General features: G+C 48.6%; 48 protein-coding genes, 1 tRNA gene, 2 rRNA genes and 1 riboswitch (1 of these 52 running past the window's edge). Of the genes, 18 read left to right on the top strand and 33 right to left on the bottom strand.

The genetic code is table 11. The features are described 5' to 3' along the window. The 12 genes from AC2204_RS16060 to mgtE form a co-directional block, all read left to right on the top strand. A protein-coding gene (locus tag AC2204_RS16060) for a calcium/sodium antiporter (protein WP_318926691.1) crosses the window boundary here: on the top strand, window positions 1-613 show its 3' portion. It extends 353 nt beyond the left edge of the window; the window shows 613 of its 966 coding nt (coding positions 354-966); its start codon lies off the left edge, out of view; the stop codon is at window positions 611-613. Between the two features lie 14 nt (window positions 614-627). After that, window positions 628-1,599: a KpsF/GutQ family sugar-phosphate isomerase gene (locus AC2204_RS16055; protein WP_318926690.1), complete on the top strand. Its 972-nt coding sequence runs from the start codon at window positions 628-630 to the stop codon at window positions 1,597-1,599. Then, the gene (gene kdsC / locus AC2204_RS16050; protein WP_318926689.1) at window positions 1,599-2,156 is read left to right on the top strand and encodes a 3-deoxy-manno-octulosonate-8-phosphatase KdsC; all 558 of its coding nucleotides are present in this window, start codon (window positions 1,599-1,601) and stop codon (window positions 2,154-2,156) included. Before AC2204_RS16055 ends, kdsC begins: the two co-directional genes overlap by 1 nt. Beyond that, on the top strand, window positions 2,153-2,710 hold the full coding sequence (gene lptC, locus AC2204_RS16045; protein ID WP_318926688.1) for an LPS export ABC transporter periplasmic protein LptC: 558 nt from the start codon (window positions 2,153-2,155) through the stop codon (window positions 2,708-2,710). The genes kdsC and lptC overlap by 4 nt, the downstream gene beginning before the upstream one ends. Next, a complete protein-coding gene (lptA, locus tag AC2204_RS16040; protein WP_318926687.1) occupies window positions 2,697-3,200 on the top strand; it encodes a lipopolysaccharide transport periplasmic protein LptA in 504 nt (167 codons plus the stop codon). Before lptC ends, lptA begins: the two co-directional genes overlap by 14 nt. 9 nt (window positions 3,201-3,209) lie before the next feature. After that, on the top strand, window positions 3,210-3,935 hold the full coding sequence (gene lptB, locus AC2204_RS16035) for an LPS export ABC transporter ATP-binding protein (protein WP_318926686.1): 726 nt from the start codon (window positions 3,210-3,212) through the stop codon (window positions 3,933-3,935). Window positions 3,936-4,040: 105 nt separating this feature from the next. After that, window positions 4,041-5,555: an RNA polymerase factor sigma-54 gene (locus AC2204_RS16030; RefSeq protein ID WP_318926685.1), complete on the top strand. Its 1,515-nt coding sequence runs from the start codon at window positions 4,041-4,043 to the stop codon at window positions 5,553-5,555. A 27-nt stretch (window positions 5,556-5,582) separates the two neighbouring features. Next, complete coding sequence (gene hpf, locus AC2204_RS16025) at window positions 5,583-5,870, top strand: ribosome hibernation promoting factor (RefSeq protein ID WP_107283649.1); 288 nt, start codon at window positions 5,583-5,585, stop codon at window positions 5,868-5,870. Window positions 5,871-5,872: 2 nt separating this feature from the next. Continuing rightward, a complete protein-coding gene (ptsN, locus tag AC2204_RS16020; protein WP_318926684.1) occupies window positions 5,873-6,322 on the top strand; it encodes a PTS IIA-like nitrogen regulatory protein PtsN in 450 nt (149 codons plus the stop codon). Window positions 6,323-6,361: 39 nt separating this feature from the next. Next, window positions 6,362-7,213 (top strand): RNase adapter RapZ, encoded by an 852-nt coding sequence (gene rapZ / locus AC2204_RS16015; RefSeq protein ID WP_318926683.1) that lies wholly within the window; start codon window positions 6,362-6,364, stop codon window positions 7,211-7,213. Continuing rightward, a complete protein-coding gene (locus tag AC2204_RS16010; protein WP_318926682.1) occupies window positions 7,210-7,485 on the top strand; it encodes an HPr family phosphocarrier protein in 276 nt (91 codons plus the stop codon). The genes rapZ and AC2204_RS16010 overlap by 4 nt, the downstream gene beginning before the upstream one ends. Window positions 7,486-7,807: 322 nt before the next feature. Further along, window positions 7,808-9,166, top strand: coding sequence for a magnesium transporter (gene mgtE / locus AC2204_RS16005; protein ID WP_318926681.1), 1,359 nt, complete (start codon window positions 7,808-7,810; stop codon window positions 9,164-9,166). A gap of 101 nt (window positions 9,167-9,267) precedes the next feature. Here mgtE and pmbA read toward each other — a convergent pair whose 3' ends face one another. Further along, window positions 9,268-10,611, bottom strand: a complete 1,344-nt coding sequence (gene pmbA / locus AC2204_RS16000; protein WP_318926680.1) for a metalloprotease PmbA — start codon at window positions 10,609-10,611, stop codon at window positions 9,268-9,270. Window positions 10,612-10,728: 117 nt separating this feature from the next. Here pmbA and yjgA point away from each other — a divergent pair, with 117 nt between their 5' ends. After that, on the top strand, window positions 10,729-11,253 hold the full coding sequence (yjgA, locus tag AC2204_RS15995; RefSeq protein WP_318926679.1) for a ribosome biogenesis factor YjgA: 525 nt from the start codon (window positions 10,729-10,731) through the stop codon (window positions 11,251-11,253). A gap of 135 nt (window positions 11,254-11,388) precedes the next feature. On the opposite strand, the gene tldD is transcribed toward yjgA, so the two are convergent. From tldD to csrD, 25 genes are all read right to left on the bottom strand, one after another. After that, entirely contained in the window at window positions 11,389-12,834 is a 1,446-nt protein-coding gene (gene tldD, locus AC2204_RS15990) for a metalloprotease TldD (RefSeq protein ID WP_318926678.1), read from the bottom strand. An 18-nt stretch (window positions 12,835-12,852) separates the two neighbouring features. Beyond that, a complete protein-coding gene (locus tag AC2204_RS15985; protein WP_318926677.1) occupies window positions 12,853-13,671 on the bottom strand; it encodes a carbon-nitrogen hydrolase family protein in 819 nt (272 codons plus the stop codon). A gap of 86 nt (window positions 13,672-13,757) precedes the next feature. Then, window positions 13,758-17,654, bottom strand: coding sequence for a YhdP family protein (locus AC2204_RS15980; protein WP_318926676.1), 3,897 nt, complete (start codon window positions 17,652-17,654; stop codon window positions 13,758-13,760). A 13-nt stretch (window positions 17,655-17,667) separates the two neighbouring features. Beyond that, window positions 17,668-19,137: a ribonuclease G gene (gene rng / locus AC2204_RS15975; RefSeq protein ID WP_318926675.1), complete on the bottom strand. Its 1,470-nt coding sequence runs from the start codon at window positions 19,135-19,137 to the stop codon at window positions 17,668-17,670. Between the two features lie 12 nt (window positions 19,138-19,149). After that, entirely contained in the window at window positions 19,150-19,722 is a 573-nt protein-coding gene (locus tag AC2204_RS15970) for a Maf family protein (RefSeq protein WP_318926674.1), read from the bottom strand. Window positions 19,723-19,744: 22 nt separating this feature from the next. Continuing rightward, window positions 19,745-20,233 (bottom strand): rod shape-determining protein MreD, encoded by a 489-nt coding sequence (mreD, locus tag AC2204_RS15965; RefSeq protein WP_318926673.1) that lies wholly within the window; start codon window positions 20,231-20,233, stop codon window positions 19,745-19,747. Further along, on the bottom strand, window positions 20,223-21,083 hold the full coding sequence (gene mreC, locus AC2204_RS15960; RefSeq protein WP_318926672.1) for a rod shape-determining protein MreC: 861 nt from the start codon (window positions 21,081-21,083) through the stop codon (window positions 20,223-20,225). Before mreC ends, mreD begins: the two co-directional genes overlap by 11 nt. 40 nt (window positions 21,084-21,123) lie before the next feature. Further along, window positions 21,124-22,167 (bottom strand): rod shape-determining protein MreB, encoded by a 1,044-nt coding sequence (gene mreB, locus AC2204_RS15955; protein WP_318926671.1) that lies wholly within the window; start codon window positions 22,165-22,167, stop codon window positions 21,124-21,126. Between the two features lie 114 nt (window positions 22,168-22,281). Then, window positions 22,282-25,782, bottom strand: a complete 3,501-nt coding sequence (locus AC2204_RS15950; protein ID WP_318926765.1) for a DUF6701 domain-containing protein — start codon at window positions 25,780-25,782, stop codon at window positions 22,282-22,284. After that, a complete protein-coding gene (locus AC2204_RS15945) occupies window positions 25,782-26,225 on the bottom strand; it encodes an MshP protein (protein ID WP_318926670.1) in 444 nt (147 codons plus the stop codon). The genes AC2204_RS15950 and AC2204_RS15945 overlap by 1 nt, the downstream gene beginning before the upstream one ends. Next, complete coding sequence (locus tag AC2204_RS15940) at window positions 26,215-27,021, bottom strand: PilW family protein (protein WP_318926669.1); 807 nt, start codon at window positions 27,019-27,021, stop codon at window positions 26,215-26,217. Before AC2204_RS15940 ends, AC2204_RS15945 begins: the two co-directional genes overlap by 11 nt. After that, window positions 27,021-27,626 carry a type IV pilus modification PilV family protein gene (locus AC2204_RS15935; RefSeq protein ID WP_318926668.1) on the bottom strand — a complete coding sequence of 202 codons (606 nt, stop codon included), beginning with the start codon at window positions 27,624-27,626 and terminating at the stop codon, window positions 27,021-27,023. Before AC2204_RS15935 ends, AC2204_RS15940 begins: the two co-directional genes overlap by 1 nt. Continuing rightward, window positions 27,623-28,126: a prepilin-type N-terminal cleavage/methylation domain-containing protein gene (locus AC2204_RS15930; RefSeq protein ID WP_318926667.1), complete on the bottom strand. Its 504-nt coding sequence runs from the start codon at window positions 28,124-28,126 to the stop codon at window positions 27,623-27,625. The genes AC2204_RS15935 and AC2204_RS15930 overlap by 4 nt, the downstream gene beginning before the upstream one ends. Before the next feature lie 95 nt (window positions 28,127-28,221). Further along, on the bottom strand, window positions 28,222-28,701 hold the full coding sequence (locus AC2204_RS15925; protein WP_318926666.1) for a prepilin-type N-terminal cleavage/methylation domain-containing protein: 480 nt from the start codon (window positions 28,699-28,701) through the stop codon (window positions 28,222-28,224). Between the two features lie 13 nt (window positions 28,702-28,714). Beyond that, on the bottom strand, window positions 28,715-29,305 hold the full coding sequence (locus AC2204_RS15920) for a prepilin-type N-terminal cleavage/methylation domain-containing protein (RefSeq protein ID WP_318926665.1): 591 nt from the start codon (window positions 29,303-29,305) through the stop codon (window positions 28,715-28,717). Between the two features lie 19 nt (window positions 29,306-29,324). Next, on the bottom strand, window positions 29,325-29,816 hold the full coding sequence (locus tag AC2204_RS15915; protein ID WP_318926664.1) for a hypothetical protein: 492 nt from the start codon (window positions 29,814-29,816) through the stop codon (window positions 29,325-29,327). Then, window positions 29,797-31,017, bottom strand: coding sequence for a type II secretion system F family protein (locus AC2204_RS15910; protein ID WP_318926764.1), 1,221 nt, complete (start codon window positions 31,015-31,017; stop codon window positions 29,797-29,799). Before AC2204_RS15910 ends, AC2204_RS15915 begins: the two co-directional genes overlap by 20 nt. A 10-nt stretch (window positions 31,018-31,027) precedes the next feature. Further along, window positions 31,028-32,743 (bottom strand): GspE/PulE family protein, encoded by a 1,716-nt coding sequence (locus AC2204_RS15905; protein WP_318926663.1) that lies wholly within the window; start codon window positions 32,741-32,743, stop codon window positions 31,028-31,030. 4 nt (window positions 32,744-32,747) lie between these two features. Continuing rightward, on the bottom strand, window positions 32,748-33,974 hold the full coding sequence (locus tag AC2204_RS15900; RefSeq protein ID WP_318926662.1) for a tetratricopeptide repeat protein: 1,227 nt from the start codon (window positions 33,972-33,974) through the stop codon (window positions 32,748-32,750). 2 nt (window positions 33,975-33,976) lie between these two features. Beyond that, complete coding sequence (locus AC2204_RS15895; protein WP_318926661.1) at window positions 33,977-34,834, bottom strand: ExeA family protein; 858 nt, start codon at window positions 34,832-34,834, stop codon at window positions 33,977-33,979. Between the two features lie 3 nt (window positions 34,835-34,837). Then, the gene (gene mshL / locus AC2204_RS15890; protein WP_318926660.1) at window positions 34,838-36,493 is read right to left on the bottom strand and encodes a pilus (MSHA type) biogenesis protein MshL; all 1,656 of its coding nucleotides are present in this window, start codon (window positions 36,491-36,493) and stop codon (window positions 34,838-34,840) included. Between the two features lie 15 nt (window positions 36,494-36,508). Further along, on the bottom strand, window positions 36,509-36,835 hold the full coding sequence (locus AC2204_RS15885) for an MSHA biogenesis protein MshK (RefSeq protein ID WP_318926659.1): 327 nt from the start codon (window positions 36,833-36,835) through the stop codon (window positions 36,509-36,511). Then, window positions 36,828-37,463 (bottom strand): MSHA biogenesis protein MshJ, encoded by a 636-nt coding sequence (locus tag AC2204_RS15880; RefSeq protein ID WP_318926658.1) that lies wholly within the window; start codon window positions 37,461-37,463, stop codon window positions 36,828-36,830. Before AC2204_RS15880 ends, AC2204_RS15885 begins: the two co-directional genes overlap by 8 nt. Beyond that, window positions 37,463-38,932 carry a PilN domain-containing protein gene (locus AC2204_RS15875; RefSeq protein WP_318926657.1) on the bottom strand — a complete coding sequence of 490 codons (1,470 nt, stop codon included), beginning with the start codon at window positions 38,930-38,932 and terminating at the stop codon, window positions 37,463-37,465. The genes AC2204_RS15880 and AC2204_RS15875 overlap by 1 nt, the downstream gene beginning before the upstream one ends. 166 nt (window positions 38,933-39,098) lie before the next feature. Then, the gene (gene csrD, locus AC2204_RS15870; protein WP_318926656.1) at window positions 39,099-41,030 is read right to left on the bottom strand and encodes an RNase E specificity factor CsrD; all 1,932 of its coding nucleotides are present in this window, start codon (window positions 41,028-41,030) and stop codon (window positions 39,099-39,101) included. Between the two features lie 222 nt (window positions 41,031-41,252). Between csrD and AC2204_RS15865 the strand changes: the two genes are divergently transcribed. Further along, the gene (locus tag AC2204_RS15865) at window positions 41,253-42,134 is read left to right on the top strand and encodes a LysR family transcriptional regulator (RefSeq protein WP_318926655.1); all 882 of its coding nucleotides are present in this window, start codon (window positions 41,253-41,255) and stop codon (window positions 42,132-42,134) included. Between the two features lie 70 nt (window positions 42,135-42,204). On the opposite strand, the gene AC2204_RS15860 is transcribed toward AC2204_RS15865, so the two are convergent. Then, the gene (locus AC2204_RS15860) at window positions 42,205-42,762 is read right to left on the bottom strand and encodes a single-stranded DNA-binding protein (RefSeq protein WP_318926654.1); all 558 of its coding nucleotides are present in this window, start codon (window positions 42,760-42,762) and stop codon (window positions 42,205-42,207) included. Window positions 42,763-43,122: 360 nt separating this feature from the next. On the opposite strand from AC2204_RS15860, the gene uvrA reads away from it, so the two are divergent. Together uvrA and AC2204_RS15850 are read left to right on the top strand one after the other, a co-directional pair. Beyond that, window positions 43,123-45,957, top strand: coding sequence for an excinuclease ABC subunit UvrA (gene uvrA / locus AC2204_RS15855; RefSeq protein WP_318926653.1), 2,835 nt, complete (start codon window positions 43,123-43,125; stop codon window positions 45,955-45,957). A gap of 65 nt (window positions 45,958-46,022) precedes the next feature. Beyond that, window positions 46,023-47,774: a PglL family O-oligosaccharyltransferase gene (locus tag AC2204_RS15850; protein WP_318926652.1), complete on the top strand. Its 1,752-nt coding sequence runs from the start codon at window positions 46,023-46,025 to the stop codon at window positions 47,772-47,774. A gap of 79 nt (window positions 47,775-47,853) precedes the next feature. On the opposite strand, the gene AC2204_RS15845 is transcribed toward AC2204_RS15850, so the two are convergent. Then, a complete protein-coding gene (locus AC2204_RS15845; RefSeq protein WP_318926651.1) occupies window positions 47,854-48,972 on the bottom strand; it encodes a pyridoxal-phosphate-dependent aminotransferase family protein in 1,119 nt (372 codons plus the stop codon). A gap of 248 nt (window positions 48,973-49,220) precedes the next feature. Continuing rightward, window positions 49,221-49,407, top strand: a riboswitch (Lysine riboswitch). Between the two features lie 115 nt (window positions 49,408-49,522). Here AC2204_RS15845 and lysC point away from each other — a divergent pair. Beyond that, window positions 49,523-50,902 (top strand): lysine-sensitive aspartokinase 3, encoded by a 1,380-nt coding sequence (lysC, locus tag AC2204_RS15840; RefSeq protein WP_318926650.1) that lies wholly within the window; start codon window positions 49,523-49,525, stop codon window positions 50,900-50,902. A gap of 54 nt (window positions 50,903-50,956) precedes the next feature. Here lysC and metH read toward each other — a convergent pair whose 3' ends face one another. Next, a complete protein-coding gene (metH, locus tag AC2204_RS15835) occupies window positions 50,957-54,628 on the bottom strand; it encodes a methionine synthase (RefSeq protein WP_318926649.1) in 3,672 nt (1,223 codons plus the stop codon). Between the two features lie 195 nt (window positions 54,629-54,823). Here metH and AC2204_RS15830 point away from each other — a divergent pair, with 195 nt between their 5' ends. Beyond that, the gene (locus AC2204_RS15830) at window positions 54,824-56,104 is read left to right on the top strand and encodes a cation:proton antiporter (protein WP_318926648.1); all 1,281 of its coding nucleotides are present in this window, start codon (window positions 54,824-54,826) and stop codon (window positions 56,102-56,104) included. 67 nt (window positions 56,105-56,171) lie between these two features. On the opposite strand, the gene metA is transcribed toward AC2204_RS15830, so the two are convergent. The 4 genes from metA to rrf (AC2204_RS15810) form a co-directional block, all read right to left on the bottom strand. Then, a complete protein-coding gene (metA, locus tag AC2204_RS15825; RefSeq protein WP_318926647.1) occupies window positions 56,172-57,113 on the bottom strand; it encodes a homoserine O-acetyltransferase MetA in 942 nt (313 codons plus the stop codon). A 211-nt stretch (window positions 57,114-57,324) separates the two neighbouring features. Continuing rightward, window positions 57,325-57,440 (bottom strand): 5S ribosomal RNA (gene rrf / locus AC2204_RS15820). Between the two features lie 7 nt (window positions 57,441-57,447). Then, window positions 57,448-57,523: transfer RNA gene (locus tag AC2204_RS15815), tRNA-Thr, on the bottom strand. A 48-nt stretch (window positions 57,524-57,571) separates the two neighbouring features. Then, window positions 57,572-57,671 (bottom strand): 5S ribosomal RNA (gene rrf, locus AC2204_RS15810); the annotation flags it as partial.

Below are 57,671 nucleotides of genomic sequence, written 5' to 3'. Positions count from 1 at the left end.
GCTATGGGATAACTACCTGGGCTTCAAGGAAGGGATATTACTGGTCGTCTTATTCGTATTCTTCCTGATGGCGATGTTAAAAATCAGCCGCCAAGCCCAACTGGCCGGCGATCCGTTAACAAGCGAGCAAGAATCAGAAATCCCGGAAGGCGTCAGTAACAAAGCGGCTACGATCTGGATCATCGTCGGACTGGTACTGCTCCCTTATGCTGCGAGCATGCTGGTCGACTCGGCAGTAACCATTGCCAAGTTCTTTGGTATGAGTGATTTAATTATCGGCCTGACAATTATTGCGATCGGTACCAGCTTGCCGGAACTGGCCGCTTCGATTGCCAGCATCTTCAAAGGTGAGGATGACATGGCGGTCGGCAATATTATCGGCTCAAATGTATTCAATATTTTGGCTGTTATGGGGATCCCGGGCTTACTGAACCCGTCAGTGATCAGCCCGCTGGCCATGAGTCGAGACTTCTACGTTATGCTCGGGGTTTCAATCTTATTGATCTTTATGGCTCTTGGAAAACATCGTCGTATCAATCGCATAGAAGGTGGCACGTTGGTTTCTTGTTTTATCGCCTATCAGTTCTATCTGTTTTATAATCTAGCGGCCTAACGGAGACCTATATCATGTCAGAGAAGTTTGATTTTTGCGCTCATGGTCGCAAAGTCCTTGAAATTGAAATAGAAGCACTGCAGCAAATCACACAATACATGAACGGCAGCTTTACCCTGGCGTGTGAGCTTATCTTGAACTGCCGCGGTAAAGTAATTGTCATGGGGATGGGTAAATCCGGTCATATCGGCAATAAAATTGCGGCGACACTCGCCAGTACCGGGACCCCTTCCTTCTTTGTCCACCCTGGTGAAGCCAGCCATGGCGACTTAGGCATGATAGGAAAAGAGGATGTCGTCCTGGCGATTTCAAACTCCGGGGAAGCCTCAGAGATCCTCGCCCTGTTACCGGTTATTAAACGCCTGGGCATGCCTCTGATCAGCATGACCGGTAAACCAGAATCGAGCATGGCAAAGCTGTCGCAAATTCACCTCCAGATCACCGTAGCGACAGAGGCATGCCCGCTGAACTTGGCACCGACTTCCAGTACAACAGCAACGCTGGTAATGGGTGATGCGCTGGCAATCGCGCTAATGGAAGCCCGCGGTTTTACTGCCAATGATTTTGCCCTTTCTCACCCAGGCGGCGCATTGGGTCGTAAGCTGCTGCTACGTATCTCTGATGTCATGCACTCCGGTGACTTGCTACCTCTTATCGATGAACATGCCACTATTAAGGATGCGCTGCTGGAAGTCTCGCGCAAAGGGTTAGGCATGACAGCCGTTGTCGACAGCCAGCAGCAGCTGACGGGGATTTTCACCGATGGCGACTTACGCCGCTTGCTTGATAACCGTATTGATATACACAATACCCCGATCGGCGACGTCATGACCCGTAATCCGTCGACTATTGCCGCCAACCTGCTTGCAGCAGAAGGCTTAAAGCTAATGGAAGATAAAAAGATCAACGGCTTACTCGTGACAGAGAATGGTCGCCTGATCGGCGCATTAAATATGCATGACCTGCTTAAAGCTGGGGTAATGTAATGACAGCACAAGTAGAAACTATTTACGGTCCGGTCTGTCAAACCATTTATCAGCGAGCGAAGAATATCCGCTTACTGATTTGTGATGTTGACGGTGTTTTCTCTGACGGCCGTATTTACATGGGAAATGACGGCGAAGAACTCAAAACCTTCCATACCCGTGATGGCTACGGTATCAAATCGCTGATGGGGGCTGGCGTCGACATCGCTATCATTACCGGTCGCAAATCGGCCATTGTCGAAAGCCGGATGGCAGCACTGGGCATTAAACATGTGTACCAGGGACAAGATAATAAAGTCGCCGCTTACCAGGATATTGTTGCGAATCTGGCGATCCCGGCAGAACAGACCGCTTACATTGGCGATGATCTGATTGACTGGCCTGTGATGGAAAAAGTAGGATTAGCCGTTTGCGTGGCAGATGGCCACCCGCTACTGGCGCAACGGGCTGATTTTGTAACCCGGATCCAAGGTGGCTATGGTGCCGTACGTGAAGTGTGCGATTTAATCCTCGAAGCCAAAGGCGAACTAGATAAACATAAAGGGTTAAGTATATGACCTTAAAAAGGCTGCTCTATGCACTGCTGCTGATCATTTGTGCATGGACTGGCTACTACTTGCTAGAAAAAAACTGGCAGGCAGATATACAAGTAGAACCCAATGCTGAAAAGCCGCTGTTTACTGGTAGCGTGGTCTCCAACACGGCATTTACTGAGTCTGGTATACGCAGCTATCAAATTGATTCAGACTATTTAGAACACTTTAGTAAAAGTGGCGATACCGACTTTATTAAACCCGTACTCTGGGTATATCGCAATGGCGAAAATACCGAATGGCGCATCAGTTCAGCTACCGCCAGACTGGATAAAAACCAGGTGCTTCAAATGACGGGTAATGTGCGTATTTTTAACTTACTGCCAGAATCGGCCATCAAGGTTATGCAGACTGACAATTTACGACTTGACTTGATCAGCAAAGATTTTGATACACAAGATCATGTTGTAATTACCGGCTCCGCCTTCCAAAATGAAGGGACTGGGATGAAAGGTAATATGGACCGCAGTGTGGCGACCTTATTGAAGAATGTAAAAGGTAGATATGAAGCTTTATAAGATCAGTAGTCTGCTGTGCCTGTGTATCAGCACATCAAGCTGGGCGTTAAGTAATGACACAGAACAGCCTATTTATATAGACTCAAACAGCCAACAGCTTGATATTCAAAAAAATATTGTCGTATTCACTGGCAACGTCATTCTCCGCCAGGGCAGTATTGATATTCGTGCCGACCGCGTTGTCGTCACCCGCCCGGATGGCCAGGAAGGAAAAGAGACCATCGACGCCTACGGCAAGCCGGCTACCTTTCATCAAATCATGGATAACGGCAAGCCCATTGACGGTGCAGCCCTTAAAATGCGCTATGAGACCGCCACAGAATTCTTAAAAATGACCGATGAAGCGATCCTGATCCAGGACGGCAGTGAAATTCAGGGCAACATCATCAGTTATAAAATTGATGAACAAAAACTGGTTGCAGAAAGTGGCAAGAAGAAACGTGTCACGACCATTTTGCAACCAAAACAATTGAATAGTAACAAGAAATAAGCGACGCGCATGGCAAAGCTAAAAGCAGAACACCTGGCCAAAAGTTATAACGGCCGAAAAGTCGTCTCGGATGTAAGCCTTGAAGTAGAATCCGGCAAGATTGTCGGGTTGCTCGGGCCAAACGGTGCGGGTAAAACCACCTCTTTTTACATGATTGTAGGCTTAGTCGCACGCGATGAAGGTCAAATCACGATTGATGGTGTCGATATCAGCTTACAGCCAATGCACAACCGTTCTCGAATGGGCATTGGCTACTTACCACAAGAAGCCTCAATCTTCCGTCGCCTGAGCGTTCACGACAACCTGATGGCGGTCCTGCAAACCCGTAAGGAGCTGACCAAAGAACAGCGCCAGGATAAGCTGGAAGACTTATTGGATGAATTCAACATTCAGCACATTCGTAACAGCTTAGGTATGGCATTATCGGGTGGTGAGCGCCGGCGGGTAGAAATCGCACGGGCGTTAGCGGCTAACCCAAAATTCATTCTTCTTGATGAACCTTTCGCCGGGGTTGACCCAATATCTGTGATCGACATCAAAAAGATCATTGAACATTTACGCGATCGTGGGCTTGGCGTCCTAATTACCGATCATAATGTTCGAGAGACACTGGATGTGTGTGAACATGCCTACATTGTCAGTCAGGGGCAATTGATTGCTCATGGCACACCAGCTGATGTATTAAATGATGAACATGTAAAACGCGTCTATCTGGGTGACCAGTTCCGTCTATAGTTATAAATAAGGACGAACTAAAAGCTAGAAGCTTTGTACTTGGTACGAGAAGCTCGATACTCAGTTACACGCACAAAATAATAATGACAAGGTGCATAAACACGAATGAAAACCTCGCTCCAGCTTAAGCTAGGCCAACAATTGGCAATGACGCCACAATTGCAGCAAGCCATCCGTTTGCTGCAGTTATCTAGCTTGGATCTTCAGCAAGAGATCCAGGAAGCCTTAGACGGAAATCCATTGCTGGAACTCGAGGAAAGCCCCAATGACATCGAGTCATCAACCGATGACAAAGCCAATGAGTCGACCAATGTCGAGCTTACCGCGTCAGAACAGCTATCATCAGACAGTAATACCGCCTCAGACAATGAGCAAAGCGAACCTGAACCGTTCGACACCTCAGAAGCCATCGAACAACATGAAATGCCCGATGAGCTCCCGGTAGATACCACCTGGGACGACGTCTATAGCGCAGGCACTGGCAGTACCGGCATCGCGATGGATGATGATATGCCGATCTATCAGGGAGAAACGACCGAATCGCTGCAGGATTACCTGATGTGGCAAGTTGGGCTGACACCGTTTAGTGAAACGGATGTCGCCATTGCAACCGCCATTATCGATGCGGTTGATGACAAGGGCTACCTGACTTGTTCTGCGGAAGATATTCAAGAAAGTATGGGCGACGACGAGATTGAACTCGACGAAGTCGAAGCCGTACTAAAACGCATACAACAGTTTGACCCGCTCGGGGTGGCATCTCGCAATTTACAAGAATGCCTGTTGCTCCAGCTCGCGACTTACCCCGGTGATACGCCGTGGCTCGCTGAAGCCAAGATGCTGTTAAAAGATCATATTAACTTGCTCGCAAACCGGGATTATCGGCAATTAATGCGCGATACCAAATTAAAAGAGCCCGATCTCAAGTCAGTCATGCAGCTGATCCATGGCTTAGACCCGCGTCCGGGCAATCGGATCGTACCATCAGAAACCGAATACGTGATCCCCGATGTGTCGGTGTTTAAAGATCATGGAAAATGGATCGTTACCATCAACCCCGATAGCGTGCCACGCATTCGTGTTAACCAGCAATACGCCGCCCTGAGCAAGAGCACGCGGAACAGTGCTGACAGCCTGTTTATTCGTACCCATTTACAAGACGCTAAATGGCTGATCAAAAGCTTAGAAAGCCGTAACGAAACCCTGCTAAAAGTTGCCCGCTGTATTGTTGAACACCAGCAAGACTTCTTTGACTACGGCGAAGAATCGATGAAACCGATGGTGCTTAATGATATTGCGCTTGCCGTCGAGATGCATGAATCCACGATTTCGCGTGTCACAACCCAGAAATACATGCATACTCCGCGCGGTATATTTGAATTGAAATACTTCTTCTCAAGTCACGTTAGTACGGATAACGGTGGTGAATGCTCATCAACCGCAATCCGCGCACTAGTGAAGAAACTGGTTGCTACTGAAAATCAAGCTAAGCCACTAAGTGATAGCAAGATTGCTACGTTATTGGCGGAACAGGGGATCATGGTTGCAAGGCGAACAATTGCCAAGTATCGTGAGTCTCTAGCCATTCCGCCATCTAATCAGCGAAAACGTCTGATTTAGTCAGATGCCAACAGAAGGAAGATGTCTATGCAAATCAATCTCACTGGGCACCATGTTGAAATTACCCAATCACTTCGTGATTACGTCACCACTAAGTTCGACAAACTAGAACGCTTTTTCGATAAAATTAATAATGTTCATGTGATTTTGAACGTAGATAAATTACAACAAGGGGCAGAAGCGACCTTGCACATTAATAATGGTGAAATTCACGCCAGAGCGGATTCTGAAAATATGTATGCCGCTATCGACGCATTGACGGATAAACTCGTACGTCAATTAAACAAACACAAAAATAAACTCAATAGTCATTAACCATGCACCTGAGTACCGTATTAAGCCTGGACTGCACGAAAAGTGCAGTCCACTGCTCCAGCAAAAAACGCGCCCTTGAAATTATCAGCGAGATTGCGGCTGAACACTTGGATCAAAATCCGCACCCCCTATTTGAATGCATGCTGAATCGCGAGAAAATGGGCAGTACTGGAATTGGCAATGGTATTGCGATCCCCCATGGGCGGATCAATAACAGTGACCAGGCCGTCGCGATACTGATCCAGTGCCAGGATCCGATCCAGTTCGATGCGATCGATAACCAGCCTGTTGATCTGCTTTTTGCCCTCCTTGTCCCTGATTCACAATGCCAGGAGCACTTGAAAACCTTGTCCTGTATGGCTGAAAAGCTCAGCAATAAGCAGGTTTGTAAGCAATTACGAACGGCCAAAAGTGACGAAGAGCTTTATCAAATAATGACCCATGAGTCATAATATTGTAAGTCGCCCCCCAGTCTTTGAGGTATGTCTGCCATGATGTTAATGGTCGTAAGTGGTCGTTCCGGCTCCGGCAAATCAGTCGCTCTGCGCGTACTGGAAGATCTCGGCTACTACTGCGTAGATAATCTGCCGGTTAACCTGTTACCGCAATTTATTCGCACCGTCGAAAATTACCAGCAGGATATTGCGGTCAGCATTGACGTCCGTAACATGCCAACAGCGCCGGGGGAGATCCAGAAAACCCTGGATTCGCTCAGTGATCAGATCGACGTCAACGTAATTTTCCTCGATGCCGATGACAAAGAACTGGTCAAACGCTATAGCGAAACTCGTCGCCTGCACCCGCTTTCGAAGCAAAACATGAGCTTAGAACAAGCTATTCAATCAGAAAGCACGATTATGGCCGAGCTTAAAGAACATGCGGACCTGGTGATTGATACCACCAACAAATCCATTCATGATCTGAGTGAAACGGTACGATCAAGAGTACTTGGCCGTGATTCTCGGGAGCTGATCCTGGTATTTGAATCTTTCGGATTTAAGCATGGGTTACCCACAGATGCTGATTATGTGTTTGACGTCCGCTTCCTGCCTAATCCGCATTGGGTTCCCGAACTCAAACCACAGACGGGGCTGGATCAAAGCGTCAAAGACTATCTGGCCGGCCATACCGAAGTGACCCAGCTGATCTATCAAATCCGTAATTTTATTGAAACCTGGCTACCGCTGCTGGAAAAGAACAACCGCAGCTATGTCACGGTCGCTATCGGGTGTACCGGCGGCCAGCATCGCTCTGTCTATGTCGCCCAGCAACTGGCCGATCATTTCCAGCATAGCGGCCAGCAAGTACAAATCCGCCATCGTACGTTAGAAGAGAAGTCATGACATTCCTGAGCCGTGAGCTGTTTATCAAAAACCGGTTAGGACTACATGCCAGAGCGGCAATCAAACTGGTAGAACTCGCACAGAGTTTTGAATCCACCGTGACTATCAGTAACGACGAGAAAAATGCAACAGCTGATAGTGTCATGGGGCTATTAATGCTGGAGTCTGCGCAGGGACATCAGGTGAGAGTCAGTGCCAAAGGTAATGACGCCCAAAAGGCATTGGATGCCGTGACCGCATTGATTGAAGCGGGATTTGATGAAGAAAACTAATTGGTTCATAGAAAACCCATTACTTATATGACCAATTAAGCGCACGCTCATGGCGCTGGTATAATTGATTAATTTACAAAAACACCAATAACATGCGGTGATTATGGCAGAAATGCTGTCGATCTTCGGCCATAACCCGACGTCCTCCTCACCGTTCCCCTTCCGCTCTCTGTTATTCCAATTGAGACAATTATCCCGATTGGTATTAAATATGCCTTTCCTGTCAGATCTGGCGGGACAACCACCTTACTATTACGTTAAAATTCCTCAGTTAAAGTTTCTGCGTTAAATTTGCGCCATCAAACCACAAGGTCCCATGCCTATGGCGGATGTCTTAGAACAAGATCAGACCCATCAAACGCTACAAGAAGTCAACAAGGCCCTGGAAAATGGGATGTTTGTCCATGTACGCCGTATGCTTCAGGAAATGGAGCCGGAGGACATTGCACACCTGCTGGAAGCCTCTCCACCAAAAGAGCGCCAGGTATTATGGCAGCTCACCGATCCGGAAGAGCAAGGTGAGATCCTTGATGAGCTTTCTGAAGATGTAAAAGACGGCATCGTCTCGCGAATGGATCCAGAGAAACTGGCGGCCGTTACCGAGGGGATGGAAAGTGATGATGTCGCCTACGTTCTGCGTAGCCTGCCTGATGAACGGTATCAGGAAGTATTGGCGCAGATGGATGCCACCGATCGCCATCGGATTGAAAAAGCCCTCGCCTACCCGGAAGAAACAGCCGGTGGGATAATGAGTACCGACTTCATCACAATCCGTGCTGATGTCACCGCCGACGTGGTATTGCGTTACCTGCGTATGAGAGGTGAATTGCCTGAAGCCACCGATGCCCTTTACGTGGTCGATCAGAATGAACTGTTAATTGGCCACCTTTCACTGGCGGCTCTCATTACCGCCCAACCGGATATCAAAATCCATGACGTGATGGAGGATGCCGATGAGGCGATCCCGGTCGATATGGATGACGGTGAAATCGCCAGCCTGTTTGAACGACGCAATTGGCTATCAGCCCCGGTTGTGGATACCAATAACCACCTGGTTGGTCGTATCACCATTGATGACGTCGTCGATATTATTCGTGAAGATGCCGAGCACTCAATGATGAGTATGGCGGGCCTGGATGATGATGAAGATACCTTTGCCCCGGTCATGAAGTCAGCCCGGCGCCGGAGTATCTGGCTCGGGGTGAATGTTCTGGCCGCGCTGGCTGCCGCCTCTGTCTCAAACCTGTTTGAAGAGACGTTAGATCAAATGGCAGCCATTGCGATTTTAATGACCATTGTGCCATCAATGGGCGGAGTGGCCGGAAACCAAACCGTCGCTCTGGTTATTCGCGGCTTAGCCGTCGGTCACATCGGCGAGTCGAATACCCGCTGGCTGCTCAGTAAAGAAGCGCGGGTGGGTCTGATTAACGGCCTGTTATGGGCATTTATTATTGGTGGGGTTGTTGTCGTCTGGAAGGGAAACCTGATTCTCGGCGTTATCATTGCCGGCGCCATGCTGACCAACCTGTTAGTGGCAGGTATTGCCGGTGTTACGATCCCGGTTATGCTCAAGAAGTTTAATATCGATCCGGCACTGGCTGGCGGTATGGCCCTGACAACCATTACCGATATCGTCGGCTTATCGGTCTTCCTCGGATTAGCGACGATATTTTTGATCTAAAGGTGTGAGTTATTCGTTTCGAGTAGCGAGAAATAAAAAAGCGAGAGCCTTGGCTCTCGCTTTTTTATTGTAGAACCGGGACACGACGACCCGCGCAGCTTTTACTCGCCAGCGATTTTCATCGTGTCGAGCAGGATTGATCCGGTCAGGATCTGACTCCGTGTTTCGGTATCAGTACCAATCGAGACGATATTTTTCATCATATCTTTAAGGTTACCGGCAATCGTAATTTCACTGACCGGATATTGAATTTCGCCATTTTCAACCCAGAAACCAGCGGCACCACGGGAATAATCGCCATTAACGATATTGACCCCCTGCCCCATCAGCTCTGTCACCAGCAGCCCGCGATCCATTTGCTTCAGCATCTGGGCAAAACTTTCACCCGTCGATTTCACCAGCCAGTTATGGATACCACCGGCATGACCGGTTGGCTGACGGCCCATTTTACGTGCCGCATAGCTGGTCATCAGGTAGGTTTGCAACACGCCGTCTTTGATAATTTCCAGATCGCGTGTCGCCAACCCTTCGCTGTCAAATGGCGTACTGGCCATTCCACGCAAAATATGTGGTCGCTCACTGATATTCAGCCAGTCAGGGAAAATCTGCTCACCCAGCGTATCTACCAGGAAAGACGACTTGCGGTACAAGTTTGCACCGCTGATCCCCATGACCAGATGGCCAAACAGGCCTGTCGCAATATCTGCGGCAAACATGATGGGAGCTTCACGGGTTGACAGTTTCTGCGCATCCACACGGCCAACGGTACGCTCGGCAGCATGCCGGCCGACACGTTCCGGCGTCCAGAGATCAGAGGCAACGCGTGAGGTGGTGTAGCTGTAGTCACGCTCCATCTCACCGTTTTTGCCTTCCGCAATCACACAGCAGCTGGTACTGTGGCGACTGGATGCATAGCTGGCTAACATGCCATGGCTGTTACCATAAACACGCACGCCATAATGGCTATCATAGCTTGCACCATCGCTCTGTTTAATCCGAGGGTCAAAATCCAGCGCCGCTTGCTCTGCGGCAATGGCAATTGAAGCAGCATGATCCGGCTCGGGCTCATCGGGATGGAACAGATCTAAATCCGGAATATCTTTCGCCATCAGCTCTGCAGGTGCAGGGCCCGCAAAAGGATCTTCAGACGTATAGTGGGCAATATCCAATGCCGCTGCGACGGTTTGCGCAATGGCCTGCTCACTGAGATCAGATGTCGAGGCACTGCCTTTGCGCTGGCCGCGATAGACGGTAATACCCAGTGCGCCATCGCTATTAAATTCCACGTTTTCTACCTCACACATTAAGGTAGAAACACTGATCCCCGTGGTTTTATTAATAGCAACTTCAGCAGCATCCGCTTGTTTGCCTGCGAGTTCTAACGCTCTCGCGACCGCAGCTTCCAGCTCTACGCGCTGCTGTGCGACCTGTTCTCTTACGTCCATACAATCACTTTATCTGGGTTTGATAGTTATAGGATAACATCGCAAGTGAGGAATTTACGCCCAAAATCGTTATTAAACTGATAAAATAGATTGATTAGCATTTTTAGTGAGCCTGTTATGAGCCGTAAAAACAAAAAAGCCCCATGGGAAGCGGAAGAAGAGATCATCTGGGTAAGTAAATCTGAGATGAAACGTGACATGGATGCGTTACAAAAACTGGGGGAAGAGCTTGTTGCTTTGACACCAAATGGATTAGCAAAAATACCGCTTGATGAAGAATTGCTGGCTTCGATCAAAGACGCGCAACGCTTTAAAAATGAAGCTCGTCGTCGTCAACTTCAATACATCGGCAAAGTAATGCGTTCTATTGATATTGAACCGATTCAGGCGGCACTTGATAAGCTCAATAACAAGCATTCGCAGCAAACTGTAGCACTTAAGAAGCTTGAGCAAAAACGCGATCGGCTAATTGAAAATGGCGACAGCATGATCAATGCCATTATGGTTGATCATCCGGAAGCAGACCGTCAGCACTTACGCCAGCTCATTCGCCAGGCAAACAAAGAGAAAGCTCAGAGTAAGCCACCAAAGGCCTACCGTGAAATCTTCCAGTACCTGAAAGAGCTGTACCTGGAAAACTAAAGGCTGCAATGCACGCTGACGGTCATCGCTATAAAGCAACAACAAAAACGCCAGCAAACTGCCGGCGTTTTTGTCTCAGCTTCAATTGATAAACCTAATCTTATCAACAGTGCAGCTATCCGGCTGGAGCGTTATCTACTCCGTACCGCCAACCGTCATCGCATCAATCTTTAAGGTCGGCTGGCCCACACCCACCGGGATGCTCTGACCCGCTTTGCCACAAACCCCAACGCCCAAGTCAATATTGAGATCGTTACCCACCATCGACACCTGCTGCATCGCGTCAATGCCGTTCCCAATCAAGGTTGCCCCTTTAATTGGCCGGGTCACCTTACCGTTTTCAATCAGGTAAGCTTCAGAGGCAGAGAACACAAATTTACCAGAGGTGATATCAACTTGGCCACCACCAAAGTTAGGCGCGTAAATACCCCGCTTAACACTGGCAATGATTTCTTCCGGCGTGTGCTCTCCCGGCAGCATATAAGTATTCGTCATACGAGGCATCGGCAGGTGGGCATAAGACTCACGACGGCCGTTGCCTGTTGGTGCCACCCCCATCAGGCGGGCATTCAGCTTATCCTGCATATAGCCTTTGAGCTTACCGCCTTCAACCAGTACGTTGTATTGGCCCGGGGTCCCCTCATCATCAATATTGATCGAGCCACGGCGGTTCACTAACGTACCGTCATCAACAATTGTACACAGCGGTGATGTCACCTGCTGTCCCATCTGTCCAGAGAACATGGAAGAGCCCTTGCGGTTAAAGTCACCCTCCAGACCATGGCCAACGGCTTCGTGCAATAACACCCCCGGCCAGCCCGAACCCAATACTACGGGCATCGTACCGGCAGGGGCGGCGTCGGCATCCACATTTACCAGCGCCTGACGAATAGCTTCATCCGCATAACCCAATGCCACTTTCTGGCCATTTTCTTCACTCAGGAAGTGCTCATAACCATAACGGCCACCGCCGCCTGCGCTGCCTCGTTCGCGCCTATCGCCTTTTTCCACCAGCACACTGACAGACAACCGCACTAAGGGCCGGATATCGGCGGCATAGGTGCCGTCAAGAGCCGCCACCAGCACTTCCTCGTAAACACCGTTGATACTGACTGACACTTCCTTTATCAATGGCTCTTTGGCGCGAATATAGCGGTCGATCTCTTCAAGCAACCCGATTTTCTGGAACTTATCAAGGCTGCCAAGTGGATCAACCGGCGCATAAATGCCTGATGGAGTGATAGGGCTAAAAGCCTTAACACTGGCATTACCGCCCTGGCGCACAATGCCCCGCGCGGCTTTGGCACTTTGGGTTAGTGCTAGCTGGTTGATCTGATCTGAATAAGCGAAGCCGGTTTTTTCTCCGGCAACCGCCCGCACCCCAACACCCCGATCGATATTGAATGAGCCGTCCTTGATAATACTGTCTTCCAGTACTAACGATTCATGCCAGCAGGACTGAAAATAGATATCGGCATAGTCAACGTCTCGGGCCGCTATCATTGCTAAGATATTATGAAGCTCTTCGCGCCCTAACCCTGATTGGGCTAGCATGGTCTTTTCTACAGTATTCAGGGTCATTTATTCTGCTCTTTTAATTTATCGCTGGTGCACACTAAAACGTGCATGCTGATCCAACGGCATATTGGTTCGGATTGTCTGATTCAGACCTAAATCGATATCAGCAGTCAGCACCCCTGTACCTTGCTGCTGACAGGCCACAATTTGCCCCCAGGGATCGATTATCATCGAATGCCCCCAGGTTTCCCGGCCTTCATTGTGTTCGCCCCACTGTGCTGCCGCAATAACCCAGCACTGGGTTTCCACCGCCCGCGCGCGCAATAGCACGTCCCAGTGGGCTTTCCCGGTCACTTTCGTAAATGCCGCTGGTATCACAATGATATCGGCTCCTTGCTCTCTCAAAGCGGTATATAACTGAGGGAAACGCACATCATAACAGATCGACAAGCCAATATTGCCAAAGGGAGTGGAGACAACTTTTACTTCATCGCCGGCCTTGAAGGTATCGGATTCGCGATAGCTGTGGTGCTGATCTGCCACTTCTACATCAAACATATGGAGTTTGTTGTAATGCGCCTGACACTGTCCCTGATCATCAAACAGCAACGTGGTGGCCGTCATGGCGCCATCCGGTTGGCGGATCGGCATCGATCCGATTAGCAACCAGATCCCCAGCTGCTTCGCCATTGCTGCCAGTTCAGTTTGTAACGGCCCCTCACCCAGCCGTTCTGCATGGCGCTGATAATCCTGTTGCGAGCCAAACACCAGGGTATTTTCCGGCGTTAAGACTAACCGTGCTCCTTGCAATTGCAGCCCTTTAAGCTTTTTCTTAAGCTTATGAAGGTTAACCTCAGGATCAGAACCTGAATTCATCTGTACTACACCGACTTTTGCCATGACCTACTCCCTGAGCCAATCTCTTCGATTTTCGTTAGTTCTTATTTTTTGAAGGTATTAATGCCTTCTGTTATTCCGCACTGGGGTTACTTTGCCTCAACAGAATCAGACAGCGTGTACTCACCTTTAAATCGTGAACGCTCAGTAACCGTTGGCGATTCAATCGGTCCTTTCACGATATAGTTGATCTGGGTAAAGACGTCCACCACCGGTGACAGTGCCGTTGAAATGGCAAACACAAGAACCGCGGTTTGCGGGGCTACCGCAAAAGCCGTTAACACCGGAATACCCGATGTGAAATCAGGGGTGAATTTCACCCGTGCATCGACGGTCTCATTGACAAGATTAGCAGTTCCCTGGATAAACATATCCCCTGCCAAGGTCTCCATCTCGATGTTATCACTTTTAAAAATACCCTTGGTGATTTTGCCGGAACCTTTGATGTAGTTAAAAGCTAATCCGCCATCAAATATTCCGCTGAAATCTAACTGCATCTTACGCAAAATCGAATCAATACTGAATAAGCCCAGTAAGCGACCGGCACCTCCCACCTCGCTGATGATCCCTTTCCCGGTTTCGCTCTTCAACTCACCGGTTAAGGTTTCCCGATGTATTGCCCAGGGAGCACCCTGCCACTGGATAGAGGCATAACTGCTGAATGAGGCATCCTGGATCCCTCCGGATATACCGAACCGCCCCATCAGATCAGAGCTATTTTCACCTTCAATATCAAAGGCTATTTGGGTTTCATTCTGAACGCCGTCTAATGTCCAGTGGCCATCAAGATTGAGTGCCGTTGTTCCTGAATTCACTTCCAGGTTCTGTAACACTAAAGTATTCACGTCCCGATACAGCTTTCCTGACACTTTTCCTAGCCGGTACCCTTGCAACCAGGCGTCCTGGATTTTCAGCTCAATGTCCGGCATATGAGCCATCATGCTACGATCAAAATCCGTCGCAGGCGGCACATCCAGCTGCGGCACATATTTCTGCCGGGTCTGCTGGGGATCCACCGGCTGCAAAGCATCGATATTCAGGTGCATTTTCTCCAACGCGACATTGATCGGTCCACCTTGTGGCCAGAACGCCTCGCCAGTCAGTTCACGGCTGCCAAGAATAAAGTGCCATTGCTGCTGCTTGTTTCTTACCGCCAGCGAAACATCATTCCAATCTAAGGAGGCCAGTGAGAGTTTTTTGATCTGCGCATTAATTCGGGTCGGTATCGGCAGTTCCGGGAAGCTACTGACTTCGCCTTTTTTCGCCGCTTCTTGTTCGCTGCCTCTCACCTCATTCACAACATCGATCCACTTATCGCCATCAAACTGATCGCTGTCAATGCGGATTCCATGCCCTTTTACTGGCTGCTTACGGATCTTACCTTTACCGATATTCAGCAAACTGCTCTCAATAACCAACCGCTCTGGTTGTAAGTTAATCTGAGCCTGGTAATTGGCATCCGGTAAAATAATGCTTCCCGCCAGTAACTCAGCATTACCCGAGGCATTAACCGTCGCAAACGGCGTCGATGATGAAGATGACGGGTGTCGCAACGGATAAGGCAGCTGGCTATTAATCTGCCCGAGCGCCGCGTTCAGCGCAACGTCATAGTTAAAGCCGGTATCATGGAGGCTGACACCCACCGTTGCCTGCCACTCGCTGCGACCAGTTACATGTTTTAATAAGGGATCATTGAGTTGCTGCTGAAGTGGCGCGACCTGCCAGTCACCCGCCAAATCAATATCCACCTGATACCCTGTGTCAACGCTGTTACCGTTGAAGCCGAATGTCACCGGCTGAGCCAGCACCACCCCATTAATCGTCTTCGCATTAATAATATCGTTATCAAAACTCAACTGACCGCTAACCTGATCCAGCTGTATCGGCGGGGTATCTATCGCGATTTGGTTATCAGCGAGACTGGCCTGGCCCCAGGCGCGGACCTCACTGCCGTCGAAGGGGATATCCAACTGAAAACGTGAACTGACCGGTCCGCTCACCTGTACGGTAGTCAACGCCGCCCCAACGGAATCGACCAGCGGGGTCGACATCATATAGTCGCGGACATCTCCGCCTTCGGCTGCAACATCAACCTCTAACGTCAGGTGACCGCCAGCACTCAGCTCTGCCGCCCCCGTCACCCGCGATGCGGTTGCTCCCATGGTTTGAGCATGGCGAGAATCGAGATACATTAGGTCATTTTCAAATAACAGATCAAGTTGCAAATCAGTCAGTAACGGCCAGTGGGTATCAAAACTGAATTTTGCGTTTTCCAGCGGTACATTGGCTTGGAATATCCCCGCATGATTACCATAGGGAAAATCAGCCAGCTCGCCATACCACAACAATTGTGCGTCTTGTGCCTGACCGCCACGAATTGCCGCCGACAGGTAATCCGTCAGATCTCGGCCCAAGGCCAGGGTGGGTAAATAGCGCCAGGTTTCACCGGCATTACTAATAGAGGCCTCGCCATAAAACGATAACCAGGCCGGTTGCTGGGCCGGAAAATCAAGACGGAATTCGCCATTGGCTTTGAGATGCGGAGTCGCCACCTGTAATTTGTCGCTCCATAAGCGCCAGCCTTGCTCATTCACCTGCCAGTAGGCCGTGACTTCACCACTATCAATATTCAGGGGGGCCTGGAATACATTGCCATAGGGCAGGTGGTCATCGTGTAAACTCAGCACGGCTTTGCCAGAGTTCATGTCTCCGGCAATAGTGGCATCCAGCTTATGCACTTCTGGCAACAGTTTCCATTGCCGCATCCCAAACTGTTGCAACTGGGCAGAAAATTGCGGCGATCGCCCCTGCTTGCTTGCGATGCGAAGATCTGACAATGTCCCCGTCGGCTGCAGCGCCTTCAATATCGATGACGCGCTATTGTCTGCCGGAAGAAAACTTAAAAATGGCGTCAGACGTTCCAGCTCAACCGTACTAACGGCAACCTGCCACTCCTCGGGCTGCCACTGGGCGGCAATATCGAATTTAGGCCACAGTGTCTTATCGGTTTGTATTCTCAGCTGATCACTGTCGATGCGCCAGGCTGTTTGGCCTTGTGGCAGAAAGTGCGGAGTCAGTGCAAACAGGCCTTGCTGTACCCTGAACTCATGTGTTTTCTCGCCCGCTTGCCACCGTACATAGCTGTCTTTCAGACTGACCCGACTATTGGTGATCTGACCGTCTGACAGATCCAGCCACATCTCAAAATCAAGATCACTGGCGGTAATATCTGTCACACCAGACAACCTTTTATTCAGCCAGGGAGTCATGGATAGATTCTGGGCCTGGGCATAAATGCTGCCAGACAAGCTCGGCAAATCGCCCTTCTCTGATAAGTTAGCAATCACTTTCAGTTGATTGAAATGGGTACCTGCAATGCTGATAACGCCTTCGGCAAGATGCTTACCTCGAGTGTTTTTCCACTTCAGTTCACTGATATCAATTCGTTTTTTATCACCAGCAGGCGTCCACAGCGTCACTTGTGAATCGGTTAGTGAAAAATTGCCAAGGCGAATGAAAAAAATCTGCTCCAGCCGCCGGGCAATAGAGATATCGGCATCTGAAGGTTTCTTTGCGGCAAGAGAAGAAATGTTGGGGTCAAAACCCGGCAACTGAGTTAAATCGATATCCAGCTGGCGAATACCAATATCTTTGAAAATCGGACGCAGCTGTAATGCCGATCGCCATAAATCAAACTGGAAATCGACCTCGTTGATCGTCGCTAATGGTTCGGCATTGTCGGTCGGTGAAAGTCCGATCCCCTGCAGCAGTATCGACGGGCCAAAGCTGCGCCAATGACCTTCGACATTGTCAATTTTCAGGCTCATACCGGCTTGTTCGGAAGCCCATTGACGGATCGGCTCACGAAATTCATTTAACTGAGGTAGAAAAAGGCGCAGACCACTAATTGCAATAGCGGCCAGTACTAACAGAATCAGTACCAGCCACATTAATCCACGTACCAGACGAACTGGAACTGTTGTCACTCAATAGCCTCGCTTACATCATAACGACGTCAAACTGTTCTTGAATGTATAGCGGCTCACCTTTGATTTTAACCTGCTTGCCAATGAAGACTTCAAGTTCAGCAAGCGCGTGATACTCATCGCCAGCTAAGGCATCAGCCACGGCAGGTGCCACATACACCACAAAGCGATCAGCATCATACGCACGGTTTACACGCGTAATTTCACGCAATATCTCGTAACAGACACTCTCAACCGTTTTCACTGAGCCACGCCCTTCACAAGTAGGACAAGTACCGCACAGCACATGTTCAATACTTTCTCGGGTACGCTTACGGGTCATTTCCACTAAGCCGAGCTGAGTAAAGCCATTAATATTGGTTTTAACCCGGTCGAAAGAAAGTGCCTGCTCTAGGGTCGCAAGCACCCTGCGCTGATGATCTTCCGACGCCATATCGATAAAGTCGATAATGATAATGCCGCCCAGGTTACGTAAACGGAGCTGACGGGCAATCGCCTTGGTGGCTTCAATGTTAGTATTGAAGATCGTTTCTTCTAAATTACGACGACCAACGAACGCACCGGTATTGATATCGACAGTGGTCATCGCCTCAGTCTGATCGATGATCAGATATCCGCCTGATTTCAATTCGACTTTACGATCCAATGAACGCTGAATTTCGTTTTCAGTATCATAGAGATCAAAAATCGGCTGCTCACCTGAATAATAGTCAATTTTTTCACTGACTTCCGGAACAAACTCATCGGTAAACTCTTTGAGTTTTTCAAACCCAAGACGAGAATCAACCTGAATACCATCGAGCTCTGTGCCGACAAAATCACGTAAAATACGCTGTGCCAGCCCCAACTCACCATACAGCATGGATTTAGGTTTATGTTTTGCACGGCGCTCCAGTACCTTACGCCATAGATGCTTCAGGAATGCGACATCTTGTGCCAGTTCGTCTGCGGTCGCACCTTCAGCCGCGGTGCGGATAATAAATCCACCCAGATCGTCGCAATGTTTCTTCACAATGCCTTTCAGGCGATCGCGTTCCTGTTCACTCTCAATCCGCTGAGACACACCCACATGGCCGGCCCCCGGCATAAAGACCAAATAACGCGAAGGTAAGGTAATGTCGGTCGTCAGACGAGCCCCTTTGGTACCCAGAGGATCTTTGACCACCTGCACAACAATGTCCTGGCCCTGACGCACCAGCTCAGAAATATCCCGCACCGGGAACTGCTGCTTCTCATTTTCTGCCACACACTCGGTATGCGGAACAATATCAGAGGCATGTAAGAAAGCGGCCTTATCAAGTCCGATATCGACAAAAGCGGCTTGCATGCCGGGCAATACGCGGCTCACCCGCCCCTTATAGATATTTCCGACGATGCCGCGCTTCGCTTCGCGTTCAATATGCACTTCCTGAAGGTTGCCCCCTTCAATCATTGCCACGCGAGTTTCACTTGGCGTCACATTAATCAGCAGCTCTGTGCTCATGGTTGCCTCAACTTATAAATCTAAAAAATCTTGAACCATGATGTCGGTTTCCATTAGCGGTAACCCCACCACAGCATAATAACTGCCATTAATGCGTTCGATAAACTTGCCACCCAGCCCCTGAATACCGTAACTGCCGGCTTTGTCTTGCGGTTCACCACTTTGCCAATAGTTTTTAATTTCGTTATCTGACAATGTTTTAAACCAGACGTCAGTAATCACTAACTGAGTTTCTTCACGTTCTGCATTCGCAAGGGTAACAGACGTCATCACCTGGTGCTGACGACCGGAGAGCAACTTCAGCATCCGCCGTGCATCAGTGAAATCTTTCGGCTTCTCTAAAATAGTATCATCGACAACCACAATGGTATCGGCGCCCAGAACCGGGGTCTGGCCATCCGTTACTTTCACCCCCGCGGCCGCTTTCTCTCGGGACAGCCGCTGCACGTATCCTGCCGGTGTCTCACCGGGCTGGTGACATTCTTCAACATCCACAACGACACGTTCAAAGCGGTAGCCAAGCTGAGTCAGCAGCTCCTTGCGGCGAGGCGATCCCGAGGCAAGGTAGAGTTGTATAGCAGGCATGACGTTCCTATCTAATTATAATTTAACGAATGGAGAACTTACGGCGCATCCGCCGTAAAAATAAAAATAGCCAAGGCCACAACAGGAAGTTAAGGAATATCGCCCATAGCTGTTGCGGATCAAAAGTGATCACCGACACCAGATATTCGGCCCAGAACTCCACTAATTTACCGCCCAGGCTTAACAAAGCAATCAGCATTGCCTGCTGCCATAACGACAAATTACGCAGTACCTGGAAGTTCAGTGCAATGATGTAGCACAATACCGACATCATCAAACCGCGAATACCTAACGTCGAGCCCAGCATCAGGTCCCATAACAGGCCGACGATCAACGCCGTACCGACATTCACCCGATGCGGCAGGGCTAACACCCAGTAGCATGTCACCAATAACACCCACGACGGGCGAAAAGGTTCCAGCTCACCAGGCCAGGGGGCTGCCTGTAAAATCAGGGCAACAGTGAAAGAGAGCCAGATTAGTAAGCGGCCTCTTGGTCGACTACTCGCCACGCGTTAGCTCTCCTTCCAATTGGTACTCACTGGGTGTCGGCCACACCAGTAACAAATAACGTAAACGGTCAAACTGAACCGTTGGGCGGGCTTTGATTTGAGCAAAAGGACGCTTGTTATCAAACGAAAATTCGGTCACATTCGCCACCGGATATCCTTCCGGATAACGACCGCCCAAGCCGGAGCTAACCAACAAGTCACCCACTTCAATGTCGGTACTGCTCGGCACGTGCTCCAGTTGCACCAGATCACTTTCGCCACTGCCGGAAGCGATAACACGGATATCATTGCGGACCACCTGTACCGGAATGGCATGGGTGGGATCAATTAACAGCAATACACGGCTGTTATGCGCCCCGACATAGGAGATCTGACCGACAATGCCTTTTTCATTGATCACCGGCTGGCCTTCATAAACGCCGTCAGTCCGCCCTTTATCAATCATTACCTGATGACTATAAGGATCAGAGTCGACGGCCATCACCTGGGCGATCATCTTCCGCTCGTCACGCACAAAGGGCGATCCCAGCAGTTCTCTTAGACGCTGATTTTCCTGCTTCAACTGATCAAGCAATAACACATCGTTTTGCATGATCAATACATCACGCTTGAGTGCTTTATTCTCTGTCAATAAACGCTGATGTGAGCTCAACTGACCAGATACACCATCTAATATGTCACGAGGTAAGTTAGCAGCATATTGAAGAGGGGCGATCGCAGAGTTCAGCAAGTAGCGTACATTGGCAAAGGCATCAAGACGGCTGTCGGCCAGCATGAGGCTGGCCGACAGTAAAATGGCAAGAAACAGGCGTAATTGCAGAGAAGGCCCTCTGCCAAATATAGGTTTCATCTAACACTATAACCTGTTTTGTCAATTGCCATGGCGGGCATTATTCCTCGCTGAAGAGGTCGCCACCATGCATATCAATCATTTCCAGAGCTTTACCGCCACCACGCGCAACGCATGTTAGCGGGTCTTCAGCTACCACAACCGGAATACCGGTTTCTTCGGTTAACAGACGGTCAAGATCACGCAATAGCGCACCACCGCCGGTTAGTACCATACCCCGCTCAGAGATGTCTGAGGCAAGTTCCGGCGGACACTGTTCAAGGGCAACCATCACCGCCGATACGATACCGGTCAGCGGCTCTTGCAATGCCTCTAAAATTTCGTTTGAGTTCAGGGTAAAGCTGCGTGGAACACCTTCAGCCAGGTTACGACCGCGCACTTCAATTTCACGGACTTCGTCGCCAGGATAAGCCGAACCGATTTCGTGCTTAATGCGCTCAGCGGTTGCCTCACCAATTAAGCTACCGTAGTTACGGCGCACATAATTGATAATGGCTTCATCAAAACGGTCACCGCCGATCCGAACAGAAGATGAGTACACCACACCATTGAGTGAGATAACGGCAACTTCAGTGGTACCACCACCGATATCGATCACCATTGAACCCGTCGCTTCAGATACCGGCATACCGGCACCGATAGCGGCAGCCATTGGCTCATCAATCAAATACACTTCACGCGCACCGGCACCTTGTGCCGATTCACGGATTGCACGGCGCTCTACCTGAGTAGAACCACATGGAACCGCCACCAGTACCCGCGGGCTAGGGCGTAAAATGCTGTTGTCGTGCACTTGCTTAATAAAGTGCTGAAGCATTTTTTCTGTCACATAGAAATCGGCAATCACCCCGTCTTTCATCGGGCGGATAGCGGCGATATTGCCCGGGGTACGACCCAGCATTTGCTTAGCCTCGTGACCGACGGCGGCGACACTTTTTGTGGTACCTGCGCGATCCTGGCGAATAGCAACGACGGAAGGTTCATCGAGAACGATGCCCTGACCTTTGACATAAATAAGGGTATTGGCGGTACCCAAGTCAATAGACAGGTCATTAGAAAACATGCCACGAAGTTTTTTAAACATAATCTTCGGCTAATCCTGCAAACTCAAAATTCTTTAAATTGCGCTAAATGTACCAAGGGGCAGGGATCGAGACAAGATAAGCTTTGTCAAACCTGCCACAGAACCACATTTTATTTAATTAAGCAGCTTATTCATGCCTTTTTCACCCCGATAGATGATCCGATCGTTGCCGCGGTAGACGCCGAAGGTAACGATCGCGGAGGGATCTTCATCGCCTTTATCGCGCCAGTTAAACCTCAGCCAAGGTTGGTTGGAATGGTTACCCACACATTTGATATCATTATCATCACTCTTAATCTTTACTGGGTGGGTGGATGTTAATCGTTGCCAGAAACGGATCTGCTCGCGGAAGGTTGCTAGCGGTTTACCATTCTGATGGTGAGGTCTTGCTAAGAAGTCACCAGAATCAGTATCACCGGCAGCTACATTTCCGTTACCTCTGGTATCAGCATTACTTGTCACTTTGTCATCAGAAGAGCCTATCTGTTGCTTGCAATAATTTGTACCACGAAACGCAGATAACGAATCATCAGCATTAATTTTCCAACCAGAACCATCCCAAAATTCAACCCTGAGTGGGATTGCAAGCGATTGTCCCACCGCTCCCGCGGTATCTTCCATCCGCATCCGACCATAGCGGAGCACTGGTGTCTTGCTAAATGGCGCCATCTCCGTTACGAGATCATTACCCGAAAAGGTTATTGTTTGTTGATTTTCATTGACAATGCGAACCGGATCGCCCCCTTTGCCTTCAAGCGCATAGAGCCCCCAGCTGCTATTTAGCTCATCAAAAGGACCATCCTCTATGGTTGTGGTATTCGAAAAATTTTTCCGTTCAAGCCGCCAGATACTGCTCTCTTGTTTCAAATCTGCTTCATCCCAGTTATTCCACTTAGTTTGCGGATATACACGGCTCGCAAAACTTTGATATGTTCCGCCGATCAACTGCACCGCATCTAAAGCCAGTGACGCTTGATAATATGAAGTAAATTTACCATAGTTTTCAGTCTCTTCGCCATTATTTGCTTTCGCTTCCACCTCAAAGCTAGCTTCAAAATCTTGGCCTAAATACGCAAATTCATCTTGGCCGCTGGGGTAGCTAAAGTCATCGCTATCCATGTCCTCTAACTCAAAATAATCAGGATAGAAACGCCCTATACTCCCGACACCTTGATCGATCTTCATTCCCAAATAATGGCTACCCGCTTGCAGCCGCAAACTACCGACTTCACTCCAGCTTAAATTGCTAAGGGTCAAACCGTGCATGGCGTCTTGTTGAGTCTTAAAACTATGCGTGCCATTGCCCTGAAGCACTCCTTTATCTCCACCAACTGGCGTATCCAACAGATAGGTGAGATTCAGCGGCGCAGAGATTACCTTATCGACAGAATAGTAATTAGGTGTCGTCGGCACCTTACACCAGGTATTTCCAGTCATACTATCTGACACTAGGTTAGGTAAGTCTTGCGTCCAAATAATAGGTTTAAAGGTAACACTGAATGTTTCGCCCGCCGCCGCAAAGCCATTTCCTGACGAAGATGTACCGGAGAAGTCTGTTTTACCGCCAGCCGATTGAATATCGCACAGCGCAAAAGTATATGGACGCGAATAAATAACCGCCTTGCCTTTCAGCCCTTTCCAATCCCTTTCACGATCGTCACAGTCCGTGCTGTCAGTCTCGCAGTCTTTCGGCTGCCACTTATCATCAGCCAGCTCGAAAGAAATTTCTCCTGCATCTTTGTAAGTAACGGGAAGAAGCGTTTTTCCCTGCGTAAACCGAAGACTTTTTACTATTGAAGCACCATCGGCAAGCGTTGAACCCTCAATATCTAGGCTCTTACTACCGGTTGTCGGCTGAACATAGTCCAGAGAGGTGATCTTTAATTTCTTCTCTTCACCCTCAGCCTTACCGTAATCTTCAATCACTTCACATTTTGCACCCGTATCTGCCACCGCTTCTATCAACAGCGTTTCAGTTTTTCCGGCAACTGTTTTAGCGGGATCGCCACCATTAACCCGAAAACCATACGGCGCAAACCGATAGGGCCCGGCATTATCACTCAAATCACCGGTCGTACCTTCGACCGAAATTTCGCCAGCAGTCTTGCTCTGCAGCCATAACTTCCGCTGCCCACCGGGCAAGGAGGTCGTTATGTTTTCCTTGCTGCACTCTGCTGCATATTCTGTCAGCGCCCAGCAACTGTTCATCGGATTGGCCGATGTCACTGACGCGTTCAGTGTTCCGGAATAATCGGTATCGAGATCCCCGTTTTCTTTGCGTACGGAGAACGTCACCGGCATCCGCTCGCAGGTCAGGCCAAATGCACTTTTCGGGGTGATCTTCAGAGTGTTCTTCGGTTGTGGATTAAAACATTGACTATCGCCTGTAATTTTAGCGCTATTTGACATATTCAAATAACTCGCGGTCACGGCTCCGGTAACATGAACGGAATTAGATAAATTCACTTTACCTTCAGAGTAAATCAACCCTTTGAATTCATCTTTATTAGCGAAGTTAATTTGACAGCCCGAGTATCCAGGTAATGACAATGGACAATCCGGAAATGGACCATCACTACTGTCAAGCGCATACGGGTCGTAACCTAGAATCACTAAATCATCTGGGGTGCCATTATTATTAAAAGTCGAATTTTGAGATAGCTCTAGCTTTTTCACATGAATCACGACCGGTCCGTTAATATTAATCGTAGACTTGTTAACCTCTAGATAGTTAAAGTAATAGTGGCCTGGGTTAAAGGTAACAGTAGAGTTATCTAGGTACATATGATCATACTGGACAGGATCTAATGTCTTCGTTTCTTTCCATATTGTCTCTGTACCTGTCACCGTATACTCACTAAGATTCATGCGATTAACTTGCAAATCAGGATTATTAACGCAACTCTGCCCATCACAATTACTTGAATTATTAGACTCAAAATTTTCAAAACCAACCTGTCTTTTTCCATCTATCAAATAAGCATTATTAATTTGGCTGGAATTCGACATCGTTATTTTATTATTTGGATTTCCGACCCACCCTTGGGCTGGTGACGGGAACAATTCGCAATAATCGAGTTCAGGTTTAAGTTTAGGTTCAGGTAATGGCAAACTACCACAGTTACCCTCAGCCAAACAGGTTTCAGAAATATTATCGCCGATGACTCTCACTCTTATATAAGGGTTCTTTTTATTTGCACCGACTGTCTTTCTAATATCGATATATTCTGATTTAACATAAACACCATCAACACTATATTGCAACCATCCTCGAATATTATTTGATTTATAGGAATCATTGTTAACAAATTTAATTTTAAATTGATGTTCATGTCCATCATTAAGATATTTAGTCTCATATATACTTGGAATATAACCTGAAATTCGATAATCATCTGTCCATAATGGATGTAAATATCCATTATGTTCAATTCTTACTCGATTACCTCCATCTGACTTAACATTCAGCGTAATGCAAAATCCATTTTTCGCATTCACCCATGAGCCATTACTTAAGCATTGATTCGCTTGAACACTATTACTCAGAAATAAAGCCAGACAAAAAATAAAGGCTAAAGAATATTTTTTGATTTTATTTATCAAAATAAAGAACATCACAACAACTCCTTCGCCCACGATTCCTGCACTCGGGTTACTTCAACTTGGCTTTTAGCCGCACATGTTGCGCTGCTTTCCAAATAAAATTGTCTTATTGTTGACCCTGCGTGCGAGACAGAAATATCAGTACAGTTCACAATCGCGGTGCAGCCATAACTATTTGCAGGTTTAAACTTATACTCATCGACACAAGCTGTTGGTTTAGCTGAGCTTTGTCCGATAGGAAATAACCGACTAAGCATCACTTCATTACCCGAATGAGCGGTAAACCACGCTCGGGTGCCCAATACTTCTTTGGTGGTGATATCCTGGCTTGACCAGCCTATACGGGTCATTGCAGCCGCCATCACTGACATCACTACAATCACAAAAATAGAAACCATTAATGCACTGCCTTGTTGCTTTTTATATGGTGGATTATAAGACCGTTTATAATACATTAATCACCTGCACACTGTGGTTATAACTGGAAGCTTTACCGCTGATCGGATCTTCAAAGCGCAATGTCAAATGCACTACGCTATTACTATTTAATCCGACACCATTTACATCGAAATTAACGCTATCTATTTTATCCGAGAGCATGACTGGATTTTCATCATTAACCCGACGATATAGTTGTTTTATATCTGCCTTAACTTCAAAACAAAAAGAGACTTTATTTTTATACAGGTATAAACGTTTGGCAGGAGACTGCGTTTTAAGCTCCCCTTTATAGTTGACTCTATATATCCCTTTATCGCCAACTACTGTTGATTGTGTGGCATATCCCTTAACAGAAACTAAAGGGAGCGTCTTATACTTACCACTGTATTGTTTTTGTGATGCATAACCCATGGCTATTCCAAAACCATCAACTTTATTCTTATCTGATGTCCATAAGTCCAGTTCATCCTCATCTGGAAATGGCACAAAAGTGAATGAAGAATCCTTACCAAATGGCTTATCTAAATAAAACGCCGACAGGTAAACAGGGTAAAAAGAAAGGCATTGATGACCATCAATCACCTCTTCAAACACACTATTGGGTGCAGCATGGCGAATTTCACGGCTGATCCTTTCCATCACAAAACGCGCTTCAGATTGCAGTCTTTCCCGGTCGACAGTACTGACATAACCATCCACGCCAAATTGCAAGAAACTGCCGACGCCCACAGAGATGATCCCTAAAATGACCAACGCCATGATCATTTCAATCAGGGTAAAACCTCGACTGCTTCTACGGCTACTATGCATCAGTAGTTACTCCTGTAAGCAATAAACTCATAGTCGCCATAGCGAGTGGTGCGGACATGGACAGAAATACGCTTATGATCGGTCACCGTCTCAGCATCTGTTCCGGTAAACCCCTCATCATAGAAGGCATTAATTTCTGCCCAGATATTCGAATAATCATCGCCGGGAATAAAATCCGATAACTCACCAATTCGATCAAACTTACTATTATTACACTGCGCTACTGTTCCCCAGCAGCCTTTAAAATCATCAATGTCATTTGCCAAGGCAACATTAAGCAATGTCCCTGTCAACTCGCTCTCTTCAGGGCCTAATTTATTACTAGTTGTACAATCGTTCGCACCTGTCTCGCCACAACGAATCACGCTATCACCATTAGGATCTGATTCTTCATCAAACTTGCGGGATAGGATTTCATTGAGCATGGCATGGCCAATTGCAGCTGAGCGGGCCTGATAATGCGGAATGGCAGAGCGTTCAACCTGGGGAAATAAAAAGCTGGTCAGGGTAACCATCGCTATACCCATGATCACGATGGCAATAATGCCTTCAATCAGGGTGAAGCCTTTACTCTTTATTATCGGCTTAATAGTTACGGGCTTCATGCACAATCACCTTCGTGGATAAAGCCTTCGCTGTTGATACACAGGCTGGCGGTTTCCCCATTGCGGGAGCGAACCGTTACCTTGCACCCTGAACTGGTGGTGCAAATCCGCTTGCCGTCCGCATCAACCGGACGGCCGAGCAAGTTGAAATAGATATCAATCACCGGGGTGGCAAAGGTGACTTCCGCCTGCTTACCCCGCAGCACGTCGCTGAACAGGTCATCGTTACTGCTGCAGGCTGCCGGGCGGCCAAATCGGCTGTTTTCCTCATCAGAGACATTGGTAACCACCAGACGCTGGCAGGCATTGAGGGTGCCATCAGTTTGCATCGCGATGATCTGAATTTGGCGGGCAATGGATATCGCCTGATCGCGGGCGATATGGGCGGTAAAACTACTTTTACCCATCAGCCGGCTGGTAGCGGTGACACCAAGGATCCCGAGAAGAATAATAACAACAATAAGCTCAACCAATGTAAAGCCTTGCTGGCGGTTTTGCATTGCCTACTCCACTGGTAAAACTAGAACTATTTTCTGAATGCTCTCGCTCAGAGCATTCAGAAAATAGTGCCTAAAAAAGGCACTATTCAGTATTTTTAGCTTTTATCGCAACCTGTACCGAAGGTAACGGTTGTTTTAGCCGCAGATGTCGCAGCCGTTCCTGTTGCCTGCTCGTATTTCACAATACAAGTTGTTGCTCCAGTCGTTGTTCCTTTAAAGCTGTAAGTAATTGATGAGTTGGCCGCTGAAGCAACCACATCCCAATCAGTACTCAGACCAATAACAGCAGCCCCAATACCACTTTCTGTTGCAGTCGGATAACCAAAGCTAGTATCAACCCCATCAACATCTACAGCTGTACCACTACCGTCTTTTGATTCTTTACCTTCAATAGCTGCTTTACCGTAAACAATACCTGCACCACCATCAATCGCGCCTTTCAGACCTTGCAGCGACGCACTACGCGCATCATCCTGCAGGTTCAAAAACTTCGGTGCCGCGGTTACCGCCAGAATACCCAGAATCACAATCACAACCACTAACTCTATCAGCGTAAAACCGCCTTGACGTTTCATAACTCTCTCCAGATTATTTTAAATTCACTTCAACTCGACCAAGGGCCGGTGTATAGGTAAATGAATGGCCGGCTTCAACATCCGTTGACCCCGCGCCGTTGGTACCGGCCGAAGCCAGTTGGTAGTAACGGCAAAGCTTGCTGGTGTCACCACCTTCTGCTTTAACGTAAAAAAGGAAATTCCCCTTGGCAGCATCCGCCGGTGAGACAGTTGCCTGCGGCGGGTTTTGCAACAAGTTGTCAATCAATGCCAGGCAATCACTCGCCGTCACACTGCTAACATCACTGGTGCTGCTTGTTTCTAATGCAAACGGATAACCGTCACGCACCGTGTTGTCATCCGTCGCTCTGGTTAACGCAAAGTCGGTACCATCGTAATTAACTTTATAATCACCATTGGTATCGACCGGGCGACCGTACGCTTCCCACTGGGCACGGGCTGATAAAGCCGCCGTGGCATAACCACCGGCAACCCCTTCAATCGAGGCTTTTTTCGCTTCATCGGTGATCTGGAGAAAACGCGGTAATGCCGCCGCCGCTAAAAGGCCGACAACAATAATCACGATAACCAGCTCTACCAGGGAAAAACCGCTTTGCTTTTTCATTGACAAACTGCTCATTTAGTCAAAATGACGACACTTGGTTCGTCAAAAACCCGTTAATGCGTATTGTCTCATTTTCATATAATAATTCCAGCCACTTACCATCACTTATTTGATAAAAACAGGAATTATAAGACCCTGACTTCAAACTTTTTTTATCAACCAATTGAATATATGACGTAGCTTGATCATCGTTTGATAACAGTACCCACATTTGTTCACAATTAATGTGGCCGCCATGGTTCACTATCGGCCAGCCAAGAGCCGTAAAACCAAACATCACCCCATTATTCTCAGCCACTTGCGGTTTATCATTGAGTTCCCATAACTGGCGCAGACTAGAAGCCCTTTCATAAAAGCTTCTGACCGTCACCTTTAACATCGTTTGCTCCGCTTTATCACTCACCCGAGACCATTGCGTCAGCAGGGTGGTGATCAGTACCAGAATGACCGCAAACCAGATAAATCCGTTAAATCTTGCTCTTTGCAGCCGATCAAACGCCTCTTGCAACATCGAGCATGCCCCACATCGGCAAGAAAATACCCAGGGCCAAAATCAGTACCATCACCGCTACCACCAGCAGCAAGAGCGGTTCGATTCTCGCCGTCAGGGTTTTCAGATCGTAATCCACTTCCCGATCGTAAAAATCCGAGACTTCAAGCAGCAACTCGTCCACCTGGCCGGTTTCTTCACCGACCGCGATCATCTGTAAAACCAGCGGGGTAAAGACCCCTGACTGAGTGGCCGTACTGGCAATGCTGTTACCGCTTTCAATACCATTTTTCATTTCAATCAGGCGGTTTTCTAAAAAGCGATTACCCAGTGCTTCCGCGGCCATCTGAATCGCCTGGTTGAGCGGCACGCCGGCACGAAGCATCAACGAGAAGGTACGGGAAAAACGTGACATCTGGGCCCGGTTAACAATATTCCCGATAACAGGCACCTTCAGCCGCCAGCTGTCCCACTTTTCTTGCCCGGCAGGTGTACCACGCCAGATCTTCACGCCTAACCAGGATGCAATGCCAGCCCCTAGCATGAGCGGCCAGTAGCCGACGAATAAGTTCGATGTACCAATTAAGATCCGGGTCGGCAACGGTAAGTCCACCCCGAAACGGGCAAACATCGAGGCAAACTGCGGGATCACCTTGATGTTTAAGACCACCATTGCCAGCATAATGGCCGACAGAACAAAAACCGGATAACGCATCGCTGATTTGATCCGGCGCCGGGTTTCCATCTCCTGCTCAAAATAATTGGCGAGCTGTAACAGTGACTCATCGAGTCGACCGGTATTCTCACCGACATGGATCATCGACACGAACAGATCAGAGAATACCCTCGGATGCTGCTTCATCGCCGCAGATAGCGAGCGGCCATTGGTCAGCTCGGCGGTGACGGTTTCTATTGTTCTCTGCAACAGCGGGTGGCCGGCACTTTGCCCCAGGCCATTGATTGCCCGCAACAGCGGTACACCGGCTTTGGTCAGGCTGTAGAGCTGACGGCAAAAAATCACCAGTACTTCCAGCGGAATATGGCTTTGAAATAACGATTTAAAATCAAAGCCATTACCTTTCGCTGAGCCCTGGCGGATCTCAAGCGGGATCACCCCCTGACGCATCAGCAGATCGGCGGCGGCCTCTTGACTGGCTGCCTCTACCTGCCCTTTTTGCATCTGGCCCTGATTGCCGCGGCCGCGGTAATTAAAAACTGGCATCATTCACGTCCTAGCCCAGTATGCCGTCATTAAGGTCGCCCTCACTCAGCAGTACCACTTCATCTAAGCTGGTTCGGCCAGCCAGTGCCAGCTCCATGGCTGACATCACCAGCGGTTTGTAACCTTTGGCTTCGCGGGCGATCTGACTGAATAACACCGCATTATTGCCACGCAGGGCATCCATCATCGGCTGATCCATTTCCAGCAGCTCAAATACCCCGATCCGGCCTTTGTAACCGGTAAAATTACAGGTTTGACAGCCCCGGCCGCGACGGAATTTCCGATGCTGATGTTGTGGAAAACGCGCTTTCAGCCACTGCATGGTCTGCTCATCCAATTCATAGTTTTCACCGCAATCAGGGCAGACACGCCTGACCAGACGCTGTGCCAGCACGGCACGTACGGCACTGGCGACCAGGTAGCCCGGCGCTTCCATGTCCATCATCCGCAAGGCACTGTCAATGGCATTGTTGGTGTGCAGCGTTGACAGCACCAGATGACCGGTTAATGCCGAACGCAAACCGATTTCCACGGTTTCCTGATCGCGCATCTCCCCCACCAGAATAATGTCAGGATCCTGACGCAGGAAAGTGCGTAATATTGAAGAAAACGTCAGGCCGATTTTGCTGTTCACCTGAACCTGATTTACCCGGGGCAATCGGTATTCCACCGGATCTTCCGCCGTAATCAGTTTTTTCCCCGGCTTATTGAGCTCACTCAGTGCTCCGTACAAGGTGGTGGTTTTACCTGACCCCGTCGGGCCGGTAACCAGGATCATCCCATGCGGGCGTTTTAACTGGCGACGGAAACGCTGCACGATCTCTGACGGCATGCCGACCTCGTCAAGACTGAGGATCCCTGCAGACTGATCGAGCAAACGCATAACAACGGATTCACCGTGCTGCACCGGCATCGTCGAGACACGCACATCAACCGAATGACCGCGGACTTTGACGTTGAAGCGACCGTCTTGCGGCAAGCGTTTTTCAGAAATATCCAACCCGCTCATCAGCTTAAGACGCAATACCAACGCTGATGCAACACTTGATTCATTCAACAGGGTTTCATGCAATACGCCATCGATACGCTGGCGGATCCGCAATACATCTTCATCCGGCTCGATGTGGATATCTGACGCTCCCACCTGAATCGCATCTTCAAACAGTGAGTTGATCAGTTTTACAACGGTGACTTCGTCGTTATCGCTGTCATCCATACCAAAAGAAAACGCGGAATCGGTTCGGTGCTCCGCGTGCAGCTGCTCGGCAAAAGAGGCGATCTCTTTGGTACGGCGGTAATAACGGTCAAATGACGCAATTAACTGACGTTCAGGGGCTACTACCAGCTCAACCCGGTACCCGCCCAGTTGATTGAACAGTGCTTCCTGAGCCGCCAGATCGGCAGGATCACTCATCGCGACACGCACCGTATCACCATGCCGGCTGATCACTAAGGCCCGTAAGCGCCGCGCATGCACTTCAGACAGCAAAGCGACCGCGTCGGTATCGACCGAGGCGCGGGTCAGATCAACCAGCGGAATATCTAACTGGCGGGATAAGAATGACAGCATCTGCTGTTCGGTTAAGAACCCCATGCTGATCAGGGTATCACCAAGCTTGCGCCCGACAGTCCGCTGCTGGGCCAGCGCCTGATCTAATTGTTCCTGAGCAACAATCCCTTCTTCAACCAGCAGATCACCAAGACGCTTTCTTAATTTTATTTGCATGGTCTCAGCCCCCCTGAGCCGCCAGCACCGACAGGCGCTGCTGGATAAACTGTTGTGATTGTTGTGAAACTCGTCCCATTAACAATGCCTGCTGGTACGCATTTTTTGCTTTATCGGGACGGCTGCTGCGCTCTAATGCGATACCTAACCCCATCCACCAACGCCCGTCATAAGGCTCGGTTTTGACCAGTTTTTGGTAGCTGTCGAGAGCCAGAGCATGGTTGTTTAATTGCTGCGCTAAAGCACCGCGGATGGCCAGATAACCCTTGTGATCTTGCTCTGGCTCGCGAGTTAACACATTCAATGCCGCCTGCTGCTGAGATTCATTCACCAGCAATTTGGCTAAAGTCAGCCGAAGATCTGGCTGATCGCCCTCCCGTGACAGCCCCTGCTGCAATACCGCAATCGCCTCGCGGGTATCCCCCCTGCCATAATAAAGCGCCGATAACTTCTGCCGGACAGTAATCCAGTCCGGCTGGTATTTCAGTGCCGATTCGAGATAATTGATGGCTTTTTTACTGTCACCTTCTCTGAATACTTTCATGGCTTTACGGTATTCAATATCAGCCAGCTGTTTGCCATTCAGCTCTACGGTTTCAATACTCAGCCCATCATTGACTTTCTGCAATTCCGGCTCAGCTTCTGGTTGTGTCTGTGTCTGCACTGGCGCAACAACGTCAGCTTGTGAGGTGCTTGCAACTTTCACTCGCTTAGGTCGAGGCTCGACGCTAGTGGTTTCTTGCGGCTGAGATGCCTGAGGTTTGATCTCTTTTCTCGGTTCGGACTTAGGCTTTGTTTCTGGCTTCATGTCCACAATTACCGGGGCAGAAACCGGTTTAACCATATCTTTAGCTTCGGTTTTGACGACGCTGAGCGGTTTAACATCAAGTGCAACCGCTTCTTGTTCTGCCGATACAAAAGAGGTTGCTGCACTCTGCTCAGGGATTCGGTCTGTCGGGCTATCCGCTTTCACAATATCCGCTTTCACAACAGGCATGACTGCAGATTTGGTAGCTTGAACATCCGGCATCGGCTCTGAATGATTTTGCTGTCCCAGCCACCAGCCAATACCGCCGGCCAAAGCGGTAACGCACAGGCCTGCCAGCGCCCATAACGGCCAGGTTGTTTTCGGAACCGGATTTATTTTTGCCGCCACTAACGGCTCTTTGGCATGGGTTGCAGTTGCTTTGTGCTGGGCCAGCTCATTGAGCCTCTTATTAATTTCGCTCATGCCTAATGCCATCCCCATAATACGGGATAAGTGCATGTCGGCTGACGTGCCCCTAGTGTGTCTTTAATCGCCATCAGTAATTCTGTCCGACCAACCATTCGATTGTTGCTGCTATATGTTGCGATTAATGCCTTATGACAAAGCTGATTTATCACTCTTGGAATACCCTGACTGGATTTCCATAAGGCGCGATATTGCGTCAGAGTGAACAGTCGTGTGTCACAACCCACCCGACCCAATCTATGTTCGATGTATGAAATGGTTTCTGCGAGATCCAGAGAGCGCAAATCGGCCCTGAACGTAATACGCTGGCGAAACTGCCTTAAGTGATGCTGAGATAACCGGTTATCCAGCTCGGGCTGACCGAACAGGACAATATGCAATAACTTCTCCTGCTCGGTTTCGAGGTTGCCGAGCAAGCGGATCACCTCCAGCGCATCATCCGGCAGCGCCTGCGCCTCATCCAGTAATACCACAACCGATTGACCCTGTGCCTTTCGCCGGATCAATTCATGATGAATGCGTTCTGTCAGGGCGGTGCTATCCGTTAAATCCAGCTCTCCTTCCCGGCTTAAATTAAGCTCTTTGGCCAGCGCCGTACGCAGCTCATGACCATCCATTGCCGGGGTCGGCAAATAAGCCAGATCAAACCGTTCCGGCAATCGATTTATCAACATCCGGCAAACCAGTGTTTTGCCGGTGCCAACTTCACCGGAAATCTGAATAATCCCCTCTCCCATTTCCAGGGCCGCCAGCACCGTCTGAATCGCCTCTAAGTGCGGAGGCAATGCATGGAAAAGGGCCGTATTCGGGGTCAGGGTAAAAGGTGCCTGACAAAAGCCAAAGTGAGACTGATACATGGTTTAGCCTTCTTCAGGGAACCATTCCGTGACCAATGCCCGTGAACGTTCGATCTCTTTCTGCCAGGTCTGATCGCTCACCACCGTAGGCTTAATCAAGATCACCAGCTCAGTTTTAGAATGGATCTTGTTAACGTTACGGAACAGATGGCCCAACCCCGGAATATCGCCCAGCAGAGGGACTTTTGATACCTGATCATTGACTGCAGACTTCATCAAACCGCCAATCACCACCACATCACCGCTGCGGGCATGGATCACAGAATCAGACTCGCGGATCGCGCTTTTCGCTAAAGGTAACTTGTAGACACCAAATGCGGTACCCAGATCGATTTCCTTGGTTTCATTGACCACATCCACCACCGTAGGATGGACATGTAACAGCACTCCGCCCTCATCATCAATCTGCGGGGTAACATCCAGAGAGATCCCGGAGAAAAACGGGGTCAGTTCAACTTCCGGGGCTGCCGTGCCACCGTCACTGTTCACTTCACCTGAATCAATCGAGGTTACAAAATATTCATCGCCACCGACTTTAATCACCGCTTTCTGGTTATTTGCCGCCGTCACCCGCGGGCTGGACAAGACATTCAAATCGCCCTGGGTTTCCAGGAAGCTCAGGACGGCGGCAAAGTTGCCATCACTGATAGTGACATTTGTCTGGCCGCCAAGGAGACTGGAAATCGCACCGCCACCCGGTAATGATTGGATCGGGCTGGTCGTTGGGCGACCGAATATAATATCGGTACCGCCGATGCTCTTGGTGATATTGCTCCAGTTGATCCCTTGCTGGTAACTGTCACTCAAGGTGACTTCCATAATTTTGGCTTCCAGCACTACCTGACGCTTCAGACGCTTTTCCGATACTCCGATGAACGCCTTCACTTCCCGTAACTCATTGGGAAAAGCACGCACCGAGATCAGGCTGGCCTGTGGCGATACGACAATACTTCGCCCCTGACCAGAACCAATCATTGCCTGAACCGCTTTCTCAAGTTGCTGCCAGAAGTCACTGTTTGAAATGGTCTCAATCGAGGTTCCGCCAGTTGCCGTACTGCTCTTCTCTGAATTCGAGTTTGAATTTGAATTGCTGTCGGCACTGCTGCTGGTCGAATTCGATGAACCGGAGTCGTTGCTGGTGATCGAACCTGTCGTAATTGATGTTAATGACACACCACGTCGCTGAAGCTGCAGGTAATCAACCGGGATCACTTCTGTCCGTAACGTTGCCGGGAAGATCTGAATAATGTTGCCCTTACGGCTGGTGTTATAGCCATACATATCAGACACCACGTCCAGCACCTCATCGAGAGTGACATCGCGCAGAGTCAAAGATATACGCCCCTTCACGTCAGGGTGGATCACCATATTAAAGGGGGAGCCTTTAACCAGGCTGCCAAAGAAAGCCCGCGCATCAACATTGCGCGCACTGACCCGGAAACGTTTTTCAAGCGCCGTCGACGACATGAAGTCATTACCAGCCAGGCTCGGCATCAAATCAGCATTTACCGCCGGTGGTAAGTCAGCCAACGGGCGACTATTGGCTTCGTTGGCGGCAACGTTCAACGCCTCTTTCACCTCAACCGGATCCCGATGGCCCATGTTGGTTGAGCAGCCTGTTAACGAGGCCAAAATAATTCCTAACACTAATCCACGCATGCTAACCACTGACCTTTAATTCGTTTTTATATTTTCGGCAAACAACTCTATGCGCCACTGCTTGCCTCCGCGTGTCACGGTGACATGATCATTTTCGATATCACTAAGGATATAACCACTTACTCGCCCGCCCAGCCCGATAGCGACATCATTCATAATCACCGTGCAGTCAGTTTCTTCTGCACAAATAATGCTTTGCAGATCCGGTAAACGAGTACGATGTGATGCCTGCTTTTTAGCCGGAGCCTGCCAACCTAGTGGCGCCGTTGGATCCTGGCTGGCGTGAGCAGTACTCACCAACATCGCCATTAACGCCGCTGCAAAAATACCTGACTTACCCACCGATGAAATCCTTACTTTCGCCTAAGGTATAAACCTCTAATTGGATACTGGCAAAGGGGTACTTATCCACCTGATAATTAAAACTTTGCCAGTAATACTTCACCGGTAGTGCTTCCAGTTGCCGGAGGTAATTCACCACATCAAAATAACGTCCTCGCAGAGTTAAACGTACTGGGTGAATAAAATACCCTTCGTCATCCCCGCTGATCAGCTGTACCGGTGGTTGTGACGCCAAGGCCATCAGTTGTAAACGCTCTGAGCGGCGTAAGACTTCTTCCATCAACCCAGACATCTGCACCGGTGTGACCAGGCTGGCAACCCGATCCCGCAATTGCTCATCCAGTGTCTGATTTTGCTGCTTCAGAGCGGCAATTTTGCTCTCAACCTCATTATTGGGATCGCTTTTTAATTTTCGCTCGATCAACGTAATCTGATTGTTACTGGCGGTTAATTCGCTGGCAACTGAGACAATCTGCCGTTTTGCCGAGAGCACATCCTTCATTTGCGGTTCAACAAACAGCACAAAACCAACAAACAGCAAGGCGACCCAGCCCGAGAGCAGTATCAGCATTTTTTCACGGTGTGTCAGAAGATCAAAACGGTCGCTCAACGGTTGCCAACCATGCATTATTTCGTCTCCTTTTGTGCCGTCCGATCGGCAATTAATCGAAACGTGACAATGTTTTGCTTATTCCGGCCGAGTGACATCAGCTGAAAACGACGTTCAACCAAAGACGGATAATCTTTGAAAGCGCGAAGCCAGCTTGGTACCGCATCAGGGTTCCTTGCCAGCCCCTCCAAGTCAAGCGCCTTGCCTGCAGCGTGGATCCGGTTCACTGAAATATCACTACTTGCCGCATCAGAAAGCTGCTGCAACATACTGGCATAACCAACTTTCAGGCTGTCATCATGCCTATCGATGGCTTTCAATGTTGCCTGTTTGGCGGCCAGATCCTGCTCTAAGGTGCCCGCTAATTCAACTTTCAACGGACTTGGAACATGCTTGGCCAAAACCGCTTTAGCGCGATCCAACTCGGCACGCTTGTCTGATAGCCGCGCTTGCTCTGCCGATAGCTTTTCTTGCTCTACATAGTTCTGCCAGCTATACCATCCCGCCACTGTTGCCATCAGTACAATGGCAACTCCCCAACCCATGACCACATTTTGCAAGCTTAAGTACTGTCTTTGCGGCTTCAGGCTGTCAGAATAAAAATTAATCCCGCTATCACCAAACTCACCTAATGCAGCCCAGGCAATACGAGCCCCGTTACTCTCCAGTACCGGATGAGCGGGGGTAACAGCACTGACGGACACACTCAAACGCAGGCTCAGTTCCTGGGCCAGCACGGCATCTTGTTCACCATCACAAGAAACAACAAGCTGAGTGATCGGGTTATCACGAAGCTGGGCACTGAGGAAGTCTAAAGAACGTTGTAATTCAAGGGCCAGACTATCAAGCTGAAGTGGATTACCTTCCCCTTCAATTAACGGCACGCTAAAGCCACGTAGCTGACGCTGAAAACACATGGATTGCTGTTTAAAGGCTGTCAGCTGTAACCCGGCATGATGACGGCGGTGTAAAATCAACTGGCTCAATGAGGAGGAGGTAAATTGTCCCCACACGACTTCTTCGGCAGATACCGATACCAGTTCGCAACCCACATCGGCACAGCACCGAATCAATTGCTCCACTTGCTTGCGATTAGTCACAAACACCTGCAAGCGATCTTTTAATGGTGCAGGAAAACCATCGGCAACCAATTCCATTGGCGACTCGTTGACTAAATCTTTCACCAAAAAAGGCAGTGCCGTCGGTAATTCTTCCCGTGTGACTTCGGGCTTTTCGATTAGCAGACTTTGATATAAACCATGCCCCAGCACCAACTTTATTTGGCTACCGGATAAATGGTGCTGTTCAATCAGGGTCTTAATACTTTCGGCCCATTGAGCAACGCTAGAAATATCAACACTGTCCGTCATCCATTTCTGCTCTGATTCATACACAAGCGTGATGGAATCAGTAAAAACTGCAATACTGACGACTTTATTGTGACTTTTCTTTTTTAAATATTTATTTAACAGTGTGATAGGCTTCATGAATATCCAACGCAGCTGACTGAATATGTATTAACATTAGGGTGACAACGTCAAATAATTAACCGATGTCAATTATTTGACCATGTTACCTGAGTATTGGACCAATAAACATTATTCAATTAATTAAATTTTGTCTTGGAACGTAAAATTCACCGTGCTTATACCGCTATTTAAATGCATCCCCCACAGGTATCTCTGACGCAAAATAGCGCCCCTGACCACCTTTTACGCCAAGTTGTTTTAATACTTGCCATTCTTGTTCATTTTCCACCCCCACAGCAATCACTTGCGCTTGTGAATCGGCACAAGCCCCCAGCATACTGCGAACAAAAAGCTGGTTTTCCTGACGCTGATTGATTTCACGTACCAGGCTGCGATGCAGTTTGATGTAGTCAGCCCGGACATCTTTTATATAGTGGGTACTCACAATCGTTCTTCCGGCCTGATCGACAACGAGCTTACAGCCCAGCCCCACCAGCATACGGGCGACCGGACGCATCGCATCTAGGTGTTTGACCAGACTGCCTTCGACTAATTCAAAAGAGAGGCGATTAAGCACCGTTCGCGGGGTTTGCAGCAATTCATCACGCAACCAGCGCACAAACGTTTTGTCCAATAAGGACTGAACACTGACATTAATGGATAGCACATCGTTGCCGGGCATTGTTTTTAAAAGCTGTAATGCCTGAGAAATTACCAGTTTATCCATCCGGACACTGAACCCGACTTGCTCAACCGCCGGCAAGAAGCGCGAAGCTTTAATCAGCACCCCGTTTTCATCTTTAATTCGCGCGAGCAGTTCACGATGTAAAATCGTTTCATCTGATGCGCTGACTACTGGCTGCTGGAATAAAATCGGTCCGCCACTATTAAAAATGGCGTCGAGTAACGTACGCCAGCGCACACTACCGCGCGCTTCTTCCAACTGCTGATCTTTCTTAAAGGCGTACCAGCTGTTTGTGCCCTGTAATTGCGCGCTGCGCAAGGCCATATCAGCTTCATCCATAATACGCCCGCGGCGTTCACCGCTGGAGAAGAATGTCACGCCAATATGGCACCAGTTGTCTTGTTGCAAGGGAGCGGCGGGGATCAGTCTTTCCAGCGCATTGAGCAATTGATGGGTAAACAGCTTGACCTCTTTGGCCGACTGCTGAGGCAGCATAATGGCAAATTCCGCATCAAAATAGCGTGACAGCACAGTGTCGGGATAGCGCTGAATTAAATTAGATAAGATCATACCAACATCTTGGATCAGATCATCCGCAGCCTCTTTCCCCTTCTCCGCCAGCAGTTCATCCCAGTCGGATATGCGGATCAGAATGACCGCGCCTTGGGTCTCCTGCTCTTGAACTAACGACTGCAGACGACTATCAAACAACACCCGGTTGGCCGCGCCAGTTAACTGATCAAGGAAAGTATGGGTACGAATGAAGGTATCAAACCGGCTACGCTCCTGGCGCGCATCTTTTAACTCAGCTATCAGCTGATCAAGTGCCATGCTTGCCGTTGCCGGCCACTCATCTTCACCGCCGACGGCATATTCATCAACCCGCCCAGCAAGGATCATCCGACCGCGGACTTCGAGTAATTCAGAGCCATGAAGCTGCTGACGCAGCCAGTTCAGCCCCCAGACCAGGCCCATGATGATAATGATGATTGCCAGGGTGATCGATGACATCGCCCCTAGCGAATAAGTAAACTCGGTATAAGGCGGCAGAGATTTAATATCAATATAAAAGCCCGGGTTATGTTCTAGCTCATAGCGACTTATATGTAAAATATTAGGATCGGCAATCGGTTGGATCCCTTTAAAGGAATACACCATGCCTGCCGAGCTAGCGACTTCCAGCTCGACAACATTGCTGGCTTTAAGCAACTGGGGAAGCCAGCGTGATAATGACTGCGAGCCTTGCGGATCCGCCAGTTCCTGGTCAATTACCGTTACCACGCCATCAATATAATGGGTCAGGTAATCCTGTCCTAACTTTCGAAAACTGACAGCTCCACCGATAAAAATGACGAAAATGGCACAAATCACAATGAGCGTGACGAAAGCAACTAAGCGATTGGTTAACTTCATCCCTGATGCTTTTCTCATAACGCTCCAAATTCACACAGAATATTTATAAAATATAAACAGTTAATAAATAATTTCAGTGTTCAACCCGACACTTAATGAATTTGTTAATAATTATCACTTGTTCATCTATCAATGTGAATCACTGTCTGTAAACATAGTGATATCAATTCGCTTAATTATCGGCTGATCGCCAGGCCATTAATGACGTTGGGATCAATCGCAAGATAACGTTGGAAAGATATGGATTGGATTACTTGTACCAAAAGCTTTGTCACTGTTGTCGATCAAGGCTCTTTAGCCCAGGCTGCCACCAAGCTCAATACGTCAAGCTCAGCATTGTCAAAACGCCTGTCTTGGTTAGAGAAGCAGTTGGGGGTACAGCTACTTAAGCGCACCACCCGCAGCCTGACCGTGACGGATGCCGGCAAGCTGTTCTATCAGCGCAGTGCCCGATTACTTGATGACTGGCACCAGATGCTGGCTGAAACAACATCCACCTATGGTGAGGTCAGTGGCGTCTTGCGTATTGGGGCCCCGCTGGCGACAGGCAGTCGCTTATTAGTCCACTATCTGGCGGAGTTTATAGAAATTTACCCGAACATTCAGGTGGAATTACATACCATTACCCCTGGCCAATTGCCGGATTTAAATCTTGATGTATTCATCAGCCGTGAACTAACCGACTTTAACTCTTCGAGCTATATCGCCACCCGGCTGTTAAATTTTCAGCCTGGCTTTTATGCCTCTCCCAATTACCTGGAAAATAAGCCGCCTATCGAAAGCCCGGAGCAGCTCACTCAGCATAACTGCTTACTGTTTGGTACTCACGGCCATGAGCAAGAGCACCTTTTTGAAAATAATTTACGCCTGCGCCTGCGCGGTAACTTTACCACTCAAAACCCGGAAGCTTTAGTGGCTGCTGCCGTCGCCGGAATGGGGATTATTCTTACCGGTGAAAATATGGTCAAGCGCGAGCTCAGTAAGGGCCTGCTCGTCCCGGTATTACCGGCGCTTAAGCAACCTGTCGGTTCAGCCTATGCCTATTATCCGAAGCTTGACTATAATCATGTGAAGACCAAGCTTTTTATCGATTTTATTAAATCCAAAGCTAACCCTTCATAAACGGGCGATAGTACAGATATCAAAAAGCAGCGCGAGCGCTGCTTTTTTTATGACGTCACGGTTCTCACCCTCAGAAAGGAATATCGTCATCGAAGTCCATTGGTGGCTCATTGTACTGCTGCTGAGGCTGTTGAGGTGCCTGCTGCTGTGGTGCAGATTGTTGCTGCTGTTGCGGCGCAAAGTTCTGCTTAGGCGCTGCTGCTGGCTGTTGAGGTTGACCCCAGTTACCTTGCTGCTGTTGTTGGCCGCCCATCGGGGCACCTTGACCGCCGCCCTGACGGCCACCCAGCATTTGCATGACACCGTTAAAACCCTGAACCACGACTTCTGTCGTGAAGCGATCCTGGCCACTTTGATCTTGCCACTTACGGGTCTGTAGTTGGCCTTCGATATAGACCTGTGAACCTTTACGCAGGTATTCACCAGCAACTTCAGCAAGCTTGCCGAATAGCGCGACACGGTGCCATTCCGTTTTTTCACGCTGCTCGCCCGTTGCCTTATCACGCCATGATTCGGAGGTAGCAATCGTAATATTTGCTACTGCACCACCACTTGGCATATAACGGATTTCTGGGTCATTACCTAAGTTACCGACTAAGATAACCTTATTTACGCCACGACTGGCCATACTTAACTCCAAATCTGTTCGCGTACTATCTGATTATCAATAGCCGCTTAGTCAAAGTTTATACTTAATCGCGCAGTTTATCACGCAGACACCGGTAAGGCATAGAGCCGACACGGTGTTATCTGCGCAATTTTTATTCATTACCGATCAGGATTAAATCCATCATCAAAAAACACATTGTTATTGCATAACAATCTCGAAACTCCGGGTTGGCAGAGCAAATCAAAACCAAACATGAACGACAATTACCTGGCTAATTTTCACTCTTTACACTGTATCTTTATACAGCTCATCCTTTCAAGCTTTTCCTTGCTATGCAATAATGACGAATCAATTAGTCAGCCATAAAGCTCGCATACCATGGATAAGATAGACGTCAGGGGCGCTCGCACCCATAACCTTAAAAATATCAATATCTCAATTCCTCGCGATAAATTGATTGTTATCACCGGCTTATCTGGTTCAGGGAAATCTTCCCTCGCCTTCGATACCTTATACGCCGAAGGTCAGCGCCGCTATGTTGAGTCGTTATCTGCTTATGCTCGCCAGTTCCTGTCATTGATGGAAAAGCCGGATGTCGACCATATTGAAGGGCTGTCACCGGCTATTTCGATTGAGCAGAAATCAACCTCACATAATCCGCGTTCTACCGTGGGAACCATTACTGAAGTTTACGATTACCTGCGCTTGCTTTATGCCCGGGTCGGCGAACCCCGCTGTCCAACCCACGATGTGACATTGGCCGCTCAAACCGTCAGCCAAATGGTGGATAAGGTACTTGAACTGCCTGAGGGCAGCAAAATGATGCTGCTGGCGCCGATCGTCAAAGAGCGTAAGGGGGAGCATGTTAAAACCCTCGCCAACCTTGCTGCGCAGGGCTATATCCGTGCCCGCATCGACGATGAGGTGTGCGACCTTTCTGATCCTCCGACCTTAGAGCTACATAAAAAACACACTATTGAAGTGGTTGTCGATCGCTTTAAAGTCCGTCAGGATCTTCAATTGCGGCTGGCCGAATCATTTGAAACGGCACTAGCACTTTCCGGCGGCAATGTTGTGATCTGTCCGATGGATGATAGCCAGCCCGATGAGCTCATTTTCTCCGCAAACTTTGCCTGCCCCCACTGTGGCTACAGCATGCAGGAACTCGAGCCGCGTCTGTTCTCATTCAATAACCCGGCAGGGGCTTGCGGTACCTGTGACGGACTTGGTGCACAACAGTACTTTGATCCTGATCGCGTAGTGCAAAATGGTGAGTTAAGTTTATCCGGCGGTGCCATTCGCGGCTGGGATAAGCGCAACTTCTATTACTTCCAGATGCTTAAATCGATGGCTGAGCATTATGGGTTTGATGTTGAAGCCCCGTACGATGAACTGCCAAAAAAGATCCGGACCGTTATTCTCAGTGGTTCAGGCAAAACCGACATTGAGTTTAAATACATTAATGATCGCGGCGATATCACCGTCCGGCGCCACCCGTTTGAGGGGATCCTCAATAATATGGAGCGCCGCTACCGTGAAACTGAATCCAATTCGGTGCGCGAAGAACTCGCCAAATTTGTCTCCACCAAGCCTTGCTCAAGCTGCCACGGTTCGCGGCTGCGTCAGGAAGCGCGTCATGTCTTTATTACTGAGACCAACCTGCCGCAGATCTGTGAAATGAGTATCAGTGAGGCCCTCAACTTTTTTAACAATCTGGCCTTGGTCGGCCAACGGGCACAAATTGCCGACAAGATCCTGAAAGAGATCCGCGATCGCTTAAACTTTCTCGTCAATGTCGGGCTCAACTACCTCAACCTGTCTCGCAGTGCCGATACCTTGTCCGGTGGTGAAGCACAGCGTATCCGTCTGGCCAGCCAAATCGGTGCCGGTCTGGTTGGCGTTATGTATGTTCTTGACGAACCTTCTATCGGGCTGCACCAGCGAGACAACGAACGCCTGCTCAAGACACTGAATCATCTGCGCGATCTGGGGAATACCGTGATTGTGGTCGAGCATGATGAAGATGCTATCCGTGCGGCCGATCATGTGATCGATATCGGTCCCGGCGCTGGTATCCATGGCGGCCATATCATTGCCGAAGGCACCATCGAAGATATTCTCCAGGCTCCGGACTCACTGACCGGACAATACCTCAGCGGCCGTAAATCCATTGCGATTCCGGAACAACGGGTGGCAATCGATCCGGATAAAACCGTGAAGCTCTTGGGTGCCAGCGGCAATAACCTGAAAAATGTCGATATTGATATTCCTGTCGGGCTGTTTACTTGTGTGACCGGTGTTTCCGGTTCGGGTAAATCAACCTTAATCAACGACACTTTCTTCCGTATCGCCCACCACCAGCTCAACGGCGCGACAACGGGTGAGGCGGCACCTTATCGAGAAATTCGAAATCTTGAACATTTCGATAAGGTCATTGATATCGACCAAAGCCCTATCGGCCGAACTCCGCGCTCAAATCCTGCCACCTATACCGGTATTTTTACCCCGATTCGAGAGCTGTTTTCAGGCACCCAAGAAGCCCGCTCCCGGGGGTATAAACCCGGACGATTCAGCTTTAACGTCAAAGGTGGCCGCTGTGAAGCCTGTCAGGGAGATGGCATGATCAAAGTGGAAATGCACTTTTTACCGGATGTGTATGTTCCTTGCGACTCGTGCAAAAGCCAGCGCTATAATCGGGAGACCCTGGAAGTTCGCTACAAAGGCAAAACCATTCACGAAGTCTTGGACTTAACGGTCGAAGATGCACGCGAATTTTTTGATCCGGTTCCAGCGATCGCGAGAAAACTACAAACATTAATGGATGTTGGCTTATCTTATATCCGCTTAGGTCAGGCGGCGACGACCTTGTCCGGCGGTGAAGCACAGCGAGTAAAACTGGCGCGAGAGTTATCAAAGCGTGATACCGGTAAAACCCTGTATATTCTGGACGAACCAACAACCGGGCTCCATTTTCATGATATTCAGCAGCTACTCACAGTACTGCACCGCCTGCGCGATCATGGCAATACTATTGTCGTGATTGAGCATAACCTGGATGTGATTAAAACCGCAGACTGGATCATTGATTTAGGGCCTGAGGGCGGCAGTGGTGGCGGTGAAATTATTGCTACCGGCACGCCAGAACAAGTGGCGCAAGTGGCTGGGTCGCATACTGCACACTTTCTGAAACCGCTACTGCCAAACGCACGTTAATAAAATTGGTAATAAGCCACAGACAGGCTGAGTGTCATCGGCCTGTCTACAAGCACGGATAAACAATGACGGTGTTACATTTACAAGGAACTAAACTGGCAGAGCAGCGCATCAGCAAACCCCTCACGAGATACTTTATCGTCTCTCTGGGGATCCTCTTTTTGCTCGCGATGCATTACTTCCAGCACAACCCCGGAGGCTCCGGTCTTGAGTTGCCATTTAATGCCGCCAGCTGGATCCCCTTCAGCTTTGTCATAGCCTTAGGGTTACTGGAAATCAGTCGCCAGAAAACCTGGCGTTATTCGCGTCTGACCGTCGTTCTGTTTGTCTGTTGCCTCTTACTGACACTCCCGGCTTTTTATCCTGATGCTGACGGGTTCGGTGTGGCTAACCGGCTGATTGGATTATGGGCCGGCTTTCTCTTCTTTGTCGGATTGCAGCAGTTTGCCTTTACCCACAAACAGCGCCAGCGCATGTTATGGCTGATCTTAGCCGCGGTATGGATCCAGGCGATCTTTGCCTGGTACCAGTTTTTCTGGATGGAACCCGGTAATGCCATTGGCTATGACACGGAACAAAATCGTCCCTATGGGATATTTCAACAGCCCAATGTGATGGCCAGCTTTCTGGCGACGGGTCTGGTGCTGTCAGCTTATTTGCTGGCCCGTATTCCGATGTATCGCGGTAAGTGGTCATGGCAGCAGCTTATTGTATTGCTAACCCCTGTTACTACAATCCCGATTATCGTGGTACTCAGCTCTCGTACCGGATGGCTTGGTGCCGTTGTTGGCGTAGTACTCATGTTGCCCTACTTGCGAAAGTTTGCCGCCAAAGCACAATGGCGAATGTGGCTGTTAATGGTTGCGCTCGGCTTAAGTTTTTCATGGAGTATTAATAACACCATCGGCTGGTCCCCCGCAGAAGAGCGAGTAAGCCTGGAAAGCGCACGGGCTATTCATATCCCTCAAGCTTATAAGATGTTTAGTAAAGAGCCACTGGCGGGTTACGGGTATGGTAAGTTTGAACCGGCCTATATCATCCAGACCGCAAAATGGCATCAGGCCGATCCTGAGAAGAACTACGGTATTTCAGGGCTGGATCATCCGCATAATGAACTGCTTTACTGGGCTGCTGAAGGAGGGATATTGCCGTTACTGGCCTTACTCGCCGCCGCCACCGCCGTCGCCTTCACGATCCGCAAAGCCAGAAATGGAACACAACTGGGGTTAATCGCCCTGTTTCTGCCCATTACTTTACATACTCAGTTGGAATACCCCTTTTACCATTCTCTGGTGCACTGGGTAACCTTTATCATATTGATTTACTGGGTCGATAACCTGACGGCGAAATACCATAAGTACCACGCGCGCTATGTACTGACGGTAAAATTCTGTGCCCTGCTAATGCCTGTTCTTGTCACCAGTTTTATGCTGACGACGTTATATTCTGGTTGGTTACTGACCAAATTCGAAACTACGCGGCCGGTAAATGTTGATTATCTGATACAGGTAAACAACCCATGGGCGTGGCAGAATCGTTTTGACTGGGATTTGCATCTCACTCAGTTGCAGTTAGGTGCCGCGAATCACAATGAAACCTTAATTGAAGAATATATCCACTGGGCAACTCAGAAAGCGGTCAACTGGCCACGTCCGGCGCTGTATCATAATTTGATCGCGGCGTATCAACTGCTGGACCAACAGGCGCAGGCCAGACAGATCCAGCAAGAGGCTGAATTTTTGTTCCCCGGCAATGACTTTACCCTTTCGTCAGTATTACCGGCGATACCAAATAAGCCTGTGCCACAGACCCCGTAAAGCTCGTTAATCAATCAGAACAAAAACGGCTACCAGGGTAGCCGTTTCTCTTAATACCGTATATCTCTGCGGGTATGTATTATTTCAGCGTCGTTTCCAGAGCTTTTAAGCATAGGGCTACATTCTCGTTTCTGGCCGCATACCCCATCAGGCCTATCCGCCAGGTTTTACCCGCTAACACGCCTAAACCCGCTCCGATTTCCAGGTTATAGCGTTCCAGCAAGGTCTGACGCACTAGCGCATCATCCACTCCTTCAGGAATATAGACTGCGTTAAGTTGTGGCAAACGAGAGGCTTCATCGACAACAAACTCAATCCCGAGTTTTTCTAACCCTTCACGTAATTCAAGATGCTGATCTTTATGCCGCTGCCACGCATTTTCCAGCCCTTCATTTTTCAGCAGCACCAAAGCTTCATGCAGGGCATACAAACTATTGACCGGCGCAGTATGGTGATAGCTGCGCTTCCCTTCCCCGCTCCAGTAAGCCAGCACTAAGCTTTGATCCAGAAACCAACTCTGTACGGGGGTGGTGCGGCGCTGTATTCTTTCTATGGCCCGCTGAGAAAATGTCAGTGGCGATAAGCCCGGTACACAAGACAGGCACTTCTGGCTTCCCGAGTACACCGCATCCAATTGCCATTCGTCCACCCGAAGAGGCACCCCGCCCAAGGAAGTGACCGCATCAACAATCGTCAGACAATCGTGCTGACGTGCCAGTTTCGCTAGCGTCTCAGCATCACTTAACGCACCGGTTGACGTTTCTGCATGAACAAAAGCGACAATTTTTGCGTCCGGATGTGCAACAAGTGCCTGCTCGACCAGTACCGGATCGACGGGCTCACCCCAGTTATTATCCACCAACACAGCCTGGCCACCACAGCGCTCGACATTTTCACGCATGCGATCGCCAAAAACACCGTTACGGCAAACAATGACTTTATCACCCGGCTCAACCAGATTGACGAAGCACGCTTCCATCCCGGCACTACCTGGTGCGGAAACGGCGATAGTAAAGGTGTTCTCGGTTTGAAACGCATATTGCAGCAGTTGTTTCAACTCATCCATCATGCCAATGAACAGGGGATCAAGATGACCCACTGTCGGACGGCTCAATGCTTGTAAAACTTGAGGATAAATATCTGATGGACCGGGTCCCATAAGGGTACGTTGCGGCGGATAAAAACTCCCAATTGTCATGATTGTTTCTCCTTGAGGTAAGAGGTCAGCAATTCCCTGTTTTATTATATGTTGGGGGAATAATTACGCTAATGCAGCTACAGAGTATTAAAGGAATTCGCCTAAGTCGCAAGTCTCGTTGGTCACTAATATCAATTCATTGCATTTATTTTGCATAAATAACCAGAGAAAGATTGACAACCTGACAGCAGATCCTATTCAATGAAGGACAAGTTTTGTTCGTCCTGATGGCTAGTATGCCATCAGGTAAAGACAGAAGAGGAGCGTTATCCAGGTATCTAGGCTGCGGGGCCCCACCCCAAAGCGGTTTAGAGAGGGGGAGTAACGCCGAGATATTGCTGGACAGGGGACCAGTAATATCGGCTTCGAAGGTTGAATCCTTCTGGCTGTCACCTTTTATTTTTGATCAGTAAAAGGTGGAGAGCTTCTGGTTGTAGCGCTATTCATACGTCTCGCCTGCCTGCTCTCCTGACAATTAGATATTGGGAATATTTATCCGTGTAAATTCCCTTTTCCTCATTATATTTTTATTGTTACCGGGAGACTTACCTTGAGCCATGTAAATCATAATTCAGCCACTTCACCACCGTTCACGGTGGCCAAATTCGGTGGTACCAGCGTTGCCGATTTTACCGCGATGAGCCGTAGCGCCGCGATCATCAAAACGACCCCGAAAACCCGTTTAGTATTGATCAGCGCCTGCTCTGGGGTAACCAATATCCTGGTTGAACTGGCTAACGGCGTGTCAGATCCTGAGCACCGTTTAGCCTTACTGACGCGTCTGGCTGACATTCATCAATCTGTTATCAGACAATTGCAGCAGCCAGGCCCGATTTTAGAAGCAGTCAACAACTTACTCGATCAGGTTGCCACTCTGGCGGAGCAGGCCGCACTGCACACTTCGGCACAATTAACCGATCAGTTAGTCGCGAATGGTGAACTGCTTTCCACCCACCTCTTTACCCAGATCATGATCGAGCAAGGGATCGATGCTGTTCGCTTTGATATTCGCGATGTCATGCGCACAGACAGCCATTTCGGCAGAGCGATTCCACAACCTGAGATGATCCGTCAGTTATCGCAGCAAGCGCTCAATCCACTATTTACCCATCACGTGGTCGTTTCACAAGGTTTCATTGGTTCTGATGCCGAAGGTAAAACCACCACTTTGGGTCGCGGAGGCAGCGACTACAGTGCTGCCCTGATGGCAGAGGCAATTGATGCTGCAACTCTGGAGATCTGGACTGATATCCCGGGAATGTATACCACCGATCCTCGTATTGCGCCGAAAGCAAAGCCAATCAAAGAGATCAGCTTCAGTGAAGCCTATGAGATGGCCAACTTCGGCGCAAAGATCTTGCATCCGTCGACTTTACGACCAGCGATCCGTCAACAGATCCCTGTCTTTGTCGGCTCATCCAAAGCACCTGAACAAGGCGGCACCTGGATTCGGGAAAGTGTCAGCGACGCTCCTCTGTTTCGCGCCTTAGCATTGCGCTGTAATCAGACCATGGTGACCCTGACCAGCCTCAATATGTTCCACGCTTATGGCTTTCTGGCTGAAGTGTTCAGGATTCTGGCTGAGCATAAAGTCTCTGTTGATTTGATCACCACTTCCGAGGTCAGCGTCTCCTTAACCCTGGATCAAACAGATACTGGCGGCGGCACTCCACAACTTCCTCCGGAAGCACTGGAAGAACTCACCAAGTTATGCCGGGTGGAGGTCGAGCAGGATCTTTGCTTAGTCGCCTTGATTGGCAATCAGATGAGCAATACGAAAGGTTCCGTCTCCAAGGTTTTCGATACGCTGGAAGACTTTAATCTGAGAATGATTTGCTACGGTGCCAGCCCTCACAACCTGTGCTTCTTAGTTAAAGAGCACGATGCTAAACCGGTAGTCAAAGAGCTGCATCGCGAGATTTTTGAATAATAATCAAAAAAAAGGCGCTCACCAGAGCGCCTTTAGCTTCTATCATCATCGTATTTAGAGGTTAGGACCTAGCCACTTCTCGGCTTCAATTAAATCCCATCCTTTACGCTCAGCATAACTATCACGCTGATCTTCCTGGATCTGCGCAACCGCAAAATAACGGGAATCAGGGTGCGAGAAATACCAGCCAGAAACCGCAGCGCCCGGCCACATGGCATAACTTTCCGTTAAGACCATTCCAGTCGTCGCTTCTGGATCCAGCAATTTCCAGATCTCACCTTTTTCAGTATGCTCCGGGCAGGCCGGATACCCAGGAGCCGGCCGGATTCCCTGATATTTTTCCCGGATCAAATCGTCATTGGCCAACGCTTCATCTGGCGCATAGCCCCAAATTTCTTTCCTGACCTTCTCATGCAAGCACTCTGCAAATGCCTCTGCCAGGCGATCAGCCAAAGCTTGAATCATAATGGCGTGGTAATCATCACCTTTCGCTTTAAACTGCGCTGCAAGCTCGTGTTCGCCTATTCCCCCGGTTACTGCAAAGGTACCGATCCAGTCAGGCTTCCCGCTTTCTTTTGGCGCAATATAATCAGACAAACAATAATTTGGCCCTTTCGGCTTTTTCGTTTGCTGGCGTAAACCATGAAGTACCGTCAACACTTCAGTGCGACTTTCATCAGTATAGACCTCGATATCATCACCAATCGCATTCGCAGGAAACAGACCGCACACTCCGTTTGCTGTCATCATGCCATTACGTTCAATCTCATCAAGCAGCCGGTTAGCATCGTCAAACAAACGCCGGGCCTCTTCCCCGACCACTTCATGTTTAAGAATGGTCGGGTACTTGCCACTTAGTGACCAGGTCATAAAAAATGGCGTCCAGTCGATATATTTGCGCAAGGTAGAGACAGGAAAATCCGTAAAGACATGCACACCCGGTTTAACCGGCACTGGCGGGGTATAGCGGTCCCAATCAATCACCACCTTATTCGCCCGGGCTTCTTCTAGGGTCACTGGTGCTGTACGTGGTTTCTTGCGAGCATACTGCTCTCGCACTATTTCATATTCTTTATTTAAACTCTCAACAAATGCCGGCCGGCGCTCATCAGACAGTAACGTCGAACTCACCCCTACCGCCCGGGATGCATTGGAAACATACACAACAGGTCCGTGGTAGTTCTGCTCAATTTTTACGGCGGTATGCGCCTTTGAGGTGGTTGCTCCGCCAATCATAAGAGGCAGATCAAAGCCCTGACGCTCCATTTCTTTGGCTACATGCACCATCTCATCCAGTGATGGCGTGATCAGTCCGCTCAAGCCGATAATATCGACATTTTTTTCTTTGGCGACTTTCAGTATTTTGTCACAAGAGACCATCACACCAAGGTCGATGATCTCGTAGTTATTGCACTGTAAAACGACACCAACAATGTTCTTACCGATGTCATGTACATCACCTTTGACGGTGGCCAGCAGGATCTTACCGTTTGTTTGCCCGACTTGCTTTTCGGCATCAATATATGGCTCCAGATAAGCGACCGCCTGTTTCATTACCCGGGCTGATTTCACCACCTGTGGCAAGAACATCTTTCCTTCACCAAACAGGTCGCCCACCACATTCATACCGGCCATGAGAGGACCTTCGATCACTTCCAGTGGCTTCGATGCATTAGCACGGGCCTCTTCGGTATCTTCGACAATAAATTCTGTAATGCCCTTAACCAGCGCATGCGCCAAACGTTTGTCAACGGGCCAGCCACGCCACTCTTGGGCACTACGATCTTCCTCTACTGCACCGCTATCGCGGTACTTGCCTGCAATATCAAGCAACCGCTCGGTACCGTCATCACGACGGTTAAGCACCACATCTTCTACCGCATTACGCAGTTCATCAGGCAGATCGTCATAAATCGCCAGCTGGCCGGCATTGACGATCCCCATATCCATACCGCTCTTAAAGCAGTGGTAGAGAAATACGGCATGGATCGCTTCCCTTACCGGGTTATTGCCGCGGAACGAGAAGGAAACGTTCGAGACACCACCGGAAACCATCGCATATGGCAGCGTTCGTTTAATATCCCCGACAGCCTCAATAAAATCGACAGCGTAATTGTTATGTTCTTCAATACCGGTCGCTATGGCAAAAATATTCGGGTCAAAGATAATGTCTTCCGGCGGAAAACCGACTTCATTAACCAAAATATGGTAGGCATTGGTACAAATTTCGATTTTACGTTCTCGGGTATCCGCCTGTCCCTCCTCATCAAACGCCATCACGATCACTGCCGCACCATATCGCCGGATCAGTTTAGCTTGCGCGACAAATTTCTCTTTCCCTTCTTTCATAGAGATTGAGTTGACGACCGATTTACCCTGAACACATTTCAGACCCGCCTCCAACACTTCCCATTTAGAGGAATCGACCATAATCGGGACTTTAGAGATCTCAGGCTCAGTCGCACACAGATTAAGGAAACGTACCATTGCCGCTTCCGCATCCAACATGCCTTCATCCATATTGATATCAATGATCTGAGCACCGACTTCCACTTGCTGGCGGGCAACTTCTAGCGCTTCGTCATATAATTCTTCTTTGATAAGACGCTTAAACCGAGCCGAACCGGTTACATTGGTACGTTCACCCACGTTGATAAAGAGCGTTTCAGCCGAAATAGTCAAAGGTTCTAACCCTGATAAGCGACAGGAAACGGGGATATCCGGTAGCTGGCGAGGTTTTACCTGACGGGTCACCTCAGCCATCTTGCGAATATGTTCGGGGGTTGTGCCACAACACCCCCCGACTAAATTAAGGAAGCCACTCTGCGCCCATTCAGCAATATGCTCAGCCATGTCGTCAGGGCTAAGATCATACTCACCAAAGGCATTGGGTAATCCCGCATTCGGGTGAGCCGAAACAGCACACTCTGAAATACGAGAAAGCTCTTCAACATACTGACGCAGTTCATCAGGCCCCAACGCACAGTTCAGGCCAAAAGCGATAGGCTTTACATGACGCATCGAGTTATAGAATGCTTCGGTCGTCTGACCAGAAAGAGTCCGGCCAGAAGCATCAGTGATCGTCCCTGAGATCATGACAGGTAAAACAATACCATCTTCTTCAAATACGGTTTCAACTGCAAAAGAACAGGCTTTGGCATTTAAGGTATCAAAGATTGTTTCAATCAGAATTAAATCGGCCCCGCCTTTAATCAAGGCGCGAGTAGATTCAGAATAGGCTTCAACTAATTGATCAAAAGTAACATTACGAAAACCGGGATCGTTCACATCTGGTGAGATTGAGCAAGTCCGGTTAGTTGGACCAAGCACGCCTGCGACAAAACGAGGCTTCTCAGGCGTTTTTGCTGACCATTCATCGGCGGCGTGACGCGCCAGTCTCGCGGCCTCAAAGTTAATTTCAGCACTCAGGCTTTCCATGTCATAGTCGGCCATCGCGATAGTCGTGGCATTAAAGGTGTTCGTTTCGAGAATATCTGCGCCGGCTTCCAAATAGGCACTATGAATATCTTTGATCAGTTGGGGCTGTGTCAGCACCAACAGATCATTGTTCCCTTTCAGGTCACTATGCCAATCAGCAAAGCGTGTACCTCGATAGTCTTCTTCTTCCAGCTTATAGCCCTGGATCATGGTGCCCATGCCACCATCAATGATCAGGATCTGCTGTTTTAATCGACTCTGTAATAATTCTTTTCCCTTCAACACCACACTACTTCCTTTTTCCAATTTTACAGCTGAATAACATCCTACCACAGCCTTGATGGAAATCTAGACGTCTAAAGTTGTTTTCAGTGACAAAACAAAATCTGAATTCAGGAAAGTTTTCGGTAGCTATCACTGCGTGATGGATTTATATTTCGTAACAATTTCAGCCATTATTTTTTATCAATCAGAGGTTGACGCATGTCGGTCTACAGTACCTTATGCTTTCTTGCAGCTGCTGCAATGATCATTGCTTTTATAAACAGTAAGATCGGTAAAATGCAAACAACAATCGCTATCACAGCAGGTGCGTTGATACTATCGCTGGGCATCATCATTGCTGGTCAAAATGGCTGGTTCCACTTAGAAGACATTGCCGCCGAGCAATTAGCGCATATTAATTTTGAGAGCTTTCTGCTTAAAGGAATTTTAGGTTTTTTACTCTTTGCCGGCGGTCTCGGTATCAAACTTCCTCACATGGAAGATCAAAAATGGGAAATTACAGTCTTAGCTCTGGGAGCAACCCTCTTTTCCACCTTTTTTATCGGTATCAGCTTATGGGGAATTTGCCAGCTCGCTGGTATTCAATTTGACTTAATCTACTGCCTGATCTTTGGCTCATTGATCTCTCCAACCGATCCCATCGCCGTCTTGGCTATTGTCAAAAAACTGGATGCCCCGCGGCGTATTTCAACTCAGATTGAGGGCGAATCATTATTTAATGACGGTTTTGGTCTGGTCATCTTCGTTACCCTCTTCACGATTGCTTTTGGTAACGAAACACCGACCGTCTTAGGTGTCGGTCAGCTATTCCTGCAAGAAGCCATCGGTGGCGTTGCATACGGATTTGCACTTGGCCTTCTGTTCCATTACCTAATAAGCTCAACCAATGATCACTCGATGGAGTTACTGCTTACTCTAGGTATTCCAACCGCAGGTTATGTCTTTGCCGATATTATCCATGTCTCCGGACCACTTGCCATGGTGGTATCGGGCATCATGATCGGCAACTGGACACGCTATATTGGCTTTTCGAAAGAGAGTGAAGACCATCTTGATCATTTCTGGGAATTAGTTGATGAATTCCTCAATGGTGTGTTGTTCCTGCTGATTGGCATGGCGATGCTACAATTCAGCTTCCACCAGGAAGATTGGCTGATGATGGCGATTGCAGTTCCTTTGGTGTTACTCAGTCGTTTTCTGAGTATTAGACTGTCTTATTTCGGCTTCGAGCGTTACCGTGACTACAATCCACTCTCAGTAAAAATCCTAACTTGGGGCGGTTTACGCGGTGGTCTTGCATTAGCCATGGCAATGGCAATTCCGGCTGGCATTCTCGTTATTCCAGAAAAAAACATCGATGTGCGTGAAATCATGCTTGTGATGACTTATGCCGTTGTTGTTTTTTCCATTTTGATACAAGGGTCTACAATTACGCCGCTAATCCATAAAGCGAGAGCGTGGGAAGCACAGAATAAATAACAAAACAGCGATATAAAGAAGACTGGCCCAGCCGGTCTTCTTTATATCTAATAGTACCGATCAGCCACTAGTCATCTTTAGTAAAATTATCTTCAGAGAAATGTTCCAGATCATAGGGGGTTTGCTGATAAACACAGTAATTTAACCAATTCAGAAACAGTAAATGACCGTGGCTACGCCAGCTTGCCACAGGGGGATTATCCGGATTGTCATCAGGATAATAATTCACCGGAATATTAGGTTCCATTCCTTGAGCAAGATCTCGAATATACTCACCATGAAGTGTCGCAACATCGTACTCAGGATGGCCGGTGACAAAAACATTCCGTTTGTCTTTGGTTGCCGCCAAATATACGCCAGCCTCTTTTGAGGTTGCCAATATATCTAAATCTGTATGCTCAGCTAAGTAGTTCGGAGAAAAATCAGCATAGCGAGAATGTGGAGCTTTAAAGGTCTCATCAAAACCGCGTAAAATAGGATGATGACAGTCATGGATGAAATGCTGATATATGCCTGATAACTTTTCCTTCCTGGTCCGCTTAGGCAAATCATAAAGCAGTTTTAATCCGGCTTGAGCAGCCCAACAGACAAACATTGTTGAGGTTACGTGATCTTTGGCCCAGTTCATAATGAGCCGGATCTCTTCCCAGTACAGCACATCTTCAAACTGCACTAATCCCAGAGGTGCCCCAGTCACGATTAATCCATCAAAATTACGATCTTTCACCATTTCAAATTGCCGGTAAAAAGTATCCAAATGCTCAGTAGGTGTGTTCTTAGTCGGGCGGTTATCAATACGTAATAACTCAACATCCACTTGCAAAGGAGTATTAGACAATAAACGTAAAAACTGTGTTTCTGTCTCAATCTTCTTTGGCATCAAATTTAACAGTAATACTTTTAGCGGACGAATTCCCTGGCTAGCAGCCCTTGCTTCAGTCATTACAAATATATTCTCACTACGCAAAATATCCGTAGCGGGCAAACGATCGGGAATTTTAATTGGCATCTTGGTTTACTCCTTAACCCTTAAGATGTTTAGACGTCCAGATATCTAAATAAAAGTATAGAAAATTGTGACAATGCGCAAGTAGAAGAATGCAAAAAGAAGTACAAAAGAAAATTGAGCAAGGGAAAAACAACACAAGACGAGGAGTAGAATATGATTTATAAACGCCAGAAACGAGAAAACCCAGCCATTGGCTGGGTTTTAAATTGGCGCTCAGCAATGTCCTACTCTCACATGGGGAGACCCCACACTACCATCGGCGCTACAACGTTTCACTTCTGAGTTCAACATGGGATCAGGTGGTTCCATTGCGCTATTGTCGCTGAACAAAAAATGGTGCTAGTACCCAGATTCGAACTGGGGACCTCACCCTTACCAAGGGTGCGCTCTACCAACTGAGCCATACCAGCACATTGATCTGTTTTAAAATTCGCCGTAACGAACTCTATAAATTGGGCGCCTGGCGATGACCTACTCTCACATGGGGAGACCCCACACTACCATCGGCGCGACTGCGTTTCACTTCTGAGTTCGGCATGGGATCAGGTGGGGCCACAG

The organism is Photobacterium sp., from assembly GCF_057456235.1.
The sequence above is the reverse complement of the archived record's forward strand: the minus strand, read 5'-3'. Positions and strand labels throughout refer to the sequence as shown.

Bases quoted from the DNA above. Each gene is read 5' to 3' on its own strand.
- AC2204_RS16055 (WP_318926690.1), top strand. From the start codon at position 628: ATGTCAGAGAAGTTTGATTTTTGCGCTCATGGTCGCAAAGTCCTTGAA.
- kdsC (WP_318926689.1), top strand. From the start codon at position 1,599: ATGACAGCACAAGTAGAAACTATTTACGGTCCGGTCTGTCAAACCATT.
- lptC (WP_318926688.1), top strand. From the start codon at position 2,153: ATGACCTTAAAAAGGCTGCTCTATGCACTGCTGCTGATCATTTGTGCA.
- lptA (WP_318926687.1), top strand. From the start codon at position 2,697: ATGAAGCTTTATAAGATCAGTAGTCTGCTGTGCCTGTGTATCAGCACA.
- lptB (WP_318926686.1), top strand. From the start codon at position 3,210: ATGGCAAAGCTAAAAGCAGAACACCTGGCCAAAAGTTATAACGGCCGA.
- AC2204_RS16030 (WP_318926685.1), top strand. From the start codon at position 4,041: ATGAAAACCTCGCTCCAGCTTAAGCTAGGCCAACAATTGGCAATGACG.
- hpf (WP_107283649.1), top strand. From the start codon at position 5,583: ATGCAAATCAATCTCACTGGGCACCATGTTGAAATTACCCAATCACTT.
- ptsN (WP_318926684.1), top strand. From the start codon at position 5,873: ATGCACCTGAGTACCGTATTAAGCCTGGACTGCACGAAAAGTGCAGTC.
- rapZ (WP_318926683.1), top strand. From the start codon at position 6,362: ATGATGTTAATGGTCGTAAGTGGTCGTTCCGGCTCCGGCAAATCAGTC.
- AC2204_RS16010 (WP_318926682.1), top strand. From the start codon at position 7,210: ATGACATTCCTGAGCCGTGAGCTGTTTATCAAAAACCGGTTAGGACTA.
- mgtE (WP_318926681.1), top strand. From the start codon at position 7,808: ATGGCGGATGTCTTAGAACAAGATCAGACCCATCAAACGCTACAAGAA.
- pmbA (WP_318926680.1), bottom strand. From the start codon at position 10,611: ATGGACGTAAGAGAACAGGTCGCACAGCAGCGCGTAGAGCTGGAAGCT.
- yjgA (WP_318926679.1), top strand. From the start codon at position 10,729: ATGAGCCGTAAAAACAAAAAAGCCCCATGGGAAGCGGAAGAAGAGATC.
- tldD (WP_318926678.1), bottom strand. From the start codon at position 12,834: ATGACCCTGAATACTGTAGAAAAGACCATGCTAGCCCAATCAGGGTTA.
- AC2204_RS15985 (WP_318926677.1), bottom strand. From the start codon at position 13,671: ATGGCAAAAGTCGGTGTAGTACAGATGAATTCAGGTTCTGATCCTGAG.
- rng (WP_318926675.1), bottom strand. From the start codon at position 19,137: ATGAGCACAGAGCTGCTGATTAATGTGACGCCAAGTGAAACTCGCGTG.
- AC2204_RS15970 (WP_318926674.1), bottom strand. From the start codon at position 19,722: ATGCCTGCTATACAACTCTACCTTGCCTCGGGATCGCCTCGCCGCAAG.
- mreC (WP_318926672.1), bottom strand. From the start codon at position 21,083: ATGAAACCTATATTTGGCAGAGGGCCTTCTCTGCAATTACGCCTGTTT.
- mreB (WP_318926671.1), bottom strand. From the start codon at position 22,167: ATGTTTAAAAAACTTCGTGGCATGTTTTCTAATGACCTGTCTATTGAC.
- AC2204_RS15950 (WP_318926765.1), bottom strand. From the start codon at position 25,782: ATGTTCTTTATTTTGATAAATAAAATCAAAAAATATTCTTTAGCCTTT.
- AC2204_RS15945 (WP_318926670.1), bottom strand. From the start codon at position 26,225: ATGTATTATAAACGGTCTTATAATCCACCATATAAAAAGCAACAAGGC.
- AC2204_RS15940 (WP_318926669.1), bottom strand. From the start codon at position 27,021: ATGCATAGTAGCCGTAGAAGCAGTCGAGGTTTTACCCTGATTGAAATG.
- AC2204_RS15935 (WP_318926668.1), bottom strand. From the start codon at position 27,626: ATGAAGCCCGTAACTATTAAGCCGATAATAAAGAGTAAAGGCTTCACC.
- AC2204_RS15930 (WP_318926667.1), bottom strand. From the start codon at position 28,126: ATGCAAAACCGCCAGCAAGGCTTTACATTGGTTGAGCTTATTGTTGTT.
- AC2204_RS15925 (WP_318926666.1), bottom strand. From the start codon at position 28,701: ATGAAACGTCAAGGCGGTTTTACGCTGATAGAGTTAGTGGTTGTGATT.
- AC2204_RS15920 (WP_318926665.1), bottom strand. From the start codon at position 29,305: ATGAAAAAGCAAAGCGGTTTTTCCCTGGTAGAGCTGGTTATCGTGATT.
- AC2204_RS15915 (WP_318926664.1), bottom strand. From the start codon at position 29,816: ATGTTGCAAGAGGCGTTTGATCGGCTGCAAAGAGCAAGATTTAACGGA.
- AC2204_RS15910 (WP_318926764.1), bottom strand. From the start codon at position 31,017: ATGCCAGTTTTTAATTACCGCGGCCGCGGCAATCAGGGCCAGATGCAA.
- AC2204_RS15905 (WP_318926663.1), bottom strand. From the start codon at position 32,743: ATGCAAATAAAATTAAGAAAGCGTCTTGGTGATCTGCTGGTTGAAGAA.
- AC2204_RS15900 (WP_318926662.1), bottom strand. From the start codon at position 33,974: ATGAGCGAAATTAATAAGAGGCTCAATGAGCTGGCCCAGCACAAAGCA.
- AC2204_RS15895 (WP_318926661.1), bottom strand. From the start codon at position 34,834: ATGTATCAGTCTCACTTTGGCTTTTGTCAGGCACCTTTTACCCTGACC.
- mshL (WP_318926660.1), bottom strand. From the start codon at position 36,493: ATGCGTGGATTAGTGTTAGGAATTATTTTGGCCTCGTTAACAGGCTGC.
- AC2204_RS15880 (WP_318926658.1), bottom strand. From the start codon at position 37,463: ATGCATGGTTGGCAACCGTTGAGCGACCGTTTTGATCTTCTGACACAC.
- AC2204_RS15875 (WP_318926657.1), bottom strand. From the start codon at position 38,932: ATGAAGCCTATCACACTGTTAAATAAATATTTAAAAAAGAAAAGTCAC.
- csrD (WP_318926656.1), bottom strand. From the start codon at position 41,030: ATGAGAAAAGCATCAGGGATGAAGTTAACCAATCGCTTAGTTGCTTTC.
- AC2204_RS15865 (WP_318926655.1), top strand. From the start codon at position 41,253: ATGGATTGGATTACTTGTACCAAAAGCTTTGTCACTGTTGTCGATCAA.
- AC2204_RS15860 (WP_318926654.1), bottom strand. From the start codon at position 42,762: ATGGCCAGTCGTGGCGTAAATAAGGTTATCTTAGTCGGTAACTTAGGT.
- uvrA (WP_318926653.1), top strand. From the start codon at position 43,123: ATGGATAAGATAGACGTCAGGGGCGCTCGCACCCATAACCTTAAAAAT.
- AC2204_RS15850 (WP_318926652.1), top strand. From the start codon at position 46,023: ATGACGGTGTTACATTTACAAGGAACTAAACTGGCAGAGCAGCGCATC.
- AC2204_RS15845 (WP_318926651.1), bottom strand. From the start codon at position 48,972: ATGACAATTGGGAGTTTTTATCCGCCGCAACGTACCCTTATGGGACCC.
- AC2204_RS15830 (WP_318926648.1), top strand. From the start codon at position 54,824: ATGTCGGTCTACAGTACCTTATGCTTTCTTGCAGCTGCTGCAATGATC.
- metA (WP_318926647.1), bottom strand. From the start codon at position 57,113: ATGCCAATTAAAATTCCCGATCGTTTGCCCGCTACGGATATTTTGCGT.